Source organism: Sphingobium sp. AS12, from assembly GCF_019097845.1.
GTDB lineage: Bacteria > Pseudomonadota > Alphaproteobacteria > Sphingomonadales > Sphingomonadaceae > Sphingobium.
This window is the reverse complement of sequence record NZ_JAHRGM010000085.1, coordinates 1-55609: the sequence shown is the minus strand read 5'-3', so window position 1 is coordinate 55609 and position 55609 is coordinate 1. Positions and strand designations below refer to the sequence as shown.

The window sequence follows — 55609 nt, the reverse complement described above, 5'->3', positions numbered from 1 at the left end:
TATATGGCCATGGGGCATCGGACAGAACCAGCAATCGCGATAGGCAGGGGGCAGGGCGATGGCGTTCAGCCGCCCAATCTCGGCCCGGTCGGCGATGCGTCCGCCATCGGGCTGGTAATAGCCCCAGCCGCTCTTGAGCGCGCGTCGCGAAATGCCGGGGATGCTGTCATCTACGTGGATGAGGGGTTGGCTGGCCATATTTTCCTTCTCATGGCCAAAAACCCACCTTTCATCGCTTCGTTCCGCAACGGGTCGGGCGGTGGTCCGTTAGCCTGTCTCCCATCAGGCGCAAGGAGAAGCCCCATGCCCGCCATTACCAACAGCCGCATCCTCATCATCGCGACCGACGGATTCGAGCAGTCCGAATTGTTCGATCCCCGCGACGCGCTGATTGCGGCGGGGGCCAGCGTGACGCTCGCCTCGCCGGACCTGAACCCTATTCAGGGGATGAAGCATGATGAAAAAGGCGACACGATCACCCCCGACATCCGGCTCGATGCCGTCAGGATAGAGGGATATGACGGGCTGATCCTGCCCGGCGGCGTCGCCAATCCCGACACTCTGCGCACCAATGCCGCCGCTGTGTCGCTGGTGCGCGCCTTCGTGACCACGGGCAAGCCGGTCGCCGCGATCTGCCATGGCCCATGGCTGCTGGTGGAGGCTGACGTCGTGAATGGCCGGACCGTCACTGGCTGGCCATCGGTCCGAACCGACCTTCGCAATGCAGGCGGGAATGTGGTCGATCAAGCCGTCGCGGTGGACGGCAATATCATCACCAGCCGCAATCCGGACGATATCCCCGCCTTCATCGAAGCCTTCAGCCAGGCGGTGGTGGAAGCCGGAACCGTTACGGCCTGACCTGTGTGCCGCCGCCCGCCCGCCACGGGACCGGGCGGCGGCGCAGCGTCGAGACATGCGCCAGCGCCAGCGTTGCGCAGACGATGGCGGCGGGGAAGGCGACGGGCAGGGCGGCAGGCCAAAGCACCGGCGCTATCGCCGCAGCCACCAGCCCGCCCAGCGCCAGCGCCAATGCATGACCCTCCCCATCGGGACCGCGCAGCCAGAACAGGCAGGCGCTCATCCCGGTCATGAAGCCGATCATGTAGCGGATCGTCTCGCCGACAGCACTCAACCCGATCAGGATCAGCAACACCAGCACCGCGCCGACCACGCGCCGCGACAGCCGGGCCAGCACATGGGTGCAGACCGGATAGACCAATAACTCGCACAGCGATGCGGCGATCAGGATCGCCTGCGCCCGCGCGCCATTGCCAGCGATCAGCGCGACGGTCGCCGCCGCGCCCCAAGGGATCAGTCGCAACGGGGCCATACGGATATGGCTGATCCAGCTGCGCCAGCCATCGCGCATGTCCCAACGCCGGTCGGCCAGCCGCAACTGGAACGCGCCGATGATGAACAAGGCCTCCACCCCCCAGGGCAGCAGCCCCGGCGCGATCAGCGGCGACGCCAGCAGCAGCCCCAGCAGCAGGCCATGGACCACCCCTAGCGCGCGCAACTCGCCGCTCATGCCAGCGCCCCGCGCGGCCGGTTCATCGACGCATTTAGGTCAAGCCGTGCCGCTGCCTTGCGCCTGCGGCTCAGATAAGTGTCCAGACCGATCTGGAGCGCCAGCATCATGAAGATGAAGGGTTGATAGGCGATGCCCACGAACAGCGATCCGATCATGTAGATGATATGCCCCTGTTGCAGCGCCAGCGCGAAGGGCGCGATCCAGGCTTCGTCCGGTCCCGCCCGCTTGCGGTACATACGGCGGATCATTTCGGTGCGGATGAAGCAGATGCCGTGGATCAGCGCCCAGAGCAGGAAGCCGAAATAGCCCTGTTCGCCCAGCATCTCGAAATAGGCGCTGTGATATGCGCGGCCCTTGTCGGTCACCAGCCGCCGCTCGATGCGCTTGGCGTCGCCATCGCCCACTTCGCTCTGCGCGAAATAGGTAAAGCTGTTCTGGAGATAATTGTCGAAGCCGCCGCCACCCGGATGCGTTTTCACATAGTCGAGCGTCCACATCCACACTGCGACGCGGGTCGACGCGCTCTCGTCGCCCTGATGATTTTCGATCGTCTGCATCCGCTGGGTGAAGCTGGCGGGCAGGAAGGGGATGGAGACAAGCGCCGCCAGCAGCATCAGCGGCCCATAGACAAAGCGGCGCGGTGATCGCACCAGCATCAGTCCCGCCAGAATGACGATGCAGACAAGGCCCGTTCGCGCTTCGGTACCGATCGGCATCAGCAGGCAAGCCAGGCACAGGCAGTAGCAAAATGCTTTCACCCGCCAGTCGTCCGGCGAAAAGATGGTGCCATGTCTGGACAGCCACAGGATCAGCGGGATCAGCGAAATGGCGACGCAGCTGATGATCGACCCTTCATACAGGCCGCTATTATTGTCGACCATCAGGTTCAGCACGCCATAGCCGCCGCCCGATAGCGCCGTTTTCATGCCGCCATTGATGATGATCGTGCTGGCGCACAGGATCATGAAAACCGTCATCGCCTCGATTCGCAGCCGCGTGCGCAGGGTGAGCGGCAGGAAGATGCCTGCGATGATCGCCTTCCACACCCAATTCCACTTGGTCAGCGCCTCCACGGGGAAATCGGCGGTCGCGGTGGTATAGCCGCACCAGATCAGCAGGAACAGCAGCAGCGCCTGCCGCGCGGAAAAGCGGCAATCCTTCTTGTCATCAATGACCAGCCAGGCACCCACCATCGCGGCAAAGGCGATGGCGGAAATCGGGATCGAATTGAGCAGGAAATAGGACAGGCGCTGGGGCGACACGATGTCGATATAGGCATAGACCGCGACCAGCAGGAACGGTCGCCTGAGCCCCATCAGGAAGAATATGGCCAGGAAGGCGAGGAAGAACAGGTCACGCATCGCGCGCGCTCTCCTCTGCCGGTGGATCGCGATCCAGATCGGCGCGCGGCAACAGCCGCCACGCGGCGAGCAGGATCACGCCATGGCTGATCAGCAGGGACAGGGTGTCGATCATTGTGTCTTGGTGGTTCCACTGGCTTGTCCCCCTCCCTAACGCGACACAGTTGACGGGCCGTTAAACCTTTTGTGGTTAAGTCCATGAGCTATGACCCATATTCTTCATGTGCTGGACCACAGCCTGCCGCTGCACAGCGGCTACACCTTCCGCACCCGCGCCATCCTGCGGGCGCAGCTGGCCAGGGGCTGGGAGGTGCGCGGCATAACCGGGCATCGCCACAGCGCGACGGGACCGCTGGAGGAGCTGGTCGATGGCCTCCATTTCCACCGCACCCCCGGCGCGCCCGCCACCGGCAATCCGGTGCTGCGCGAATGGCGCGACATTGCCGCTCATGCCGACGCGATCGAGGCGCTGGTGCAGCAATGGCGGCCTGACATCATCCACGCCCATTCGCCCGTGCTGAACGCCATCGCCGCGCAGCGCGTGGCCAAGCGCCATGGCATCCCCCTGGTCTATGAAATCCGTGCTTTCTGGGAGGATGCGGCGGTCGGCAACGGCACCGGGACGGAGGGCAGCCCGCGCTACTGGCTGACCCGTCAGCTCGAAACCCATGCGGTGCGCAATGCCGATGCGGTGGCGGTCATCTGCGAAGGGTTGCGCAGCGATCTCGCCACGCGCGGAATCGACCCGGCCAAGATCATCGTGTCGCCCAATGGCGTCGATATGGACCAGTTCGGCACGCCGGTCGCGCGCAACCCCGCGTTGACGGCGCAACTGGGCCTTGAAGGGGCGGACGTGGTCGGCTTCATCGGCAGCTTCTATGATTATGAAGGACTGGACGATCTGATCGCCGCGATGCCGCGACTCGTCCGCGCCCGGCCAAAAGCCAAGTTGCTGCTGGTGGGTGGCGGACCATGCGATCAGGTGCTGCGCGATCAGGCGCTCGCTTCCCCCTTTGCCGACCATATCGTCTTTGTCGGGCGGGTGCCCCACGATCAGGTCGAAAACTATTATGCCCAGATCGACATATTGGCCTATCCGCGCAAGGCGATGCGGCTGACCGATCTGGTCACGCCCCTAAAGCCGCTCGAAGCCATGGCGCAGGGGCAGCTGGTCGCCGCGTCCAGCGTCGGCGGCCATCGTGAACTGATCGAGGATGGCGTCACCGGCACGCTCTTCCCGCCCGATGATCCGGCCGGCATGGCCGCGGCGTTGGCTGGCCTGTTTGCCGATCGCACGATCTGGGACGAACGACGCGCGCTAGCCCGCGCCTTTGTCGAGCGTGAGCGTAACTGGTCATCAAACATTTTGCGTTACGAACCTGTTTACCAGCGGCTGCTGGCGCGTCCTGCCGGCACGCGCGCGGCGGCGTGAGCGAGGGTTGAAGAAGCAAAGTGGCCATGAAGGCAGCACAGACAAGGGGGATCGCCATCATGGCGCTGGGCGGCCTGGCCGCGGCGCTGTTGGTGCTGTGGATTCCGGTCGGGCTGATCGAAATGGTCGTGGCGTCGAGCGGCCTGTCGGAAAGCTTGCCCGCCGCTGCGCCGCCGCTGGGGTTGAAAGCCCGGCTGCTGCTGGCGGGCTTTGCCACGCTGATGGCAGTGGGACTGATGGGGATGATGCGCCGGCAGGACCGGCCAGCTGAACAAGAAGGACGCAAGTTGCGCGTCCAGGGAGCAAGAACAATGGGTTTCGCCTTTTCCAAACTGACCGCGCTGGCGCGGGGACGTGCTGCCCCTGTCGATGACGCCATTCCATCGCTGCGCCGCGCCGATGCGCATCCCGATGCACCCGCCCGCGCGCCGATCTTCGCCAGCCGCGACTTCAACGGTCTCGACATTTTTGCCCGCCCCGACGCGATCCGCAGGCCGTTGGTGATGCATCCCGAACCGGAGCAGGACGCCATCGTCCCGTCCGCCGGTCTGGTCATGCCCAGCGCGCCCTTGCCGATCGCCGAGGACGAATTGCCCCAGCCCACCTTCCAGCGGCCCGCCGCGCCGCTGGTCGAGCCGGACGTGGCGGACGAAGCACCGCAAGACGTAGCGCCCGTCACGCTCCCGCCGCTCGATCCCATCCCCACCCAAGGTCTGTCGATCACCGAACTGACCCAGCGGCTGGAACGCGGCCTCGCGCTGCGCAGCCGCGCCCCGGCGGCGGAAGCAGGCGCCGTGCGGGTTATCGCCGACATGCCGGTCACGCCCGCCGTGCCGGTGCGCGACATGGTCGCACAGGACGCCGACGACGCCCTGCGCGCTGCGCTCGGTGCATTGCGCAGCATGGCTGGCCGGGGGCGCTAGCCTCCTACCAGTCCTCGATCGTCAGCGCGGACAGCTCCAGCCAGATTTCATCCTCGCCCTCCCGCACCTCATCTATGGTGATGTCGGCGACGAAATGGCCAAGCAATTGCCATTCCGCGCTCTCTATGCCTTCGACAAAATCGCAGCGCCGCGTCGCGACCTTCGCGCCCGACAGGCGCAGCGCGATGACGTGGCGACGCCCCTCGAACAGGGCGCTCGCCCAGGGGCGGCTCACCGCGCGCTCGATCGTGGTCGGCGCGCCAGCGCGCTTGAGCAGTTGCTCGAGCAGACGCGGCAACGGGTCGCGCTGGGTTTTTCCTATCGGTTTGTTTCGGACCAGATTTTCAGGCCGAAATCCATGATGCACGCTTGTCATTGGCTGATGCTCCTGCGATATGTGTTCATGAAATGTTCTACTCGTCTCCTCACGCGGTCCCCCGGCTCGCGCCCTTGGCGCAGGTCGAAAACCAGCCGTGGATCGCGCGTGCTGGCGCGACCGAAGGTGGTCGGCGGCATGTCATATTGGCGAAGGAATCGTTCGATCGCGTGCAACAGCATCGGCTTCTTTCTCCCCTGTTGGACCGACTCGCCCGCTGCAAGTCGATAGGTATATTCCTATCTCTAAGCCAATTTCCTACTTGTCTAGGAAAATTCCTATCATTATGGACTGGATATGGATGAATCGCAGAACGCCCGGATCGCGCTGGATCGGCTGATTGCCGAACGGGGGGAAAATTATGCCGATCTGTCCCGGCTGATCGGCCGCAACCCTGCCTATATCCAGCAATTCATCAAACGGGGCACCCCGCGCAAACTGGACGAGGCGGACCGGCATGTGCTGGCACGCTATTTTGGCGTGGCCGAACAGATGTTGGGGGGCAGTGCCGCGCCGGTGGCTATCCCCGCCCGCACGCGGGGGATGCCCGCTGTCGTGGCGGTGCCGCGCCTGGCGCTGGGCGCATCGGCGGGCGTCGGCACGCTGGACGACGATGAGCGCGCCGCCGGCGTGATGGCGTTCGACGCTCATTGGCTCCGCCATCTGGGGGTAAGGCCGCAGCGCGTGTCGATCATCCGGGTCGATGGCGAATCGATGGCCCCGACGCTCAGCGATGGCGACGATATCATGGTCGATCATGACGATGACGCCACCCGGCTGCGCGACGGCGTCTATGTGTTGCGGCTCGACGGGGTGCTGATGGTCAAGCGGATCGCGATGGGACCATTACGCGGGCGCTTCAGCGTCGTCAGCGACAATCTCCATTATCCCGACTGGACCGATATCGACCCGGCGTTGGTGGATATTGTCGGGCGGGTCGTCTGGACCGGCAGGCGTCTGGTCTAACGCGTCAGTTATTCCTATCTGTGCGCTAAAGGAGTCTTGATTTGAACGATAATGGCGCGGTGATCCGCAAGGCTGTCGAATGGCGCGGCGCGAAGCTGGCGCTGGCGACGGTTGTATCGACATGGGGTTCCGCCCCGCGCCCGCGCGGCAGCCATATGATCGTGCATCAGGACGGACGCTTTGAAGGCAGCATATCGGGCGGCTGCGTCGAAAGTGACGTGCTGCACCGCGCGGCCGAGGTGATTGCCGGTCGCGCCGCCCATGTCGCCACTTATGGCGTGGCCGATGGCGATGCATGGGAAGTCGGCCTGCCCTGCGGCGGGGAGATTGCCGTCTTGGTCCAACCCGTGGGGGAGGATGGCTTTGCCCCCGACCTGTTCGACCGGATCGAGGCCGCCAGCGCACGGGGCCGGGCGCTTACGCTTGCGACCGATCTTGCCAGCGGGGTCACCCGCGAACAGGCGGGCGAGGGCGATTTCCTCAACCGCTATGATCCGCCGCGCCGCCTGCTGATCGTCGGCGCGGTGCAGATCGCCCAGTCGCTGGTCCCGCTGGCGCAGGCGATCGGCGTGACCCCGGTGGTGATCGATCCGCGCGGGCGGTTCCTGACCACGGAACGCTTCCCCGGCGTTGAACTCGACGATCGCTGGCCCGACGAAGCCATCGTCGCGCGCTTTCCCGGCGAATCGACCGCGGTGGTGACGCTCAGCCACGACATCAAGATTGACGACCCGGCGCTGGTCGCGGCCCTGCGCGCGCCCACTGGCTATGTCGCCGCGCTCGGATCACGCAAGAGCCATTCCGCACGGCTGGAGCGGCTGGCTGGGCAGGGCTTCGGCGCGGATGATCTCGCGCGAATCGACGGCCCGGCGGGGCTGGATATCGGCGCGATCGGCGCGGCGGAAATTGCGCTGTCGATCACGGCAGGGATGGTAGCGGGCTTCAACGCCCGGCGCTGAAATAAACTGCCCCCTGCCGCAAGGGATGGGGCAGGGGACACATCCCTCACGCTGTCGGGCTAAAAGGACGCTGCCGCCTAGCAGGATGATCGCACAGATCAATCCTGTTTTGCACTTGGCCTGTAACTTTCTGTCCCAGATTGATATTTTACAGTAGTAATATTACGCGGATCAGCAGCATTTTCCGCCATTTTTGCCGCCGTAGCGCGCTTCCTGCCTGTCGCGAAAAAACTGCGTCCGGTCCATCGCGGGCTGATCGGGATGATGGGTCAGCATATGGCGTAGATAGGCGTCATAGTCGGGCATCCCGACCATCAGCCGCGCGGTCTGCCGCAGCATGGTCAGAAATCCACTCATTCCGCCGGCACCAGTTGCGCGGGAATTTCGCGCGCCGTCGGCGCTGCGATTCGCCGCGCAGCCATGCACGTGCGGATGGTAAAGACCAGCAGCGCCAGCACGACCGACAGGAAGAGCGCGACCAGTGCCGCATCGACCCGGTCGTTGAAGATGATCCGCTCCATCTCCGCCATCGATTTGGCCGGGGCCAGCACCTCGCCCGAGTCTGCCGCTGCGCTGAATTTGGCGGCATGAGCCAAGAAACCGACCTTGGCATCGGCGGAGAACAGCTTGAGCCATCCTGCCGACAGGGTGCAAACCAGCAGCCAGGCGGTCGGGATCATCGTCACCCAGGCGAAACGGTCGCGCTTCATGCGGAACAGCACCGCCGTCCCCAGCATCAGCGCGATCGCCGCCAGCATCTGATTGGAAATGCCGAACACCGGCCATAACGTATTCACACCGCCCAACGGATCGGTGACCCCCTGATGCAGGAAGAAGCCCCAGGCCGCGACCGTCAGCGCGGTGGCGACGATGCCCGGCATATGGCCCTTGCTCTCCTTGAAGCTTGGCACCGCCAGCCCGATCAGATCCTGCAACATGAAGCGCCCGGCGCGCGTGCCTGCGTCCACCGCCGTCAGGATGAACAGCGCCTCGAAAAGAATTGCGAAATGATACCAAAAGGCCTTCATCGCCGGGCCGCCGACAACGTGGCTGAATATCTCCGCCATCGCCACGGCAAGCGTCGGCGCGCCGCCCGCGCGGCTGATGATGCTATGTTCGCCGACATCTTTGGCTGTCTGGGTGATCAGCTCCGGCGAGATCGGAAAGCCCATCGCAGTGACGGCGGCCGATGCGCTGGCCGCATCGGTGCCGATCAGCGCGGCGGGGCTATTCATCGTGAAATAGATGCCGGGGTCCAGGATCGACGCGCCAACCAGCGCCATGATCGCCACGAATGCCTCCATCAGCATCGCGCCATAGCCGATCACCGGCGCATGACCCTCGCTCGCGATCAGCTTGGGCGTGGTGCCGCTGGAAATCAGCGCATGGAAACCCGACACCGCGCCACAGGCGATGGTGATGAACAGGAAGGGAAACAGGCCACCGGCCCATACCGGTCCGCCGCCATCAATAAACTGCGTCAGCGCCGGCATTTTGAGCGGAGGAGCCATGATGACGATGCCGATGGCCAGAGCCGCGATCGCCCCGATCTTGAGGAAGGTGGACAGATAATCGCGAGGCGCGAGCAGCAGCCATACCGGCAGGACCGACGCTACCGCGCCATAGCCGATCAATATCCAGCAGAGCGTCAGCGGCGTGAAGGTAAATAGCGGTCCCCAAAAGGGTGAAGCCGCCACCGCCTGCCCATAGACGATCGCGGCCAGCAAACCGACCAGCCCCAGCAATGACACCTCACCGATCCGCCCCGGCCTGATCCAGCGTGTATAAGCCCCCATGATCATCGCCAGTGGCACGGTCGCAGCCACCGTGAACATGCCCCACGGACTCTCTGCCAGCGCCTTGACCACGATCAGCGCCAGCACCGCCAAGATGATGACCATGATCATGAAAGCGCCGAACAGGGCGATCGTCCCGGCCCATTGCCCCATTTCCATGCGGATCAGTTCGCCCAGCGACTTGCCGTCGCGGCGTATGGAAATGAACAGGATCATGAAATCCTGCACCGCGCCTGCCAGCACGACCCCAACGATGATCCAGAGCGTGCCGGGCAGATAGCCCATCTGCGCCGCCAGCACCGGGCCGACCAGCGGCCCCGCGCCTGCAATCGCCGCGAAATGATGGCCGAACAGGACCGTGCGGTCGGTCGCGACATAGTCCAGCCCATCGGCGCGGCGCAGCGCCGGGGTGGGCCGCGACGGATCGAGCCGCATCACCTTCGTTGCGATGAACAGCGCATAATAGCGATAGGCGACCAGAAAGCAGCTGACCGCAGCGACGACGATCCACAGCGCATTGACCGCCTCGCCCCGCGACACCGCAACAACACTCAGCGCCACCGCGCCGATGATAGCGATGGCTATCCAGGGAAGATGCCGGGTCATCATGCTCTCTCACGCTCGTCAGTAGGGAAGGCCGCACAGTAGGGCGCTGAACCGGAAAGACAATCGCTGGCTAATCGCGCCGGGCAAAGGGCCAGTCGATGACATGGGCCGCCCACAGTGCCCACCAGATGATCAGCGGCTGCAATGCCAGGCGCGGGCCATGATAGGCCCAGCCCAGATGCACGCCACCAATCGCTATATCATGGACAGCATGGTTGATATTGGCAGGCCACACGCACAGCGCATAGAGCGCCAGACCAACGCCCGCCGCCCTGCGCAACCCCGGCACCATCAGCCCGACCGCACCCGCAATCTCGGCCAGCCCCGTCAGGAAAATCACCGTGACAGGGTAGGGCACCCAGCCCGGCGTAATCGCGATGAAGCCACCAGGCGACCGCAAATGCGCGACCCCCGCGACCAGATAGGCCAGCGCCAGCACCCATCGCGCGATTCTGCGGGCGCGGCTCTCGATCACCGCTTACGCACAAATTCGGCGCGCAGCACCAGCCCCTTGATCCCGTCAAACTTGCAGTCGATCTCCTGCGCGTCTCCGGTCAGCCGGATCGACTTGATCAGCGTTCCGCGCTTCAGCGTCTGGCCCGCGCCCTTGACCGTCAGATCCTTGATCAACGTCACCTGATCGCCATCGGCCAGTACATTGCCAACCGAATCGCGCACTTCGACATTGTTCGGCTCACTGTCGGCCTGCAACGCATCGGCGGCGCTGATCCACTCGCCGGTCGCTTCGTCATAGACATAATCGTCGTCGGCCATGGTCAATTCCTAAATGCAGTTCGATCGAGACTGTCCAGGCATCTTCCCGTTGTGAGCAGGGCTATCGAATATGAAACTGTCCCGTCCTTCATCGTCATCCTGAACTTGTTTCAGGATCCATTTCTCGTCACGAACAACCGCTTTTGGGGCATGATGGATGCTGAAACAAGTTCAGCATGACGTTTGTGGATAACGGAAAGCCATACGCAATAGCCCTGCCTCGCAGGAGAAAATTCTTTGCGTGGACCTTTTATCCGATCGTCACCGCTTCCAGCACGGCCGCGCGAAGTTCGGGAATGCCCATGCCTTTCTCGCTGGACGTGGCGATGATCTCGGGATGGGCGGCGGGACGCTTGCGGATCGCTTGCGCGGTCTGGTCGGTCACGGCGGCCAGTTCGCTCGCCTTGATCTTGTCCGCCTTGGTCAGGATGATGCGATAGCTCACCGCCGCGCCGTCCAGCATGTCCAGCATGTCGGTATCGACCTCCTTGATGCCGTGGCGGCTGTCGATCAGCACCAGCGCCCGCTTCAAGGCCGCGCGGCCGCGCAGATAGTCGTTCACCAGGAACTTCCATTTGCGCACCACATCCTTGGGAGCCTTGGCATAGCCATAGCCCGGCATGTCGACCAGGCGGAAGCGCAGCGGATCGCCCACGTCAAAGAAATTCAATTCCTGCGTCCGCCCCGGCGTGTTCGACGTGCGCGCCAGATTGTTGCGGTTGGTCAGCGCGTTGAGCAGCGATGATTTGCCGACATTGGACCGGCCCGCAAACGCCACTTCGTTGACCGCCATGTCGGGCAGAAATTCCAGCGTAGGCGCGGATTTCAGGAAGGTGATCGGCCCGGAAAAGGTCTTGCGCGCTTCTTCCGTCAGGTCGGTGTGGTCTTGTTCGCTCATATATATCTCCGTTCGCCCTGAGTAGCCGCTGAGCCCTTCGACTGCCTGCTTGCAGCAGGCGCTCAGGATAAACTTCACCGGTGGTGAAGTCGAAGCGGCGTATCGAAGGGCCGAAGGCCGCGCGATGCTTCGATACGGGCCTTCGACTTCGCTCAGTCCCTACTCAGCACGAACGGGGACTTTTAGATTTGGCCTGTCTACTTCGCGACCGCCGCGTTCAGCACGGGATGTTTGCGGTACAGCCACCATTGTTGCGCCATCGACAGGCAGTTGTTGGTGATCCAGTACACCAGCAGACCCGCCGCGAACGGCGCCATGATGAACATCATCATCCACGGCATGATCGAGAAGATCTGCTGCTGCATCGGGTCCATCTGCGCGGGGTTCAGCTTGAACTGCAACCACATCGAAATGCCCAGCAGCACTGCCAGCACGCCGATCGCCAGGAAGGATGGCGGGGTGAAGGGCAGCAGGCCAAACAGGTTCAGGATATGCAGCGGATCGGGCGCGGACAGATCCTTGATCCACAGCACGAACGGCTGGTGCCGCATTTCGATCGTCAGCATCAGCACCTTGTAGAGCGCGAAGAAGATCGGAATCTGGATGAAGATGGGCAGGCATCCGGCCAGCGGATTGACCTTCTCCGTCTTGTACAGCGCCATCATCTCCTGCTGGAGCTTGGGCTTGTCGTCCTTATACTTCTCCTGCAGCGCCTTCATCTTGGGCTGCACCGCGCGCATCGCCGCCATGCTGGCGAACTGGCGCTGGGCGACCGGGAACATCAGGCCGCGCACCACGAAGGTCAGGCAGATGATGGCCACGCCGAAATTGCCCAGCGTCTCGAACAGCCAGTGGAGCAGGGCGAAAATCGGCTGCTCGAACCAGTAGAACCAGCCCCAGTCGATCGCGCGATCGAACAGCTTGACGCCGTCACGCTCATAGGCCTGGAGCGTCTTGACCTCCTTGGCCCCGACGAACAGGCGCAGCGTCTGCGTGACCGCCTTGCCCGGTGCCAGCATCGTCGAATCGAGCGCGACATCGGCCTGATATTGGATGCCAGCGCCTTTACGGAATTGCGCCGCGACATCGGCATCCTTGCCCGGCACCAGCGCCGACAACCAATATTTGTCGGTAAAGCCGATCCAGCCGCCCTTGGACTGGAAATCGCGGGTGGACGGACCTTCGTCCAGATCCTTGTAGTTCACATCATAATTGGCCGCATTGTTGAACACGCCCATCGGGCCGATATGGATGGTCCAGGTATCGGGGTCCTTGGGAATGCTGCTGCGGCTGATATAGCCATAGGGCTTCACGCCCACCGCGCCAGCGCCGCTGTTCGACACTTTTTGCGCGGCGGAGATCATGTAATTTTCATCGACGCTCAGGCGGATCTCGAACGTCTGGCCAGCGCCATTATTCCAGCTCAGCGTAACGGGGCTGGTCGGGGTCAGTTCGCCGCCCTGCGCGGTCCAGACTGTGTCCTTGTTCGGCGTTTTCAGCCCTTCGCCCTGCCAGCCGAAACCGGCGAAATAGGCGTCCTGTGTGCCAGCGGGGCTGTAGAGCCGTACGGCGGGCGAATCCTTGGCGATCGTCTCGCTATAGGTCGGCAGCACGATGTCATCGATGCGCGCGCCCTTCAGGTTGATCGACCCGTCCAGCTTGGGCGTGCGAATGGGGATGCGCGGGCTTTCCTTCAGAACCAGCGCCCGGTCGCGAATCGCGGTCACGCTGTCGGCGGCGGGGTCCGCTGCGGGGTTGGCGACCGCTGTCGTCTTGCCCCCCTCGATCTTCGTTGCGGGCGGATTGGCCGCCGGGAAGAAATAGGTCGAGACATAGGGCCAGCCGAACAGGATCGCCGCGGTCAGCAGCACCGCCAGAATGATATTCTTCTTGTCGTCCACGTTGTTCGGCTCCGCCGTCTTATATCTGTGTCAGGGGACCGGATCATAGCCCGAACCGCCCCATGGGTGGCATCGCATTAGCCGCTTACCCGTCAACCAGCTACCCTTGATCGCGCCATATTTGCGCACCGCTTGGATCGCATATTCGGAGCAGGACGGAGCATAGCGGCAGGAAGGGGGCAGGATGCGCGAAGGGCCGATCTGCCAGAAGCGCGCGATCAGGATAAGGAGGCGGGCAATCATTTGCCGACCTTCCCCTTGCCCCGGCCATGACCGGCACGCGCCCCATTGCGCGGCGGCGCATCACCGGGCTGGGCGCGCGCAATCTTGCGCAACGCCTTTTCCAGTTCGGTGCGCAGCAGGGCGAAATCGCGTTCCTTGCCACCGTCACGGCCAATCAGCACATGATCGGCACCGGCATAGCCATGCAGCGGCAACGATTCGCGTGCGAGAACGCGAAAGCGGCGCTTCATCCGGTTACGGATGACGGCGCCGCCAATCTTTTTTGTGACCGTGATGCCAAAGCGCATCGCCGGATCGCCATCGTCGCGTTCGCGCACCAGCAGGACGAATCCCGGCATGGGTGCGCGCTTGCCGCGATTGGCCGCCAGGAAATCGGCCCGCTTGCCCATGATGGCAGGCGCAGCCGAAGGCGGCCCTTCGATCAGGCGCTCAGGCTCTTGCGGCCGCGCGCACGACGGGCGCGGATGATGTTGCGGCCGCCGGGGGTCGCCATGCGGGCGCGATAACCGTGACGGCGCTTCCGAACCAGATTGCTCGGCTGAAAAGTGCGCTTCATCGTTCATTCCTCAAAAAACAACTAGAGAATCGGGCGTGACAAAAAAGGGCCGCCAAAGCAGCGGCCGCATGTTCAGGGGGCGTCCGATAGGCAAATAGGGGGGGGAAGTCAATGGGGCGAAGCCATCCAGCATCCATTCGGTTCGAGCCTTTCAAGACCCCTTTGCGGGCGGTTCTCGACAGGCTCGAACCGAACGGAGACGGGATTACTTCCCCCGCGCCGCCGCGACGCCGCTCTTTAGCGCGTCGAAGCCGACCGCGCCGTTCAGCACTTGGTGGCCAATCACGAAGGTCGGCGTGCCGCTTGCCTGCAATTTCTGGGCAAGCGCGATGTTGGACTGGATTTCGGCGTCATATTTGCTCGATGTGATCGCGGCTTCCGCGTCAGCCTTGCTGATCCCCGCCTTTGCCGCCGCCGCGACGATCGTATCGCGCGTCACCTTGCCCGCGCCATAGAGCGCCTTGTGATAGGCCATATATTGGCCACGCTCGGCCGCCAGCAGTGATACTTTGGCCGCGTCGCTGCTTTCTTCCGACAGGATCGGCAATTCGCGATACACGACCTTCACCTTCGCGTCCGACCCGACCAGCTTGGCAAGATCGGGCAGCGACGCGCGGCAATAGCCGCAGGCATAGTCGAAAAATTCGACCACCGTGACGTCGGCATTGGCCGCGCCTTCCCACGCCCCGGCATAGGGTTTTTCCAGCGCCCCGCGATTGTCGGAAATCGTCCCCGACATCCGCTTGGCCTGCAATTTCTCGATCGCCTGCGGGATGATCTCAGGATGCTCAAGAATATAGTCGTGAACGATCTTTTCGATCGCGCTCTTGTCCGTGGCAGTCACGCCAGCGGGAGCCTGCACGGCCAATGCGGTCCCGGCGGCCGCCGCGATAAAGGCGAAAGCGCCAAGGGTCATCTGGATCATCCTGTTGGAAAGGGCCGCGCGGAATGTCGGCCGGTTTTGCTGCGTCATCTTATCGTTTCTTCCGCTGCTGCTCGATCGCGGCGCGCGATACCATGGCGATATCCTGCGCCCGCAGATAGTCAACCGTGCCCGGTTTCAGCCCCTGCATCGCCGCGTCGGCGCTGCGCAGCGCCATCGGATGTTCGCCGATCATCGCATAGCGTTCCGCCGTCGCCAGCGCCGCGCGGGGCGTATCGCCGCGCCGTTCATAGACGACGCCCAGTTGATACCATGCGAAGGGATTTTCCCGGTCGCGCGCCACCGCCAGCCGCAGCACCTGCTCGGCCTCGGCAAAATTCGCCTCATCCTCGGTCGCGATCAGCGCATGGGCCAGCAGCACCGAAATCAGCGGCTGGTTGGTGAGCCGCACCGCTTCGCGCAGCGGCGCAACCGCGTCCCTGGGGCGGCCGCTTTCGAGCAATATCTGCCCCTTGAGCTCCAGAAAATAGGGATCGTCCGGTGCTGCCGCCAACAGCGCTTCGGCCTCATAAAGGGCGCGCTGCGGATAGGCGCTTTTGTGCCAGGCATAGGCTCTGGCATAATGGGCCGGGATCGACTGGTCGCTTTCGGGATATTTCTGCAACGTCTGGGTCGGTTCGGATACGAAGCCGACCAGCTTGGCCTTGATCCGCTCGAACCGTTGCTCCAGCGCCCGGTCGACCGGCTTGTCCCATGCGGGGTCAACCGTATAGACCTCGCGCAGCACATTGATCCGCTCACCCGACAGCGGATGGGTGCGGCCATAACTATTGTCCTGCGGGATCGCGAGACGATATTCCTGATTTTGCAGCTTCTTGAAAAATTCCAGGCTGCCCCGGCCACTGACGCCCGCCGCGCTCAGATAGCGCGCACCGGCCAGATCGGCGGAGCTTTCCTGCCCGCGCGAGAAAGCGAGGAATTTGCTCATCGCAGCTTGCTGGCCCAGCCCCATGATGCCCATGCCCGCTTCCGCGCCGCCCGCCGCGATGGCGGCGGCACCCAGCACCAGGCTCAGCAGCGTGACGCCCGTCGCCTCGCGAATCCCCTCGCCAAAACGGACGACATGGCCGCCTTCGATATGGCCCAGTTCATGTGCGACCACGCCCTGCAACTGGTTCACATTGTCGGCCTGCGCGATCAGCCCGCTATGCACCCACACATATTGGCCGCCAGCGACAAAGGCGTTGATTTCGGGATCGTTGATCACCAGCACCTGGACATTGCGCGGGTCCATCCCCGCCGCCTTGACCAAAGGCGCGGACATGTCGGCCATGAAGGCCTCGGTCTCGGCATCGCGCAAGATGCTCTGCGCCAGCGCCGGGCGCGCCATCAGCATGAACGCGCCCATCAGCAGGGCAAGCCATCGGAACAGTCGGACCATCACGTGCCGCCACTGCCATGCAGGCCATGAACCGCCGGTGAAGCGTCGGCCCAAACGAAAAACGCCGCTGCGCACCGGATATGACCGGACGAGCAGCGGCGTTGTTTCATCAGCGAGCGAGCCGGTCTTTATTGACCGAAGGTACGCTGCCACCAGCCGCGACGCGGCGTGCCATCGTCATTGACGCCTTCGGCTTCGCTTTCCGCTGCCACTGTCTCGGCGGCAGGCGCTTCCTCAGCCGCAGCAGGGGCTTCGACAGCGGGTGCCGCTTCTGCTTCTACCGCGACGTCAGCCTTCTTGCGCCGGGTGCGCTTGGGCTTGGCAGGCGCTTCTTCCGCCACCGGCGCTTCGACGACGGCTTCCGCTGCAGCAGCATCCGCCTCGATCTGCGCCTTGGTGCGACGACCACGGCGGGGCTTGGCGGGTGCTGCCTCGGCCACGACCTCGGCAGGGGCCTCGACTGCGACCTCAACCGGCGCTTCCTCAGCAATCGCTTCGGTCAGCGGCGCGCTGTCCGCCTTGGGCTTGCGGGCGCGGGGACGACGGCGCGTCTTGGGGGCTTCCTCGGCGGGAGCCTCCTCAACAGTGGCGTCCTCGACCACGGGCGCGTCCTCGGTAACCGATTCGGCATCCACGGTTTCCGCACCGGCTTCGGCAGTATTTTCACCACCCTCGCGACGACGACGACCGCCACGGCGACCACGACGGCCACGACGACGGGCGGCGCCCTCTTCCTCGGTCTCGGCGGTGGTTGCAGTGACTTCGTCGTCCTCGGCGGTGCCTTCGTCGGCATCCGCGGCTTCAGCCCCAGTTTCGGCTTCTTCCCCGGCTTCACTCTCGACGCGATTTTCATCTCGCTGGCCGCCACGACGGCGACGACGGCGACGGCGTCGGCGATTGCCATCGCGATCCTCGCCCCGGTCGCCCTGCTCGGCGCGCTCGCCACGCGGCTCACGCTCGGCAACGACCTCTTCCTCGTCCTCGGCCTGCGCCTCTTCTTCTTCCTCTTCCTCCTCGATCAGGTCGAGATCGTCGTCATCCTGATCCATCGGCGCATAGGTCACGACCCGTTCGGGGCGCGGGCCGCTCGGCTCGACCGACATGCGCGCGCCTTCAACCTCGCCATCGGGCAGGACGACGATGCTGACGCCATAGCGCTGCTCGATTTCGTCCAGTTCGCGACGCTTGTTGTTGAGGACGTAGAAGGCCGCTTCCTGGCTTGCGCGCAGCGTGATGACGTTGCCGCGACCACGCGCCGCTTCCTCTTCCAGCATTCGCAGCGCGGACAAGCCAGCCGACGACGCGGTGCGGACCAGACCCGTGCCTTCGCAATGCGGACATTGGCGGGTCGATGCTTCCAGCACGCCCGTGCGCAGGCGCTGGCGGCTCATTTCCATCAGGCCAAAGCCCGAAATCCGGCCGACCTGGATGCGGGCGCGATCGTCCTTCAGCGCGTCCTTCATCGCCTTCTCGACCTTACGGATGTTGGAGTTCACCTCCATGTCGATAAAGTCGATGACGACCAGGCCCGCCATGTCGCGCAGGCGCAACTGGCGTGCAATCTCGCGCGCGGCTTCCAGATTGGTCGCAACCGCCGTCTGTTCGATACCATGTTCACGGGTCGAGCGGCCGGAGTTGATGTCGATCGACACCAGAGCCTCGGTCGGGTTGATGACCAGATAGCCGCCCGATTTCAGCTGCACCACCGGGTTGTACATGGCGGCCAGCTGATCCTCGACGCCCGCGCGCTGGAACAGCGACACCGCGTCGGCATAGCCCTTCACCTTGCGCGCATGGCTGGGCATCAGCAGGCGCATGAAGTCCTTGGCGGCCTTGTAGCCATGCTCGCCCTCGACGATCACTTCCTCGATATCCTTATTGTAGATATCGCGGATCGCCCGCTTGATCAGGTCGCTGTCATTATGGATCAGCGCAGGCGCTGCCGACTTCATCGTATTTTCGCGAATCTCGTCCCACAGCCGGGCGAGATAGTCGAAGTCGCGCTTGATCTCGACCTTGGTGCGTTGCAGGCCGGCGGTACGCACGATGCAGCCCATAGACGAAGGCAGGGCCATGTCGGCGATGATCGACTTCAACCGCTTGCGGTCCGCCGCATTGCTGATCTTGCGCGAAATGCCGCCGCCATGCGACGTGTTGGGCATCAACACGCAGTAACGACCGGCCAGCGACAAATAGCTGGTCAGCGCCGCGCCCTTGTTGCCGCGTTCTTCCTTGACGACCTGGACCAGCAGCACCTGGCGGCGCTTGATGACGTCCTGGATCTTGTAACGACGGCGCAGCGCCATGCGCTTGCGGCGCAGTTCGTCGGCGGCATCATCGCCACCCCGGCCACGGCCACGCCCGCGACCATTGCCGCGTCCGCCATTGCCCTCGGTCTCGCCGCCTTCTGCCGGTTCGCCGCCATCCTGCTCGTCATGGCCATCTTCATCATCATGATGATGGGTCGCCTCGACGGTTTCGACGCTGCCTTCGCCATCGTCCATATCATCATCGTCGAAATCGGCGCGCAGCGCGGCCTCTTCCTCGGCATGGGCGCGTTCTTCGCGCAACAGCGCTTCGCGGTCCTCACGCGGGATCTGATAATAGTCGGGATGGATTTCGCTAAAAGCGAGGAAGCCGTGGCGGTTGCCGCCATAATCGACGAAGGCGGCCTGCAACGAGGGTTCGACCCGCGTTACCTTGGCCAGATAGATATTGCCCTTGAGCTGCTTGTGCTCAGCGGACTCGAAGTCGAATTCCTCGATCCGGTTACCCTTGACGACCGCGACACGGGTTTCTTCCCGGTGGCGCGCATCGATCAGCATACGCATTGTCATGTAATAGTCTCCGGCGTGGACGGGCTGCGGCACAAGGCCGCGCCGCCACGCGATAGTGAAGGGACGACCACGCGCGCGCCGAAAGGGGCGCGGGTTGCGGCGTCATCCAGGTTTGAAGGAAATGTTGCGTGTCTGCTGCGTCGGCAGGGCCGGACAAATCGCCGGGCCGGACCATCCACGCCGCATCGCCCGTTACCGGGGCAAGCGTGGAATGGAATTCATGCCTCATGCAGCGTCAACCTGTTACTGGCATCCTTTGGCGCGCAGAGTGCGCGCCGATGCCTCTCTTGATGCCCCGCATCGCCGCCATGAAACAGGCAAGTCTTGCGGGAATGTGAATGGGTAGCAGTCAAAGACCCACGGGGCAACGGCTGCCTGAAATATTATGCCGCCAGTATTTCCAGCACCGCTCTTATCCCCCTTCTTGCTGAAAATCATATTAACCCTCTCATTTTACGGAGCCACAACAGGCTGTGCTTAATCCCGGGTTTAGCGTGGGGACGCTGAACGGATAAGCGCATGACATTTGGCTGGACGGCCCGCATCGATGCGATGCACAAACGGCGCATGTTGCAGAGCCTTGCCCTTGCAAGCACCCTGACGATGGCAGCGCCCGGCAGCGCTGGCGGCATCTATGCCGTCGACGTGCGCGACGATCGCGTCATCGTGCGTTTCGACGATCGGGTCGATGGCGCGTCCGCCTTCCTGCTCGACACGCCACGCCGGATCGCGCTCGACATTAGCGGCGCGCAGGTGGGGCGCGGTCAGTTTGCCCCCGGCAATGGCGCGATCGCCGCCGTGCGACAGGGCCAGTTGAGCGAAGGCACCGCCCGCGTCGTCCTAGACCTCTCCAGCCCGGCGACGCTGGGCGACGCACAGATCGCGCCCGACGGCAAATCGCTGAGCTTCTCGCTCAAGGGCACCACTGACAGCGCGTTTCGCACCGCAGTGGGCCGGGGTCGCACCAGCTTCGACGCGCCCGCCAATATGAGCGCCCGGCCGCAAAAGCGGCTCCATTCCATCACCGTGCCGATCCCGTCGATGGCGCGTGGCGTCGCGCTGCCGCCCGTCGAAGGCGCGCGTGACGGTGCCCGTCCGCTGATCGTGATCGATGCGGGCCATGGCGGCCATGATCCGGGCGCGATCAACAAGGAAAATGGCAAGCGCGAAAAGGATGTGACGCTCGCCATTGCCCAGGCGATCCGTGACCAGCTGGTCAAGTCCGGCCGCGTCCGCGTGGCGCTGACCCGCGACGATGACAAATATCTCGTGTTGCAGGAACGCTATGGCATCGCCCGCAAGCTGGGGGCCGACCTGTTCATCTCGGTCCATGCCGACGCAGCGGAAAATGCCGAAGCCCATGGCGCGACCGTCTATACCTTGTCCGAAACCGCATCCGACCGCGAAGCGGCACGGCTGGCGGCGCGGGAAAACAAGGCCGACATCATCAATGGCGTGAACCTTGGCGGCCAGTCGGGCGACGTCTCCTCGATCCTCATCGACCTGACCCAGCGCGAATCGATGAATATCTCTGCCAGTTTCGCCCGCCTGCTCCAGCGCGAGGCATCGCCCTATGTCCCGTTCCGCAGCGCCTATCACCGCTTCGCCTCGCTGATGGTGTTGAAAGCACCCGACACGCCCTCGGTCCTCTTCGAGACGGGCTATATCAGCAATGCCGACGACGCCGCCTTCCTCGCCTCGCGCGAAGGCCAGCAGAAAATCGCCCGCGGCGTCGCCCGCGCGATAGAGGTCCATTTCGCCCGCAAGCTGGCGATGCATGGGGGTACGGCGGGGGGCTGATCACGCCAAATCGGCCCCGCCGGGGGCGGGGCTGTCGCGTATGGACACGCCCTATCATAGTTCGTCATGCTGAACTTGTTTCAGCATCCATCGTCCCCCACGAGCCGCCGCTTGGGACGAGCAATGGATGCTGAAATAAATTCAGCATGACGTGGAGAGGGTGCGAAAGGTCATATATAATCCTCTACCTTGCAGGGGAGGGCAGGCGAGGCCGGAGGAGCATCAACGATCCCCACTGGCGCTACAGGCTTTTTGACCTTAGAGCCTGATCCGTCATGGAAGAGGCCCGTTCCAATCCGCCCGCATCGTCCTTCGCCTATCGCCTGCGCCGCGACGCTGGCGGCGTGCTGGACCGTCTGCGCCCGCTCTGGCAGCGCCGCCTGTTTCGCTGGGCGTCCATCCTGCTGGGTGGCTTCCTGCTCTTTTGCGCGCTCTTCTGGCTGATCTTCGCGCGCGGCCTGCCGGACGCGGCGACCTTGCTGGAATATGAGCCGCCGTTGCCCACCATCGTGCGCGATATCAATGGCCAGCCGGTCCACAGCTATGCCCGCGAACGGCGCGTCCAGCTGCAATTTAGCGATTACCCCCCGCAATTGATCCACGCCTATCTGGCGGCGGAGGACAAGACGTTCTTCGACCATCATGGCGTCGATTTCCCCGGTTTTGCAGGGGCCGTGGTCGATTATGCCAGCAAGCTTGGCTCCGGCCAGCGTGCGCGTGGCGGCTCCACCATCACGCAACAGGTCGCCAAGAATCTGCTGATCGGCGATGAATATTCGCCCACGCGCAAGGTGAAGGAGATGATCCTGGCCTGGCGTATGGAAAATGTCCTGACCAAGCAGCAGATCCTCGAACTCTATCTCAACCAGATATTCCTGGGCCGTAACGCCTATGGGGTTCAGGCCGCCGCGCGCGCCTATTTCGATAAGGATGTGGCCGACCTCCAACTCCACGAAATGGCCTATCTGTCGATCCTGCCAAAGGGGCCGGCCAATTATCGCCCCGAAAGCCCGACCGGCCATGCCCGCGCGATCGACCGGCGCAACTGGGCGCTCGGCGAGATGGTCAAGAACAACTGGATCACGCCCGGCCAGCGTGACGCCGCGATGGCGCAGCCGCTTGGGACCGTCGCGATGCACGGCTCCGGCTTTGATGCGCGCGCAGGCGGCTATTATATGGAAGAGGTGCGCCGCCGCCTGATCGCCCTGTTCGGGGAAAAGGCGAGCGATGGTCCCAACAGCATCTATGCCGGTGGCCTGTGGGTGCGCAGCCCCTATGATCCGGTGGTGCAGGAAAGCACGCAAAACGCCCTGCGCGGCGGCCTGCTCAGCTTTGATGCCGGGCGTGGTTGGTCCGGGCCGGTTGGCCATCTCAACATCGACAATGGCTGGGAGCGGGAACTGGCCGCCAGCTATATCGATGTTGATTATGCACAATGGCGCGTCGCCGTGATCATCAGCCGCACATCGACCGACGCGCAGCTTGGCTTTTCTGACGGCAGCACCGGCACGCTCCCCGCCAGCGCCGCGCAGACCCCCTATCGCAAGACCGGCGGCCCTGCCTTTTCCGCGATGAAGCCGGGCGACCTGATCGTCGTCGCGCGCAACGGGGGAAGCTGGGCGCTGCGCTCCATCCCCGAAGTATCGGGCGGCATGGTCGTGGAAGAAGTCCATTCGGGCCGCATCCGTGCGATGCAGGGCGGCTTTGATTCGCGCCTCTCCAGCTACAACCGTGCCACCCAGGCCCTGCGCCAGCCCGGCTCCACCATCAAGCCGTTCGTCTATGCCGCCGCGCTCGACGGCGGCATGACCCCGGCCTCGATCATCGTCGATGGGCCTTTGTGCGTCTATCAGGGCGCGGGCCTGGGTCAGAAATGCTTTCGCAACTTCTCCGGCGGCAGCGCCGGGCCGCAGACGATGCGCTGGGGCGTCGAGCAGTCGCGCAACCTGATGACAGTGCGGGCTGCCAGCCAGACCGGGATGGAGCGGGTCGTCCGCACCATCAAGGGCATGGGGATCGGCGATTATCAGCCCTATCTCTCCTTCGCTCTGGGGGCTGGCGAAACTACGGTCGAACGCATGGTCAACGCCTATGCGACGCTCGCCAATCAGGGTCGGCAATTCCCCTCGCGGGTGATGGATTATGTCCAGGACCGGCGTGGCAAGGTGATCTGGCCCGAACGCTGGCGCGCCTGCGATGGCTGCAACATGGCCAATTGGGATGGCAAGCCGATGCCGCGCTTCGGCTTTGAGGGCAAGCAGGTAATGAACCCGATGACCGCCTATCAGGTCGTCCACATCACCGAAGGCGTGGTCCAGCGCGGCACCGCGACTGTGCTGGCCGATCTCAAGCGTCCGCTGTTCGGCAAGACCGGCACCACCAACGGCCCGACCAATGTGTGGTTCGTCGGCGGATCGCCCGATCTCGTCGCGGGCGTTTATATCGGTTACGATCAGCCGCGCAGCCTTGGCGGCTGGGCGCAGGGCGGCCGCATCGCCGCGCCGATCTGGAAGGCGGCGATGGCCCCCATATTGGAAACCATGCCAAAGACACCCTTCGTCGCCCCTGCGGGCATCCGCATGGTCGCGATCGACCGGCGGTCAGGCAAGCGCGTCTATGGCGCCTGGCCGACCAGCGAACCTAAGGCCGCGGTGATCTGGGAAGCCTTCAAACCCGAATCCGAACCCCGCCGCACCATCCGCAAGGAAGAGGCCGAGGAACAGGCCAAAGTCGCCGCCACCCGCGCCGCCGCCCGAACCAGAGCGCGCACCGACAGCGATTTCCTGTCCGATCAGGGCGGGATTTATTGAGGCTAAACACGCTCATCCCCGGTCGAGGCCGGGCTTTCAGATACGATCACTTGCCCTCCAAAATCGTCATGCTGAACTTGTTTCAGGATCCATTGCGCCCCAAAAGCTGTCGTTCGAAACGAGAAATGGATGCTGAAACAAGTTCAGCATGACGAAGTTAAGGTGGGCAGCATTCCATCTGTGATAGCCCTGCCCTGTCAGGGGAGGATTGATCTTCCCAAATCCGCCGCCCTCGGATAGGGGCGGTCGCTTGATGCGTTAACACGCCAGCCAATACCCGGAGACCACCCATGCGCGCCGAAGCGCTGCAATATATTGATCGCATCGACGCCGCGCTGGCGCTGCTGCGCCAGTCGCTCGACTGGGACCGCGCGCTGCGCCGCCTCGACGAGCTGAACGCGCGCGTCGAGGACCCCACGCTGTGGGACAATGCAAAGCTGGCGCAGGAGGTCATGCGGGAGCGGACCCGGCTGGACAGCGCGATCGGCGCGACCCGTGCGATCGCCTCAGAAAAGTCCGACACCGCCGAACTCATCGAAATGGCCGAGGCCGAGGGCGACGAGGAGATGGTGTCCGAAGCCATTGCCGCCCTGAAGGCACTGGCCGACCGCGCGGACGAGGACAAGATCAAGGCGTTGCTGTCGGGCGAGGCCGATGGCAGCGATACCTATCTGGAAATCCACGCCGGGGCTGGCGGCACGGAAAGTCAGGACTGGGCCGAAATCCTCAGCCGCATGTATCGCCGCTGGGCCGAACGGCGCGGCTATAAGGTCGAACTGGTCGATTATCAGGCAGGCGATCAGGCAGGCATCAAGTCCGCCACCTTCCTGATCAAGGGCGAAAATGCCTATGGCTATGCCAAGACCGAAAGCGGCGTCCATCGCCTGGTCCGCATCAGCCCCTATGACAGCGCGGCGCGCCGTCATACCAGCTTCTCGTCGGTCTGGGTCTATCCCGTAATCGACGATGACATCGATATCGAGGTCAAGGAAAGCGACCTCAAGATCGACACCTACCGCGCATCGGGCGCGGGCGGGCAGCATGTCAACACGACTGATTCGGCCGTCCGCATCACCCACGTTCCGTCGGGCATCATCGTCGCTTCACAGAATGACCGGTCGCAGCATAAGAACCGCGCCACCGCGATGAACATGCTCAAGGCCCGGCTCTACGAAGCGGAACTGGCCAAGCGCGAAGCCGTGACCGCAGGCGAATATGCGGCCAAGACGGAGATTGGCTGGGGTCACCAGATCCGTTCCTATGTGCTGCAACCCTATCAGTTGGTGAAAGATCTGCGCACCGGCGTCACCTCGACTGCGCCCGACGATGTGCTGGACGGCGCACTCGATCCGTTCATGGCCGCTGCCTTGAGCCAGAAGGTCACCGGCGAAAGCGTCGATGTCGAGGATGTCGACTGATGCCATGGCGGGTGGCTCTGGCGGGCGTCCTTGCCTTGCTGGCCGCCTGCGATCGCCTGTCGCCTGGTAACGAAGCGGAGCGCGCGCCCGCCGCTGTGCCTTTCCCGCTCGCGCACCGTCCGGTCGCCCCGATCGTATCGACCCGCTGGTCGAGCGAGGAGGCGCGCGACCGGGTGAATGAGGCGGAGGATATCATGGACCGCGCCGGCATCCATCCTGGCATGACCGTGGCGGACATTGGCGCGGGTGAGGGCTATTATACCGTGCGCCTCGCCACCCGCGTCGGCAAAAGCGGGCGAGTATTGGCCGAGGATATCATGCCCGAAGTGATCGAGGCCTTGTCGCGTCGCATCACGCGCGAAAAACTGGACAATGTCAGCGTCAAGCTGGGTGCGCCGGAAGATCCGCGCCTACCGGTCAACAGCTTCGACCGCATATTAATGGTCCATATGTATCATGAGATTGCCGAGCCATACGCTTTCCTCTGGCATCTCAGCCCCGCGTTGAAAAAGGATGGCGAACTGATCGTGGTCGATGCCAACCGTCCGACGCAGCAGCATGGCACGCCGCCGCGCCTGCTCGCCTGCGAACTGGCGGCGATGGGCTTCCGGCTGGAAGAGGTCATCCCCAAGCCGACCGCAGGCGGCTATCTCGCCCGCTTCCGCCGTATCGCTGCACGGCCAGACCCGGCCAGCATCATCCCCTGCACCTTCCGCAGCGAAAATCAGGGTTAACACCACCCTGATCCTTTCTGGTGATTGGCTGTTGTTCGCTGTTGCAATATGAAGATGTCGGGGAGATTCCAATCATGACCGACCATGCTTCGCTCGCCCCGCTTGGGCCTAAACCGCGCATCGCCGCACGTCACAAGATGTTCGAGCCGGTGGTGCTGCGCCTGCGCGGTACGCCGCTGCGCGCGCATATATTGGACCTGTCGACAACGGGCGCGCTCGCCCATTGCGATCATCCTCCGCAAGCGGGTGATCGCGTCAGGATAGAGGCGGAAGGGATTGTGGCCATGGCCCATGTCGTGTGGGTCCGGGCCAAACGCTTTGGCCTGCATTTCGACATAGCCCTGTCCGACGCCATGGTGCAGCAGGTCGTGCGCGGGGATTAACCCTTGCGCCGCCAGCGCCGGAACAACGATACGCCCAGCACCCCGCCGCCGACCACCGCCGCGATCGCCCCGCCAGCAGACGCTAGCGCCCATGCGCCCGCCGCCAGCAGCCCGGTCAAAAAATCGACGATGATGAGGGTGAGGTGGATCATCTGGGAAGGACGGGGCTATTGCCCCAATTCCTTCGCCTCCTGATATTTCAGTTCCAGAAAGCGGTTCTGCGTCGCCAGCTTGTCCAGATCGCCACTGGCCAGATTCTCGCTCATCCGCCCGATTTCCGCGTCGATGACGGCCAGCCCCTCGACCAGCTGCTTTTCCGGCACCCGGCCATTGCGTTCCTCGCGCCGCAACGGCTGCGGGATCGATTGATAGCCGGTCACCAGTTCGGGTAGATGGTCGGCCAGCAGGCGGCGCACCTCCAGCGCGGCGGGGTCCTGCGGTCCCAGCCGCTCCAGCTGCGGCGCCAATATCTCCAGCCTCACGCCGATGCTGTCCACCAGCGTCACCGCCGGGGCAGGCAGCGCCTTGCGCTGATTCTCCAGCCAGATTTCGGTCTGGAGCGGCAGGGCGGTAAGCGGCGTTTCCGCCAGCGCCTCGGTCCGCACGCGGGTTTCCGTCGGCAACAGGCCGATCAGCAGCAAAGCCGCGATCATCACGCCCAGCGCGATCATGATGCCGGTCGTCCCAAGCGGCACGACAAAGCCCGCAACTGCGCTGCCCAATATCACCGCCAGCACAGCCCAGAAGGCATATTTGACCTTGCGGATCAGCCCCGCATTACGCCGCTGCCGCGCCCGCGCGGTCAGGCTCTGCCCGCGCTCGCTATGACGCCGCAGCACCGCCTCGGCATCGGCCAGCACGCGATCGGAACGGCTCACAACGACCACCTCATCATATGTTCGCCCACATCCGTTCGGTTCGAGCGTGTCGAGAACCCTGACGCAACAGTTTTCGACCAGCGCGAACCGAACGGGGGAGGGGGCGTCATACGCATCCTCACCCTTCGATCGCGCTCAACAAGGGATTGTCCGCGCGCGCCTCTTTCGACGCCTGCGCCTGCCCTTCGGCCCGCGCGATATAGCCCTTGGACTTTTCGACCTCGTTCGACAGCGTGGTCACCGTGGTTTTCATATTCTCCAGCGCTTTCAACTTGAAGCTGTCGATATTGTCCATCGTGTCGTAGATGTTCTGGAACGCGCGCTGCAACGTCTCGATCGGGATCGTGCTCGACGCGGCCTGCTCGTGAATCTGCGCGGTCTGGCTTTTCAGCAATTCGCCGGTTGAATCGATCATGTTTGCGGTCGTGGTGTTGAGCGCGGTGATCTGCTCCAGCACCAGCCTTTGCCCGACCAGCGCCTGCGCCACCGTCACCGCCGTGCGCAGCGCCGCGACCGTGGTGGTGGACGCGCGGTCCACGCCCTTGACCAGCTCGACATTATTCTTCTTCACCAGATCGAGCGCGAGATAGCCCTGCACCGTGACCGCCATCTGGGTCAGCAAATCCTGCGTGCGCTGGCGAATGTAGAACAGCGCGCTCTCGCGGATCGCCTTCGCCTTGGTCGGGTCGGTCGAATCCAGCTCCAGCGCCTTGGCCTCCAGCCGCGCGTCCATGGTCTTGCTGATATGGATCATCTGTTCGAGGCGACCCATCGTCGCCCACATATTCTGCCGCTCGACATCGATCGCGGCATTATCCTTGATCAGCGTGTCCTTGCCGCTGGCCAGCGATCCCAGGATGGAATTGATGTGGCTCTGCGCGCTCTTATAGCCGTCGAAATAGTCGCGCATCTTGTTGCCGAACGGGATGATCCCGAACAGTTTTTTGCGGCTGGTCAGGCTGCCGCGCTTGCCGGGGTCCAGATCCTCGACCGTGCGGCGCAGTTCGGCCAGGTCCGCGCCGACCTTGCTGTCGCTGTCCATCGCGCGCACGGGCCGGTCGAGAAAGCGGTTGGAGTGGCCCGCTGCCTCCGCAATTTCCTTGCGCCCCATATTGGTCAGCTGATCGACCCGTGCGCCAAATGCCGGCGAATTGGCGTCCTGCGCCACCAGATCGTCGATGAACGCATCGACCTTCTCGTCCAGCTTGGACTTTTTGCCCTCGTCGATCGGCACCAGCCCGGCGGCCCTCTCGGCGCTGACGACCGGCACCGGGTCGGGTGGGGTCAGGCTGAACGGATCGCCGGAGGATGTTGCGGTCGTGGTGGGCGCGGTGCTGGCCATGCTATCTCCTTGCGGCTGTTATATGCGACTATAACACTGCATCTTCAATGCGGAACAGGCCAGAAATATGGCGCGGGCCTGCGCCCGATGCAAATGGATCGGGACATCGGGACGGAAAAGCCAGGTCAGCGCTCCTTTGGTGCTTTGTCGCTCACGGCGATGGCTGGACGCATTCGCCGCAGGAAAAAATCCTGCACGGCTATGATCGGTTAACGCGCTGATTTGGCACCATCTTGGCGATCAAAACGTCACATTGCTGACAATATTCGTTCAGTTAATTATAGTTAATGCAAATACAGTTATCATTAAAATTGATGGCGTAGGGCCATACTGCTAATATTCGAGTCGCCGACATACTGGCGGTGGTCGCTCCATAAAAAATACAAAATCGTCATGACAGACTGATCTTCGCGTATATTCGTCGGGGAGGATGGGATTTTGTCAGAATATGAAGATTTGAGAGAATGGTCCGCCATTCTTGAGAAGGATGTTCTTGTCCTCAACACAACGATGACATGCCCTTTGTCATGCGATTTCTGTTGTTATGGCTGTCATCCCGGTCGTAGCGAACGGATGCCGATCGACAAGGCGTTAAGCCTGATCGATCAGGCCGCGGCCATCGAGCATTTTTCATCGGTCGGCTTCACCGGCGGCGAACCTATGATGCATCGCGACGATTTCCTGGCGATGATCGACCGTTGCGCGCTGCACGGCCTGCCCTTCACGGTGGCGAGTTCGGGCTATTGGGGCGAAAGCGGGGAGGAAGCACGGGACTTGGCGGCGCGCATGGCGGCGTGCGGCCTGCGCCGGATGAACATCAGTTGCGACCCGTCCCACGCCGAATTCGTCACGCCGGACGCGGTGACGCGGGCCGCCCATGCCTGCGCGGCACACGACATTCCGGTTTACATCGTCGGCACCTTTGATACGCCCGGTGGCACGTTGCGCGAATTCGTACCGGAATTGGTCGATGTCCCCAACGTCCATCTGATCGACAAGATCGTGGCCAAGACCGGCCGGGCAACCAAATGGGATGTCGATTATGCCGCGCTGACGGGGCCGAAGGTCAAAACTTGTTACCGGCGCGTCCATCATGACATTGTCATATTCTGGGATGGCAAGACCTATCCCTGCTGCTCGACCTTCAACCGGGCGACGCCGGGCCTGGTCATGGGCAATGCATTTACCGAGCCATTGGCGCTGATCCGCGCGCGAATCGAGGCGTCGCTTTTGCTGCGCGTGATCAAGCGGGAGGGATTTCCGCAATTTTACGACATCATCGAACGGCTCGATCCGGTGCTCCATGCCGACATGCCGAAGTTCGAGGATTATCCCGGTGCGTGCAGCACATGCCATGCGGTGCTTCGCAAACCGCACATCGCCGCCCGCGTGCAGGCCGTGTTCGAAACCTACCGCACGCAGGAAATCATCAAAACAATGGACCGGGTCGAAGGGGTTTTGGGGAAGGAACGCGCTGCAGCCTTCTTCGGAAACATGCTCGAACACTGCAGCTGAACAGAGAGGAATATGGATATGGGTACGGCAAGAGCTACTCTGACGACCAAGTTGCAAGCCAGTCCTGCGGCGCGCGTGCGCTTCATGAACAGCTTTCTGGGTTTGCTCAAGGACCAGGGCGTCGACATTGACGATGCCGCTGCGATCAAGGATCTGGGCCTGCATCTTGATCTGACGGACGGCAAGGCGTGGTTCGACGGCAGCGTTGCGTCGACGAACATCATTACCATCAATCATTGATCCGGCGCGGGAGCGGGACGGCCGCCCGCTCCCCGCATCGCTTCCCCCAACACCAAACCCCCAAGCCTTGCCGCGGCGCATCAATTCCTGTAGGGGCGCGCCCGAAGCCTCTGTGTGACCTCGCGTCGGCCAGGGGAGCCCATATCCCAAAGGCAAGACATGTCCCTGCGTAATATCGCGATCATCGCGCACGTCGATCACGGCAAAACCACCCTCGTCGATCAGCTTTTCCGCCAGTCCGGCACCTTCCGCGACAATCAGCGCGTCGAAGAGCGCGCGATGGACAGCAACGATCTCGAAAAAGAGCGCGGCATCACCATCCTGGCCAAGCCGACCTCGGTCGAGTGGGAAGGCACCCGCATCAACATCGTCGATACGCCCGGTCACGCCGACTTTGGTGGCGAAGTCGAACGCATCCTCTCCATGGTCGACGGCGTCGTCCTGCTGGTCGATTCGTCGGAAGGCGCGATGCCGCAGACCAAGTTCGTGACCGGCAAGGCGCTGGCGCTGGGCCTGCGTCCGATCGTCGTCGTCAACAAGGTCGATCGCCCCGACGAGCGTATTCAGGAAGTGCTGGACGAAGTGTTCGACCTGTTCGTGTCGCTCGATGCGACCGATGAACAGCTCGACTTCCCCGTCCTCTATGCGTCGGGCCGCAATGGCTACGCCAATGAAGATCCCACGCTGCGTTCGGGCACGCTCAAGCCCCTGTTCCAGAAGATCGTCGATCACGTGCCTGCGCCCGCCGTGGAAGTCGACGGCGTGCCCTTCACCTTCCTGGTGACGCTGCTTGACCGTGACAATTTCCTCGGCCGCATCCTCACCGGTCGCGTGACCAGCGGTTCGGTGAAGGTCAACCAGGCGATCCACGCGCTCGACATGGATGGCAAGGTCATCGAAACCGGCCGCGCGTCCAAGATCATGGCGTTCCATGGCCTTGATCGCGTGCCTGTCGATGAAGCCAAGGCTGGCGACATCATCTCGCTGGCTGGTCTGGCGGTCGCGACCGTCGCCAACACCATCTGCGACACGTCGGTCACCGTGCCGATCCAGGCCCAGCCGATCGATCCGCCAACCCTCTCGATGCGCTTTGCCGTGAATGATTCGCCAATGGCCGGCCGTGAAGGCACCAAGGTGACGAGCCGCATGATCCGCGATCGCCTCGCCCGCGAAGCCGAATCGAACGTCGCCGTCAAAGTGACCGAGAGCGCCGACAAGGACAGCTTCGAAGTCGCCGGTCGCGGCGAACTTCAGTTGGGCGTCCTCATCGAAACCATGCGCCGCGAAGGTTTTGAACTCTCGATCAGCCGCCCGCGCGTGCTGTTCGGCGAAGATGAAGATGGCGGCAAGACCGAGCCCTATGAAACCGTCATGATCGACGTCGATGACGAATTTTCCGGCACGGTTGTCGAGAAGATGAACCTGCGCAAGGCGGAAATGACCGACATGCGCCCGTCGGGCGGCGGCAAGACCCGCATCACCTTCTCCGCTCCGTCGCGCGGCCTGATCGGCTATCATGGCGAATTCCTGTCCGACACGCGCGGCACCGGCATCATGAACCGCCTGTTCGAGAAATATGGCCCCCACAAGGGCAAGATCGAAGGCCGCAAGAATGGCGTCCTGATCTCCAACGGCGCGGGCGAAGCCAATGCCTATGCGCTGGGTCCGCTCGAAGAACGCGGCATCCTGATGGTCGGCGTGGGCGAAGCGCTCTATGAAGGCATGATCATCGGCGAAAATGCCAAGCCCGACGATCTGGAAGTCAACCCGATGAAGTCCAAGGCGCTGACCAACTTCCGCGCCAGCGGCAAGGACGACGCCGTCCGCCTGACCCCGCCGTGGAAGCTGACGCTGGAACAGGCCATCGCCTATATCGATGACGATGAACTGGTCGAAGTCACGCCCAAGACGATTCGCCTGCGCAAGCGCTATCTCGACCCGAACGAGCGCAAGCGCATGAGCCGCTCGAAAGCGGCCTAAAATAATTCCTCCCCAGGCTTGCCTGGGGAGGGGGACCGCCGACGTAGCCGGTGGTGGAGGGGCAGGGGCGTCACAACGCTCCCGCCCTTTTCCCATTCCAAGGACAGACCCATGGCCGACCTCTATCTCAAAGCCCTGACTTCCGAGCGTCGCGCGCTGTGGGCCGAATGTCGCCTCAAGGGGCTGGCCAAGGGCACGGTCCAGCGCCAGCGCATCGTCGAGATCGACGCCCTGCTGGCAGCGCACAAGGCAAAACAGGACGGCAAGCCCACTGCCTGACCTTCGCGACCGCTACCTACGTAACTAAGTTGCATATCAACATCCTGTCGTGTCACTTTAGGACGCAACGCAAACCGAATCGCAACCTTGACGGTGTGATATGCGTTAGCTGGGCCTTTTGACGCCTTTGGTTCGTTCTTAGGCAAAGAGCCCATGCAGGAGGAGCGATGGAGTGGCGGACACCCTGCCAGCCTTGAGCGAGGGGGAAAAGCAGTGCCTGCGGCTGGTGTCGCAGGGCTTCAATTCCAAGGAAATCGCGCGGCAGCTCCACGTCTCGGAGCATACGGTGGATCAGCGCGTCCGCACCAGTTTGCGCAAGTTCGGCGTGCCGTCCCGCAAGGAAGCCGCGCGCCTGTTCGTTTCGTTCGATCAACCACAGGCCCAAAGTGGCACATATCAGCCTTTGATACATCAAACGCAGCGGCTTGCCTCCGATGCCTGTCCTGCGTCATCCATCGCTCAGCCGGACAGGCCGGATGAGCAGACGGAACGCAAAACGCTCCTGCGCCGCATCCTCGCCTTCGGCCCGCCGCTAGGGGGATCGATCAATGAACTGAGTATCGATGGCCGCATATTGGCGATGATCCGCGCCGCCGTACTGACCGGCGTTGGTGTCGTCACTCTGCTGCTGCTTATCGCCGGGGCCTTCAAGGCGCTGGCCTGATCCTTCCTACATTGCCACGCTGACAACGCACCGCCTGCATGGCGTCGTGCGAAGGAGATGACTTGTGCTTAATCTTGATCCCGCAAAGACCCAGGCCGTCGCCGATCAGACCAAGCAGGCTTTTGCCGCGCTGGACGTCGCGCTCGTCGACACTGCGCAGCTGACCACCGCCTTTCTCGCCGCTGCCCAGGATTCCGGCCTTACCGCCGCTGAAAGCCAGCGCATCATCCTGCGCATCCATGAAAGCGCGACCAAGATTATCGAAGGGCGCAGCGACATGATCCGCGCGACAGCGCTGCTGACCCGCTGTATCGAACAAAGCCAACATGCCGTCACGGCCTTTGGATGCCCGTTGGGGATGGACGCGCCCGTGCAGGACGATGTGCAGCGCCACCTGACCCTGGTCGCCTGACCAGGTGGAGCCGTCGGCATTGGGTAAACGTTTGAATTCTCCCCCCTCTCAACCGGTGATCAAATGCTGGCGGCTTCTTTTTGGCTTCTGATGCTTTTAACCTGCGCTTTTGCGCTGGCGTTTGGCGGGCGGGACGGGCGACGCTTCGTCGTCATCTCGGTGGCAGCGGTGCTGTTCACCATTCCCGCCCAACTCGCCGGATCGTGGCAGGCGACGCAATATTGGCTGATGACGGTCGATTTGCTGACCTTTGTCGCGCTGTTGTGGCTGATGCTGCAAAGCCGCCGTTACTGGCCGGTCTGGGTCTCCGCCTGCCAGCTGATGACGCTGCTGTCCCATGTGGCGACGCTGCTGCTTCAGAGCTTTTCCGACCGCATCTATGAAGGGCTGAACACGGTCTGGATCATCCCGCTGATGCTCTTCACCATCATTGGCATCGAACTTGATCGAAAGTCGCTCCATGACCGCGCATATCCCGCCTGAGAGCATTGTCCCCAGCCAGGAAGCGGCCGACCTCATCGTCGCGCTGCAACGCTGCCTCAGCAATGTGCACGCGCGGCAGGAGGATGCAGCGGTTCTGGATGGCGATGGCGGTGGTCAGCTCGCCGCACTCGCACGTTATATCGAAGCGCGACGGGCGCGTGCCACCTTGCTTGGCCAAAATCTGTTCAGCGATCCTGCCTGGGACATGCTGCTGCTCCTCTATCAGGCGGGGCTGGAGGGACGGGCGCTGACGCTGGAGCAGCTGAGCGAAAAATCGCGCCTGTCGATGAGCGTCATCGTCGGCCAGGTCGGTGTGCTGGAGCGGCGCGGCCTGCTGGACGAACATCAAACATCCCCCAACAGCCGCCGCCGCCGCGCAATCTGCCTCTCGCCGCTGGCGGTCGATGCCATGTCCTCCTGGTTCTCGCTTGCTTTTGTGGCAGACGTCTAGCGATCAAGCGGCACCGCCAGCGACGCGCGCAGTCCGCCCCCGGCGCGATTGGCGAAGTCCAGCCGCCCGCCATGGCTTTCCGCAATTGACCGGGCGATCGACAGGCCCAGCCCCACGCCCCCCGTCTCGCGGTTGCGTGATGCTTCGCCGCGATAAAATGGCTCGCACAGCCGCTCGATCGTCGCCTCCGGCACGCCCGGCCCGTCATCCTCCACCGCCACGCTGACCTGCCCGGCCGCAACCGTCAGGCTGATCCGCGCTGCCCCGCCATAACGCACGGCATTGTCGACCAGATTGCCGATGCAGCGGCGCAGCGTCCCGGCGTCGCCGCGCACCACGGCCCGCGCGCTATGCGTCACCGCGACATCCTGCCCCATATCCGCCAGATCGTCGGCCAGCGTCTCGACAATCGCGCTCAGGTCGATCCGCACCCGCGCCGCGCCATCGCCTTGCCCCCGCATGAAATCGAGCATGTCGGTCACCATCGCCCGCATTTCCTGCACATCCGCCTGTGCCTTCATGCGCGGCCCGTCGGGCAGCGCCTCCAGCCGGAACGACAGCCGCGTCATCGGCGTGCGCAGGTCATGGGCGATCGCCACCAGCATGGCGGTGCGTTCGTTGAGATAATCGGCAATCCGCGCGCGCAGCTGATTATAGGCGGCGCCCACCGCGCGCACTTCGGGCGGCCCGGTCAGCGGCAACGGATCGGCGCGTTCGGGCCGCTCGCGCGCGGCTCCTTCGGCCAGCAGGCGGATCGGCTGGGCAATGCGCCGCGCCACCCAATAAGCGGGCAGCAGCAGCAGGATGAAGATCCCTGCCATCAGGGACAGGGTGATCGCATACCAGCGCGTATTGGCTCCCTGCCGCGCCTGCACGACGCTCCAGCCATCGGTGGTGCGCCAGGCGAGCAGGAAGGCGCGATGCAGCTCCATCCGTTCCTGCCCCTGACTCGGCAATAGGCCCGGTTCTGGCATCCGCATCGGCGGCCGTTCGCGCAGCAGCCGGACGTCGGCGGGGGGCAGCATCAGCAACGCGGCGATCCGGGCGGCGCCGCGCGGATCGATCTCCTGCGCCTGCTCGGCATCGGGCGCACGGTCGGATAGGTAGCGGGTCACGCTCCACGTACCAGCGGGCGGCGCACCGCCGCGCAGCAGTTCCGCCGCTTCGTTCAGGCTCATCGGGCGGCTGTGCGGCGGCGGGCCGCGAAAGGTCACCAGCATCATCGCGCCCAATGCCAGCAGCAGTGTCGCGGCGACAAGCAGCACGATCCGCGTCAGGATCGACGGATTGAAGCGCGCCTTCACACCGGGCGCACCTCGGCCGTAAACATATAGCCTTCGTTGCGGATGGTGCGGACCAGCTCGTCGGCACCATCGCTGCGCGCCCCCCGCTCCAGCTTGCGGCGCAGGCGGCTCACCTGCACGTCGATCGCCCGGTCATAACTGTCGCTGTCATTGCCCGCCGAATAATCGAGCAACTGGTCGCGGCTCAGCACCCGGCGGGGATGCTCGATAAAGGCGCGCAGCAGACGGAACTCGCCATCGGTCAGGGTGACGACGACATTGTCGGGATCGGTCAGCAGCCGCGCGCCCATATCGACCAGCCACCCGGCAAAGCGCAGCCGCTTGCCCGACGGGTCGCACGAATCGCGCATCTGCGCCGCCTGCCGCCGGTGCCGCCGCAACACGGTGCGGATGCGCGCCAGCAATTCGCGCGGATTGCATGGCTTAGGCAGATAATCCTCCGCCCCCATTTCTAGCCCGACGATCCGGTCGATGTCGCTGCCGATTGCCGACAGCATGATGACCGGCAGCCCGCCGCGCGCGGCCAGCCGCCGCAGGATCGACAGCCCGTCCTCGCCCGGCATCATCACGTCCAGCACGGCAATGTCGAAATCCTGGGTCGCCAGCGCCCGGTCCATCGCCGCGCCATCCGCCACGGCAGTCACGGCAAAGCCATGTTGCTCTAGAAAGTCAGACAGCAGCGCGCGAATGTCCGCGTCATCGTCGACCACCAATATGCGCGAACCATCCATCGTGACGGCCAGCATATCGGCACAATGGCCCGCCTGCAAAGTCATCCGCGCGCTTTCCTGTCAGATCGCCAGCCCGACCGTCACCGTGCCTGTATAGCCATTGGTGATGTCGCCGGTCATCACCGGGGTCATCGCCGTCACCTGCGCGCTCGTATTGTCGCCGAACACATTGTCGCTGCTGGTCGACACATTGGCGAAATTGCTGCGGCTGCTGGCATAGGCGCTGGTCGCATAGACGGTGGAGCAGGCCGCGCTGGGCATCGCAAATTGCGACGTCAGCACCCGGTTGGCATAGCTGGTCGCCCGCGCCAGGCTCGGATAGACCTCGAAATGGATATGCGGGAAGCGCCCGTCATAACAGCCGGGGAAGATGCTGGTGAAGGTCACCTGGCCGTTGGCGTCGGTCACGCCCACGCCGCGCAGATAATTTTCGCCCGGCACGGTATAGAGGGAATAGAGGCCATCGACCGTGCAGTGCCAGATATAGACGGCATAGCCTGCCAGCGGCGCGCAGCTGCCATTGACGTTCACGACGGTGAGGGTCAGCTGCATGTAGAGGCCCGACGCGGTACCGCTCGACGACCCGAAGCTGGACCTTATGTCGGTCCGCACGATACCCGTATCGTCCAGCACATTGACCACGCTGCCACTGACACTGTTGGAACCATCTGCGGGGTAGGGGCCGTTCGTTTCGGTCGGGTCGGCGATACAGCTGCCCGTGGTCCCGCCGGTGGACGATGATGTCGACGACGTGCTGCTTGATGACGTCGAACTGGTGCTGCTGGTCGAACTGCTGGTGGTGCCGCTGCTTGTGCCGGACGATGATCCGCCACCGCCGCACGCGGTTATGATCGCGCCGCCACCCGCTGCAAATAGCAATTGCAGCGTCCGCCGCCGCCCCACTGCCTGCCGGGCCTGCGCGCGTATCTGTTCCAGATCATGTTCCAGGCCATGGTCATGTGCGTCGCCATCCTCGGTCATCTCTACCCTTTCCGTCTCTTGTTAAGACCCTCAAGGATGTGGACTAGGCGGCGATTATCTCCCCGTGATTGCGCAATGTAGCGGCTTTGTAGCGTTCAGTTCCGTGCGAAGGCGGGGCGGGGCAGGGTGGCCAGCGTCACACTGCTCCCCGCCATCAGCGCGATCGTCAGCCACAGGAACGGGCCATAGCCCCCCGTCGCATCGAACAAGGCCGACGCGCCCAGCGGCCCGGTCGCGGTGCCGACCGACAGCGCCATCAACAGCCCGCCATACAGGCCGCCAAAAGTCTTGAGGCCAAAATGCTGGGTGGTCAGATAGACGATCACATCGACTTCCGCCCCCAGCGTCAGCCCGACCATCGCCGCCGCCGCCGCCTGCGCCATCCAGCTATCGCCGCCCGTCAGCAGCAACAGGCATCCGATCGCGGGCAGCAGGAACACGGTTGCCCCAACCATCGACGCGCGAAACCGGTCGAGCAGCAGCCCGGTCGCCAGCCGCCCGATCACAGAAAACAGCCCGACCAGCGCCGCCGTGCCAGCCGCCGCCATCGGGCTGACGCCCCTGCTGGTCAGGATCGGCACGAAATGGACGACCAGAGCGATGATGGTGAAGGTGAAGAGCAGGCTGGCCAGCAGCAGCCGGTGATAGATGGATGATCGCAGCCCTTCGCCCAATGTCACCCCGGTCAGCACCGGCCGCTCCGCCATGGCGTCCTTGCCACGCCGGTCATGCGCTCCGCGAAAGAAGAGGAAGATCATGGGGAAAGCAATCGCGACCCAGATCGCGGCCTGAATCGGCACCGCCGTCCGCCAGCCATGATGGGCGATCAGCCAACTGCCCAGCAACGGAAAGACCGCCACTGCCAGCGATGCGCCGCACAGGGTCACCGCAAAGGCCAGCCCGCGCGACGCGGCAAAGCGGGTCGCCACCGCGCTGGTCCACACCGTCGCCTGCACCGGCAGCGTCGCCAGAGCCAGCAGGCTCCACAGCATCAGCCATTGCGTCTTATCGCCGCTCGCCGTCCCCAGCATCGCAAAGGCGCCACAAGTCAGCAGCACCCCCACCAGCCCGAATGGCCGCGGCCCCAGCCGGTCAACCATCAGCCCGATCGGCACGGAGAACAGCGCCTGCACCAAAGTCGCCAGCGTCAGGCCAATGGTGGTCTGCGTCCGCGACCAGCCGAACGACTGGCTGATCGGCTCGATATAGGGACCAAGCCCGTAAATATGGATGACGCTGGTGGCATAGCCCAGCCCCGCCGCAATCGGCAGCACCGGCGCCCGCCGCCATTCCGCCCCGGCCGTCAAAGCCCCCGCCTGCGTCATCCCGCTCTCCTCACCCGATTCTGTCTTACCCTCAACCTAGCGCGTCCGATCAAAAAAGCGAGAGCATCTCATTTATATCATAGGAATGACCGGGCATGTCACGCATCCCTAAACTCAGACTCGCCATGCCCGCGCGCCGCTCATATAGTCGCGCAACATCCTTCCCGCGCCACCACTCTCCCCGCGAAAGCCTTTCATGCATCTTCTCATCGGTCTTGCGGGCATCTTGCTCATCCTTGCCATCGCCATTGCCCTGTCGTCCGACCGCCGCGCCATCCGGCTGCGGGTCGTGGGCGCGGCATTCCTGTTGCAGGCGGGCATCGCCCTGCTGGTTCTCTACGTTCCCGCCGGCCGCGCGGTCATTGCGGGCATGTCGAAGGGGGTCGCCAATCTGCTCGGCTATGCGCAGGCGGGCACCAATTTCATTTTCGGCCCGCTCGCCAGTCCTGAAATCGGCGGGGCCAGCTTTGCCATCGCCGCGCTGCCGGTCATCATCTTCTTCGCCAGCCTGGTGTCGATCCTCTATTATCTGGGCGTCATGCAGTTCATCGTCCGGTGGGTCGGCGGCGCGATCGAGGCGGTGACGGGCGTGTCGAAGGTCGAAAGCCTGTGCGCCGCCGCCAATATCTTCGTCGGGCAAAGCGAAAGCCCGCTCGTCATCCGCCCCTATCTGGCGGGCCTTACCCCGCCACAGCTGTTCACCGTGATGACCAGCGGCATGGCCGGGGTCGCGGGCACCATCCTTGCCGCCTATGCCTCGATGGGGATCAAGATCGATTATCTCCTCGCCGCCAGCTTCATGGCTGCGCCCGGCGGGCTGCTGATGGCCAAGATCATGATGCCCGACACGCGCCTGCCGGTGCAGGGCGAATTGCCGCTGGGCGATGATCCCGACATTCACCTGCCCGAAGCGCGGATCAGCGGCGCAGGGCCAGCCGCGCTGCTGCCCGAAGGGACGCCGGGCGAACCCATGCCGGTCGCCAGCCATGACGAGGAAAAGCCCGCCAACATCATCATGGCCGCCGCGCAAGGCGCGCAGACCGGCGTGAAGCTGGCCGTCGCGGTCGGCGCGATGGTGCTGGCCTTCGTCGCGCTGGTCGCGCTGGCGAACGGCATTTTGGGCGGCATTGGCGGCGTGTTCGGTTATCCCACGCTCAGCTTCCAGCAACTGCTGGGCTATGTCTTTTCGCCGGTCATGTATCTGCTCAATATCCCATGGGAGGAAGCGCAGGTCGCAGGCGGCCTGTTCGGCACCAAGGTCGTGCTGAACGAATTTGTCGCCTATATCAATCTGGGGCAGGTGCAGGGCAGCCTGTCCCCCGCCAGCATTGCCATCGTCACCTTCGCGCTGTGCGGTTTCGCCAATTTCAGCTCGATCGCGATCCAGATGGCGGTGACCGGCAACCTGGCCCCCAACCAGCGCCCGATGATCGCCAAGCTTGGCCTGAAAGCGCTGGTCGCGGGCAGCCTCGCCAACCTCATGAGCGCCGCGCTGGCCGGGCTGATGCTCAGCTTGCGCTGACACGCCCCGTGTTCCCGCGCAGGCGGGAACCCAGTCCCGCCCTTGAACTGGATTCCCGCCTGCGCGGGAACACCCTGTTTCCAAACGCCAGTGGACTGTCCGAACGGTCACGCAACGAGACTCTATCGCTCCCCGGGCAAATATATTATGGTTAAACCCATGGGGGCAAACAGACTTTTTGCGGCCGCGCTGGCGGTCACGCTGGGATCGGCTACGGCCATGGCGCAGGCACCAAAGCCGGGGGCGCTGGAGACCTATAAGGACTGGACCATCGGCTGCGACAATCGCAACCGGTGCGAGGCGGTCGCGCTGCTCCCCGAAGGCGGTGACCCGCCTGACATCCCGCTGATGATCGGCATTGCCCGCGCCGCCGGACCCGATGCCCAAGCCGAAGTCTGGATCAGCCGCGAGGGCAAGGGTCAGGCCGACGTCACCCTGTCCGTCGATGGCCGCAAAATCGCCAGCGCCATCGCCCGCGACGGCGAAGCCACGATCCGCGGGCCACAGGCCTCCGCCCTCGCCATCGCTATGGCGCGCGGCTCCACCATGGAAGTGCGCGCGGGTGCCAAACTCTATGGTCGCCCCTCGCTAGCCGGGGCAGGCGCGGCGCTGCGCTATATGGACGCGCGGCAGGGCAGGGCAGGCACTACCACCGCACTGGTCGCGACCGGCGCGCTTGGCCCGACAGCGGTAAAGCCCGTGCCGGCAGCCCCCGCCATCCGCCGCGCGCTCATCCCCGCCGGTCCAGCGCCCGCCGCCCTGTGGCGCGAGGAACTGACCGCGCTCGGCAAATATACCGGCTGCACCGACGAAATGCGCAGCGATCAGACCCCGGACCTGCACCGCCTGTCCAAGACCGAAACGCTCATCCTCGTCCCCTGCGGATCGGGCGCCTATAATTTCTCGTCCGTGCCGGTCATCGCCACCGGCGTGCCGGGCCGCCGCGCCTTCCGCTTCGCCGCCTTCGATTTCAAGCCGGGCTGGAGCGAGGAAGCGGGCCACCCGATGTTGGTCAATGTCGGCTGGACCCCGGAAAAATCCCGGCTGGACAGTTTCGCCAAGGGGCGGGGGCTGGGCGATTGCGGCGGCAGCGAAGCCTATGTCTGGGACGGCCAGCGCTTCCGCCTGATCGAGGCGACCAGCATGGGCGAATGTCGCGGCGCCTGGCACTGGATTACCACCTGGACCGCCCGCGTCGTCGAGTAAGCAGGCGACAATCCTTCCATTACCATCGGAATTTCCCAAACCCGTTCGCCCTGAGCTTGTCCGAAGGGCTGTCTTTCTTCTGCGCAAGGCAGGACAAGGCTTCGACAGGCTCAGCCCGAACGGGTTTGGGGGGAGAGGGGGATAGCCTCTCCTCACACCATCTGTACCGCCGCCGCAGCCCGACAAATCCGGTCGCGTCCCGATTGCTTGGCCTCATAGAGCGCCGTGTCTGCCGCAGCGATTGCGCCATCCACCGCGTCCCCGGTCCAGCGGCACACCCCGGCGGAAAAGCCGATCGGGCGACCATGAATCCGGCCGATCGGTTCCTGCCGCATCTGGCTGGCGATCCGCGACAGCGACCAGCAGGCTTCGTCCTCCGCCGCGCCATGGAAGAAGATCACAAATTCCTCGCCACCCCAGCGCGCGACCTTGTCGACGCGGCGCAACTGCGCGGACAGGCGATCGGCAAAGGCGGCCAGCACCCGGTCGCCCTCATCATGGCCCAGCTGATCGTTCACCTGCTTGAAATGGTCGATGTCGATGATGGCGACACAACCCCGGCGTTGGTCCTTGGACAGGGCATCGATCTGCGCCAGAAAGCCGCGCCGGTTGGCAATGCCGGTCAGCGGGTCCTCATGCGCCGCGACCTGCAGGTCGTCGATCTGCGCCCGCGCCGTGCTGGCGGCGCGATGCACCCCGGCATAGAGCGTCTGGATCACATCGCCCATTTCGGGCAGCGCGGTCTCCGCCTTGCGATTCAGCGTCTCTGCCAGCGCATGAATGGGATTGAGCAGCGCGCCGATGCCAATGAGGGCGATTGCCGTGCCGAAGAGCGTCATCAGCGTCAGCAGGACAAATTCGGTCAGCGCGATCCGCCCGGTCGCCAGCCCCCAACTGCTATAGCCCAGCAGCGGCAAATGGGTGGCAATGAAGCAGAGCGTGAAAAGACGCAGGCGCAGCGAGCGCGGGAAGATGAAAGATGTCGCGAGATAGAAATGCATGGACAGCCCCGTAATTGCGAATGGGCCGCAAAGTCGGGGGGCGAGCTAAATGGATTCCAAAGAAACAGGGTTAATTTGGCCAAGCGGGACGAGCCGTGCCATAGCTGAGTCAGATGGCGGCGCGATCAGCGCGATGCGCCTGGCACCCATTTGACATCGGCCGCGCCATTATCATTCACCCGCCGCGCCAGCACGAACAGCAGGTCGGACAGGCGGTTGAGATAGGCCAGCGCTTGGCGGTTGAGCGCAACCTCGACCGCCGCAGCGGTCGCGCTGCGCTCGGCCCGCCGTGTAATCGCACGGGCCAGATGGATGGCGGCAGCGGCGGGCGATCCACCGGGCAGGATGAAGCTGTCGAGCGGGGCCAGATCGGCATTCATCGCATCGATCTGATCCTCCAGCCGCTTCACCTGGGTCGCGATGATTCGCAGCGCCCATGGCTCGTCCGCCCCATCGGGGATCGGCGTCGCCAGGTCAGCGCCCAGATCGAACAGATCATTCTGGATCGTCGTCAGCCACGCGGCTTCGGGCCTATTACCCATCGCGATAATTGCCAGGCCAATCGCGCTATTCGCCTCGTCGACATCGCCCACCGCCTGCATCCGCGGCGCGTGTTTGGGCAGGCGCGATCCATCGACAAGACCGGTCGTCCCCGCGTCCCCGGTGCGGGTGTAGATCTTGTTCAGCTTGACCATGGGAGTCAGCTATTACCCTTGGCGAGGAGCATGATGGCAACGATGATGATCGCACCGGCCTGAAACAGCACGCGGTTCAGCATCATCTTGTTCTGCTTGAGCCGCGACGGGCCGGGACCGCTGCCTTCCGGCGCGTTCAGTTCTTCCTTGGTGACCTGAAGGAAGCTGATGATGCCACGGATCAGAGCAAACAAGGTTGCGGCCATGGCAAGGGCGAGGGCGATGACAAGGACGGTATTCATAAGATGGTTCTAGGCGCTTGCCAGCCTGATGCCAACCGGAAAGCGCCTGTCCCTTAGGTCAGCGACCAGGCGCGCCGGGTCCATCCCCTGCGCCCGCACATCCGCCAGCGCAATCGACCCGCTCCGCTTAGCCAGTCGCCTGCCATCCGCGTCCACCAGCAAGGGATGATGGATATAGGCTGGGGAGGGGAGGCCCAGCAGAGCCTGCAACAACCGGTGAATATCGGTCGCGCCCAGCAGATCGTCGCCGCGCAGCACATGACTCACCCCCATCGCCGCATCGTCCAGCGTGCAGGACAGGTGATAACTCGCCGGCGCATCCTTGCGCGCCAGCACCACGTCGCCATGAGTGAGCGGGTGGGCAGTGTGCAACGCCTCTCCCTCCACCCCGTCATCCCCGCGAAAACGGGGACCCATCTCCCAACCTTGCACCTTGCTTTGCGGGGGGAAGGGTGATGCCCGCCATTCCACCACCCCAACCCGCGCCACCGCCTGCCCCATATCGATCCGCCACGCATGAGCGTCTCCTGCGCTGATCCGCCGCGCTCGCTCATCCGCGCTCAATCCCCGGCATGTCCCCGGATATACCGCCCCATCCGGCCCATGCGGCGCGCTGGCGCTGGCGGCAATATCGGCCCGCGTGCAGAAACAGGGATAAAGCAGCCCCATGCCGCGCAACCGCTCCAGCGCCGCGTCATACTGCGCCAGCCGCTGCGACTGGAAAACGACCTCGCCGTCCCAGCCTATCCCCAGCCAGGCCAAATCCTCCATGATCCCGGCAACATGCTCCGCCCGGCTGCGGGTGCCGTCAATATCCTCGATCCGCAGCCTGAACGCGCCGCCCGCCGCCCGCGCCATGTCATGCGCCAGCAGCGCCGACCAGGCATGGCCGACATGCAGCCGCCCGGTGGGGCTGGGGGCAAAGCGGGTCACCATATGCTGTGGTGCGACGGATGATGTCATACAGGCTCTTGACGGGCGATATTGGTTGATGCTGTCATGCGGATGTCATGTTGCTGATGGATCAGCAGCGTCGGCAAGGGGGTAGAGGCTTTCTATGTACCATCCCGACCTTATACGGCACCCGGAGAATTGTCCGGCACTGGTTTTGAACGCTGATTACACGCCGCTCAGCTATTATCCGCTGAGCCTGTGGCCGTGGCAGACCGCGATCAAGGCGGTTTTTCTCGACCGGGTCGACATCATCGCCTCCTATGCGCGGCAGGTGCACAGCCCCAGCCTGGACATGAAAATCCCCTCGGTCATCGCGCTCAAACATTATGTGAAGCCGTCCGAACATCCCGCCTTCACGCGCTTCAACCTGTTCCTGCGCGATAAATTCAGCTGCCAATATTGCGGCAGCACCAGCGATTTGACTTTCGACCATGTCGTCCCCCGCCGGGCGGGCGGTCGCACCACATGGGAAAATGTCGCGACCGCCTGTTCGCCCTGCAACCTCAAAAAAGGTGGGCGCACCCCCAAGCAGGCGGGGATGCAGCTCCACGTCCAGCCGATCCGCCCGACCAGCTGGCATTTGCAGGAGCATGGCCGCGCTTTCCCGCCCGGCTATCTGCACGAAAGCTGGCACGACTGGCTCTATTGGGACGTCGAGTTGCTGGCGTGAGGCTGGTGCTGGCGCTGCTGCTTCTGACGCCCGCACCCCTCGCCGCGCAGGAGGATCATTCGGGGCTCACCCGCGCCAAATATGTCCGCAACTGCCTGATGTGCCACAGCGCCGCCGCACCGGAGGGGGTGTCGCCCGCCATATTGACCGGCCTCTATCCCAAACCCGGTCTCCAGCCCGCCGCCGCCATGCCCGGCCTTACCTGCTGGCGCCGCTGCACCCGCTGCTTCGCGCCCGATCGCCCACCGCCTTCATCGCGCTAGGCGGGAGCAAACAAGCGAACCTCAGCCCACCGGCAACCAGTCCAGATCCATATCCTTGTGCCGGTTGGTATAATGGCCAATCTCCTCCAGCCGCGCCATCTGGTGCAGCGTGATGCGGCCGTTAGAGCGGCTGATCAGCCCCTCCTGCTCCATCTGACGGATCATGCGGTTCACATGCACCGATGTCAGGCCGATCGAATCGCCGATCTCCTCCTGCGTCAGCTTCAGGTCGAAACTGTCGATGACGCCGTCGTCGGTCACCCGCAGCCGGTCGAACATGTCGAGCAGGAAGGACGCCACCCGCGCCTTGGCCGATGTCCGGCCCAGCGACGCCAGCCGGTCGGTCATCGCCACCCGCTCCGCATTGGACAGCAGGAACAGCAAAGCCGCAACTCGCGGATATTCCTCCAGCAACCTCCGCAGCGCGTGTTTGTCGAACGGGCACACCACCACGTCGGTCAGCGCGACCAGCGATTCGGGCGCCTTGCTGTAAATGGTGCTGGCCGATCCGATAAAGTCGCCGGGGAAATAGACGCGCAAGATCTGGCGGCTGCCATCGGGCAGGATGACAAAGCTCATCACCCGGCCTTCGCGCAAAACGAACAATTCGGTCACGACATCATTGACCCGCTGGATCATTGCGCCACGCTTTACCTTGCGCGGATTTTCCTCCAGCCGAGCAAGGGCCGCCTTTTCCGCGTCGGACAGCGGCACATGCTTGGCCAGCCTTTCTGCGAAACAACTTGTTACCACCAATAAACCTCTTAAAAATTCTCGTTACGATGGCAAAACGCCCCACGCGCCTTTTGGCTGCATTTTGGTTGGCCGCACTAAACTCGATCAAGATCGCAGCATTTGTTTCGGCTGTTACAATCCGGCGCGACAAATCGCCCGCTGCCCGCCTTGCACGGCGCGCGTTTGCCGCTATTAACCCTGACCAATGGACCGCATCATCATCCGCGGCGGCAAAGCGCTCAATGGCCGCCTTCCCATCTCCGGCGCGAAAAATGCAGCGTTGACGCTGTTGCCCTGCGCCTTGCTGACTGACGAGCCGGTGACGTTGCGCAATCTGCCGCGCCTCGCCGACGTCGACAGTTTCGGTCATCTGCTCAACCAGCTGGGCGTATCGACCATGATCGAGGGGGCAAGGCCGGAGGATTTCGGCCGGGTCATGACGATGCGGGCCGGGCGCGTCACCTCGACCGAAGCCCCCTATGACATCGTGCGCAAGATGCGCGCCTCGATCCTGGTGCTTGGTCCCTTGCTGGCCCGTGCGGGCGAAGCGCGGGTGTCGCTGCCGGGCGGCTGCGCCATCGGCAACCGCCCGATCGACCTGCATTTGAAGGCACTCGAAGCTTTCGGCGCGATCATCGAGATTGCCGCAGGCTATGTCCGTGCCAGCCTGCCCGATGGCGGCCTGCCAGGTGGGATTTATACCTTCCCGGTGGTCTCGGTCGGCGCGACGGAAAATGCGCTGATGGCCGCCGTGCTGGCCAAGGGCACCTGCATCCTGGAAAATGCCGCGCGCGAGCCCGAAATCGTCGACCTGTGCCGCCTGTTGCAGGCCATGGGCGCAGACATTGAAGGCGTCGGCACCGACAAGCTCATCATCCACGGCCGTGAACGCCTCCACGGCGCGACCTATCGCGTCATGCCCGACCGGATCGAGGCGGGCAGCTATGCCTGCGCCGCTGCGATCACCGGCGGGTCGCTCGACCTGATCGGCGCCAATGGCGAAGATATGCACGCGATCATCGCCGCGCTGCGCGACGCAGGGGTTCAGGTGGACGTTCACAAGGATGGCATCCGCGTCTCCTCCGACGGCAAATTGAAGCCGCTCACCCTCTCGACCGCGCCTTTCCCGGCCTTCCCGACCGACATGCAGGCGCAATTCATGGCGATGCTGACCATGGCGGACGGCGCATCGGTGCTGACCGAAACCATCTTCGAAAATCGCTACATGCATGTGCCTGAACTGGCGCGCATGGGCGCGGACATCGCCGTCAACGGCCGCACCGCCGTCGTGCGCGGGGTCGACAGGCTGGTCGGTGCGCCGGTGATGGCAACCGACCTGCGCGCCTCGATGAGCCTCATCCTGGCGGGCCTGGCTGCCGAAGGCGAAACCCAGGTCAATCGTGTTTATCATCTCGATCGCGGTTACGAACGGCTGGAGGAAAAACTCTCCGCCGTCGGTGCCGATATCGAGCGGGCCAGTGATGGCTGACGGAATCGGTCTGGAAACGGATCGCAGGGCGCTTCTGGCGCTCTATGATCTGGATGCCGGCGGTTTTCGTCATCTGGACGAGATTACCGCCTTCGCCTCCACCCTGTGTGATGCGCCCATTGCCCTTGTCAGCATAGTCGAAGAGGCGCGCCAGCGCTTCCTTGCCCGCACGGGCCTTGATGCTGAAGAAACCCCGCGCGACGTGTCCTTCTGCGCGCTGGCGATGCTGGGGGACGATATTTTCGTCGTGCCGGATGCGTGCAACGATCCGCGCTTTGCCGACAACCCCCTGGTCACCGGCCCGCCGCATATCCGCTTCTACGCCGGCGCGCCGCTGGTCGATGGCGCGGGTGTGCCGCTTGGCGCGCTGTGCGTCATCGATACGCAACCGCGTGCCGACCTGACCTCGATGCAGCGGCAGGGGCTGACCCTGCTGGCGCGGCAAGTGATGGTAGAACTGGAGGGCCGTCGCCGCGATCGCGATGTCATCGCCCGCCAACGGCAGGACGCCGCCGCCATCGCCGACAGCGACCGCATGTTCCGCACGCTGGCCGACACTATGCCGCAAATGGTCTGGTCGACCCTGCCCGACGGCTATCATGACTATTATAATGCGCGCTGGTATGAATATACCGGCGTCCCGGAGGGATCGACCGATGGCGAGGGATGGAACGATATGTTTCATCCCGACGATCAGGAGCGCGCCTGGGGCCGCTGGCGCAACTCGCTGGAAACCGGCGAGCCTTATGAGATTGAATATCGCTTGCGCCACCATAGCGGCGATTATCGCTGGACGCTGGGCCGCGCCCTGCCGATCCGCGACGGGGCTGGCAATATCCTTCGCTGGATCGGCACCTGCACCGAAATCCACGAACAGAAATTGATGATGGAAGAGCGCGAGATGATCGCGCATGAACTGTCCCACCGGATCAAGAATATCTTTTCGGTGATCGCAGGCCTCATCGGCCTGTCGGCGCGCCAGCACCCGGAAATCAGCGATGTCGCCGACGATTTGCGCGATCGCATCCTGGCGCTGGGCCGCGCCCATGATTTCGTGCGGCCCCACAGCGCTGAATCCGCGCCGCAGGTCGGCCACGGGCAGGGGCTGCTCTGGGGCATATTGGAACAGATTTTCGCGCCCTATAAAGCGCAGGATGGTTCGCGCATCGCGCTTTCGGGCGACAATGTCGCGATTGACGATCGCTCGGCGACGCCGTTGGCCTTGCTGTTCCACGAGCTGGCGACCAACGCGGCCAAATATGGCGCGCTATCGACGCCAGAGGGCAGGATTGCCCTTCATATCACCCGCGAAGGGCCAGACGTCCGCATCGATTGGCGTGAACAGGGCGGACCGGTGGTTCAGCCGACCCACGCCGATGGCTTTGGCAGCCGCCTCATCACGCTCAGCGTAGAACGGCAACTGGGCGGACGGATCGTGCGGGACTGGTCTGCCGACGGGCTGAAACTCAGCCTCTGGATTCCAGTCCGCTCGATGAGCCGTGCGGCAGGAAAGGAATAAAGCCCGCAATATCGGCGGCGTGCAATTCGGGTTCATCCTCCGCCGCCAATTGTAGCGCGGCGGAAATGCTCTGCGCGCGAAACGGCTTGGTGATGACGCCCAGCGCCGCGACCGAAGCCGCGCCAATCTGCGAAGGGTTGGCGGTGACATAAATGACGCGGATGCCATAGCGGCTGGCCAATTCCATGCCGATCGTCGGCCCTGTCGGCCCATCGCGCAGGTTCAGGTCAACCAGCGCAATGTCGCAGGAGTCCGCGCAGGCCAGCGCAGCCTCGCGGTCAGCGGCGATCGCGCTGACGTCGAATCCCGTCTCCTCGACAATCTGTTCAATTTCCAGAGCGACGAAAATCTCGTCCTCGACTATCAATACTTTCTTGCTCATCCTTGGCCTGCTTGGTTCAGAGCAACGAAATGCCCGGTTGGCCGACCGGTTCCCTTGATCGCATAAGAATCCTTGGTCGATAGACCAAAGAACAGGGTCAATCTTGCACGCTGCTCCACACAGTCTCGAAATTCGTGGCGTCCTTCATCAACAGGACGGACGCGGGATAGCCGCCTTCGCTGGCCTTGCGCGCCGTATCCGTTGCGCTCTCGACCGCTGCCGCCTGGGTGTCGAACGGGCCATAATAGCTGTTGTTCAGATTGATCTTCCACACGCCCTCATGGGCCAGGACGATGTAACGGGCGTGGGGCAGTGTAGCGGGCATGGTCATAGAACATCTGTGTTATAATGGTGCCAGTGCCATTAGAGCATTGCGTTAAGGTTTTAACGATAGCACTCGCTGAAAAGGAAGGACTTTTCGGTGGACGCGCTCCTATATATTCGCTGGTCGAGCCAAGAGCAAAATAAGGGTGACAGCCATCGGCGACAACTCCTTCTCGGCGAAAAGGCAGCGAAACTTCGTGGATGGAGTATCCGAGAAACTTTAATCGAAGATGGCAGATCAGCCTATCATGGGCGCAATCGCGACGTAGGCGGTAAACTTGCTGAGATCGAAGAGCGGTCACGGCTCGGCACCCTCGATGGGTGGGTGCTGCTGGTCGAACAATTGGATCGCCTCAGTCGTCAACAGCCGCTCCAAACACTCAATTTGATAACCAGCCTCACCGGGGCGGGTGTCACAATCTTCGAAACGTCAACTGGCCGCAAGTGGGATAACGAAAGCGTTCGGTCAAGTTGGACCGACCTATTGGAAGCGTTTATCCGGGCAGGTCTGGCATTTGACGAAAGCGATAAGAAGAGCAAGCGGATCAAGAGCGCATGGGAAGCAACGCGGGAGCGTGGTGCGACGAAGGAGGGGGATGCTGATCCACGGATTATGCCGGGATGGATGAAAGTTGTTGATGGCAGATACAGTGTAATCGACGCGCGTGCCGATTGGATCAAGTCAATATTTCGATGGTGTATCGAAGGCGTGTCACTGATGGGGATCGCCCGCCGATTGAATGCCGATCCCAAGTCGCGCTGGACGGCGGGAAGCTGGGCCGCACCCAATATCAGCCAGCTTATCAAGGCTAGAAATGTGCTGGGCGAATATTTACCACAGACGAAGGATGAGAGTGGAAAGCGCGTGCCGGTGGGGGATTGGACGAAGTGTTACCCCGCCATAATCGATGAACCCACATGGCAGGCCGCACAGGCAGCGTTGGGGCGTCGTGCCAGCGCAAGCCCAAGTTCACGAAACCGGCGGATCAATATTCTGGCTGGAGTGGCCGTGTGCGGTGCCTGCTTTGGCCCGCTGTTTCTGGGCACCAATACGAAAAGCGCCCGAAGGCTTCTTTGTCGAAATCGACATCAAAATTCTGGCTGCCATGCACGCACCACCTATCATTATCCAAACCTTGAACGGGGTGTGCTGGACCATGTGCTTTATATAGCGTTGCCGGAAACGGCGGGACTGGAGAGCCAGGCGGGCGTCATCACCAGCCTTGAGCTTTCTTTACAGGAGCGTGTAGGCCGCTTGGGGAAACTGGTAGATAGCTTCTCGCGAACCGGCAGCGCCGCAATGGAGCGGGGCATCCTATCACTCGAACGCGAAATTGCTGTCGGGCAGGAGGAACTTGCCCGATTACGCCGGAAGGAGAAGGAGGAGGTCAATCGGCCAGCGCCCACGGAATTGATGAAGCGCGCCGCCGAACTGCGTGGGCGGATGAACGATGATGACAGTCGATCGCACATGAACCAGTTGCTTCGGGCCTTGGTCAGTTCAATCGTCATGGATCCGACCAATATGGAAGCAACAGTCATTCTCCTTGGCGGCATTGCGGCTATCAAGCTGGACAAGCATGGAAATAAAATTGCCGAGGCTGACGCCAAGGCCATGCTGCTCGATCCCGAAGGCCGATCACAGACACTGACCGCCACAATTGGAACCGACATCGGTTATCGCGTGATGCTGGATCAATGGGAAGCGCGCACCGTCACTTAGCACCCGTCGGGTCGGGGCACTGTCATTGCCCTTGCGTGCGTCACTGAGGGGCCGCGCGCGCCGTGGGCTATCCATGTGCTAGCTTCTAGTAGGTCGGGCGCTCGTGACCCTATTAGGGGGCAAATCATTTGCTGGCCGGAAATTGGCGAATGGAACAGGTTGACGCGACCCACCATCGGCGCTTGATCGAATAGCCTCACAGCAGGAGGCACGACGATGCGGCAGGTTTTCAAGGATAGAGACGGGCGATTGTTGGGCTGGTCTGACCGCGCCGGGGCAAGAACCACTGGTCGCGATCAAAACGGCAGGATGGTGGGCTGGTATGATATAGTGCGAAACGAAACGCGCGATCAGGACGGCAGGCTCGTCGGCCATGGCGATTTACTGGCGGCGCTAATATCGTCAGCGACCTGAAACTGACCGGAGAACGGATGGGCTTTGTTTTCTACGATACGGAAACGACCGGCACGCACACCAGCTTCGATCAAATCCTCCAGTTCGCCGCCATCCGCACGGACGATGATCTGAACGAACTTGATAGCTTCGAAATCCGATGCCGCCTGATGCCGCATATCGTCCCGTCCCCCGGCGCGCTGTGTGTGACGCGGATGAGCATCGAGCAGATTACCAACCCCGTGCTTCCCAGCCATTACGAAATGATATGCGAAATCCGCGCGAAGATGGCGGCATGGTCGCCGAGCATCTTCACCGGCTGGAATACCCTTGGGTTTGACGAGCATCTACTGCGACAGGCGCTATACCAGTCGCTACATTCTCCCTATCTGACCAATACGGGCGGCAACAGCCGGATCGATATTTTGAAGATCGCGCAAGCCGCATCGGTCTTGGTGCCGAACGCTATCATTGTGCCGATCGGCGACAAGGGAAAGCCGACGTTCAAGCTGGATCGGCTGGCCCCGGCAAACGGCTTCGACCATTCGAATGCCCATGATGCGTTGGCCGATGTTGAAGCCACCATCCATGTGTGCCGTATTATCCGGGACAAAGCGCCGGGCCTTTGGGCAGATGCTGTGCGCCTGTCGGAGAAGGCATCGGCGGCAGCTTTTCTGGATGCGGAGCCGTGCTTCATCCTCACCGAAAGCTTCTATAACCTCCCCTACCAATTCGCGCTGACCAAGATCGGCCACGAGCCCGACAACGCGGGCACCGTGCTTGCCCTGAACCTTGCCATCGACATCGACCAACTTCGCGCCATGTCCGACGAAGCACTCGCCGCCCGGCTTGCTCGCTCGCCGAAGCCTGTCCGGCGCATTCGCACGAACGCAACGCCCACCCTGCAATCCTTGTCCGAATATGGCCGTTTCGATGGCGTGGCGGCGGGCGACCTGCTGGAACGCGCATATCGGATACAGGCCGATACGGAGTTCTGTGCGCGGTTAATTCGCCTGTCCGCCAAGCCGAAATGGCCCGCATCGGAATTTGTCGAAGAGCAAATCTATTCTGGTTTTGTCGGGCGCGCCGATGAAGGCCGGATGGCTGCGTTCCATCGTGCCGCTTGGGAAGATCGCCCAGCGATAGTCGATGGGTTTGGCGATGTTCGATTGGTCGCGTTGGGTCGCCGACTGATTTATGAGCATCGGCCTGACCTGCTGTCGTCAGACATTCATACGAGGTTCGCCGTAAAAATGGCGCGTCGCATGACCGGCGAAGGATATGAACGAACGGCGTGGACCACGATCGCCGCCGCTCACACCGAAGCTCTGGCGCGCTTGGATCAGGGCAACGCTGATGAAGCAGCTATTCTCGCTGGCGTCCTGAAATATCTTGCGGCCAAACTGCCTGGCACAGGCTCGTTGGGCGCGCGGCGCTAATCCAGCGCCCGGCAACGCCCCGCTCTAACCCGCTACGGGCCAGCCCCGCCCGGAGCGCAGCCAGACAGGCCATAAATCAAGATATGCACTCGTGACGCTCGCAACGCAATCATTGACGTATCGCGAATGCGCGGCCGACGCGCTAACATGCTTAGGCTGGCTCCAGCGCATTGTGCAGCACGGCTTCCAGCAATCGGGAGCGGGATTGTTCGCCCTTTGTGATGCTGGCTTCGAGTTGATCGCAAAGCGCCATCAGTTCACCGACCTTTGCGACGATGCGGCTTTGTTCAGCCAGAGGTGGGACGGCTACATCAATATCTCGTAATGTGCCCATCGATAGGCTTGGCTGAGCAGTTGTTTTAACGTGTTTAAATATTTCAGCACGACCAACTGGCGAATTAAAGAATAACACCAAATACTTTAAGTTCATTAGGCTGTCGCAGCCTTCGAATAGCTCGGCTTTGGCAACATTTGGTGCAAGGTGCCAACGCCTATTTGGGTTGATTAACGCCACATCCCCAATCCCCGCGCCAATGAATGTGATGAGCAAGCAAGGCTTCGTAACAGAACTTCTTTCAAGAATTTTTGAGGATTTAATCGGTAAATATTTAAGATTTTTTTCCTCAATATTCCATGGCCGCACATTTTGTGCGCGGATGACAGGAACATCTCCATAATCTTTTAAATCGAAATACTTAGTATATTCAAATCCAGCAAGTTTGGTTATGAAAAACAACTCGTTGCATGATGACCATTGCCAATTATCCGGCAAATTCGTCTCTGTTCGAATTGAAATAGAATTTGTTATCGGCGTGTTGGATTTTAATTTTTTCGTTGCAAGTAACTTGTGCTTTGCTTGGCTGATTTTTTTAATGAGCTCCCCGGCTGGCTCCTCGCTCGGGCTCTGCTTCACCAGCATGCCGCGCACAGCGAGGTTTAGGATGGTTTCGCGCAGGTGCTTGATTTGATCGGCACGGGTCGTCAGTGGGGTGAGGTTGGCTAGAGCGAATCGAACATCAGCCGCGAAGGTTTCAGGGTCGGGGGTATTGAGGCGAGATACAGTGGACAATGCGAATGTGTCGCGGGCGGCCTCGCGATCTATCCGCGCCAACTCAAGCTGATCGCACAGCGACATCAATTCGTTAAATTTGTCGACGATCCGCTGCTGCTCGATGAGAGGAGGTATCAATACAATATGGTTCAGAAATGGCCCACGATTGATATGCGTCATCACCAAGCCGTGAGCATGCTCACTTTCTCCCATTTCACGAATTGCATTGCGCAGTAGGATTAGAAGAAAGGCTTTGTGGGTTAGCCCCTCGGCGGGAATGGTACGAAAGATGTGTTGGTTGAGCACGCCTTCGCCACGGTTCCACAGGAAAGCATCCAACGTAGCTGACCATGAAACCAAAATATCGCCATTGCGGACAATGACTTCGTCCGGATAACTTCCAGACGCGTAGTTGAACTCTTTAGTTGTGTCAGTAAGGTTCTGAATACGGATGATCGGGATACCTGTGTTCTTCCAATCCGCAGGTTTGAAAGCCAAGCCATTGATATACAGACCCGTATCGTTGATCCGTGCGGCAACCCATCCTCGGGGCAAATCCTTGCCCACTTCGCCTTGCTCTACCGGTTCGGTGGACTTCCACCTCATCCTTACTGCGGTTTCAGCATCCTGCTTTAGTTTAATGCGGACTTCTTCGAGACTTCTAAGGCCTGTGGACATTAGCGCATAGCGATTTTCAAGGCCGCGAGATTGATCATAGCGCGGTAGCTCTCGTCAGTTTTTTCGTACCGGGTAGCGATCCGGCGGAATGTTTTGAGGCTGCAGAAAAA

Annotated in this window: 60 protein-coding genes and 1 pseudogene (1 of these 61 cut by a window edge); 26 read left to right on the top strand and 35 right to left on the bottom strand. The window is 62.8% G+C overall.

Going from position 1 to position 55609, the window contains the following annotated elements; all coding sequences use genetic code 11:
* Window positions 1-198, bottom strand: partial view of a DNA topoisomerase IB gene (locus tag KRZ98_RS22440; protein ID WP_217675405.1) — the 5' end (the start) only. The gene continues 783 nt to the left of window position 1, outside the view; 198 of the gene's 981 nt are visible here — the first part of the coding sequence; it begins with the start codon at window positions 196-198; its stop codon lies beyond the left edge, outside the window.
* 105 nt (window positions 199-303) lie between these two features.
* Here KRZ98_RS22440 and KRZ98_RS22435 point away from each other — a divergent pair, with 105 nt between their 5' ends.
* Window positions 304-858, top strand: coding sequence for a type 1 glutamine amidotransferase domain-containing protein (locus tag KRZ98_RS22435; protein WP_217675404.1), 555 nt, complete (start codon window positions 304-306; stop codon window positions 856-858).
* Here the strand turns inward: KRZ98_RS22435 and KRZ98_RS22430 are convergent.
* The 3 genes from KRZ98_RS22430 to KRZ98_RS24485 are packed head-to-tail and all read right to left on the bottom strand — an operon-like array spanning window position 848 to window position 3007.
* A complete protein-coding gene (locus KRZ98_RS22430; RefSeq protein WP_217675403.1) occupies window positions 848-1528 on the bottom strand; it encodes a hypothetical protein in 681 nt (226 codons plus the stop codon). The genes KRZ98_RS22435 and KRZ98_RS22430 overlap by 11 nt on opposite strands.
* A complete protein-coding gene (locus KRZ98_RS22425) occupies window positions 1525-2892 on the bottom strand; it encodes a putative O-glycosylation ligase, exosortase A system-associated (protein ID WP_217675402.1) in 1368 nt (455 codons plus the stop codon). The genes KRZ98_RS22430 and KRZ98_RS22425 overlap by 4 nt, the downstream gene beginning before the upstream one ends.
* Window positions 2885-3007 carry a hypothetical protein gene (locus KRZ98_RS24485; protein ID WP_302849143.1) on the bottom strand — a complete coding sequence of 41 codons (123 nt, stop codon included), beginning with the start codon at window positions 3005-3007 and terminating at the stop codon, window positions 2885-2887. The genes KRZ98_RS22425 and KRZ98_RS24485 overlap by 8 nt, the downstream gene beginning before the upstream one ends.
* A 90-nt stretch (window positions 3008-3097) precedes the next feature.
* On the opposite strand from KRZ98_RS24485, the gene KRZ98_RS22420 reads away from it, so the two are divergent.
* Both KRZ98_RS22420 and KRZ98_RS22415 read left to right on the top strand, forming a co-directional pair.
* Window positions 3098-4324, top strand: coding sequence for a TIGR04063 family PEP-CTERM/XrtA system glycosyltransferase (locus tag KRZ98_RS22420; protein WP_217675401.1), 1227 nt, complete (start codon window positions 3098-3100; stop codon window positions 4322-4324).
* Window positions 4325-4383: 59 nt separating this feature from the next.
* On the top strand, window positions 4384-5247 hold the full coding sequence (locus KRZ98_RS22415) for a hypothetical protein (protein ID WP_217675514.1): 864 nt from the start codon (window positions 4384-4386) through the stop codon (window positions 5245-5247).
* A gap of 4 nt (window positions 5248-5251) precedes the next feature.
* On the opposite strand, the gene KRZ98_RS22410 is transcribed toward KRZ98_RS22415, so the two are convergent.
* Window positions 5252-5623 carry a hypothetical protein gene (locus tag KRZ98_RS22410; protein WP_217675400.1) on the bottom strand — a complete coding sequence of 124 codons (372 nt, stop codon included), beginning with the start codon at window positions 5621-5623 and terminating at the stop codon, window positions 5252-5254.
* A complete protein-coding gene (locus tag KRZ98_RS24325; protein ID WP_254798793.1) occupies window positions 5620-5805 on the bottom strand; it encodes a hypothetical protein in 186 nt (61 codons plus the stop codon). Before KRZ98_RS24325 ends, KRZ98_RS22410 begins: the two co-directional genes overlap by 4 nt.
* Before the next feature lie 115 nt (window positions 5806-5920).
* Here KRZ98_RS24325 and KRZ98_RS22405 point away from each other — a divergent pair, with 115 nt between their 5' ends.
* Together KRZ98_RS22405 and KRZ98_RS22400 are read left to right on the top strand one after the other, a co-directional pair.
* Window positions 5921-6589: a S24 family peptidase gene (locus KRZ98_RS22405; RefSeq protein WP_217675399.1), complete on the top strand. Its 669-nt coding sequence runs from the start codon at window positions 5921-5923 to the stop codon at window positions 6587-6589.
* Window positions 6590-6630: 41 nt separating this feature from the next.
* Entirely contained in the window at window positions 6631-7548 is a 918-nt protein-coding gene (locus KRZ98_RS22400) for an XdhC family protein (RefSeq protein WP_217675398.1), read from the top strand.
* A 171-nt stretch (window positions 7549-7719) separates the two neighbouring features.
* On the opposite strand, the gene KRZ98_RS22395 is transcribed toward KRZ98_RS22400, so the two are convergent.
* The 12 genes from KRZ98_RS22395 to KRZ98_RS22340 form a co-directional block, all read right to left on the bottom strand.
* Window positions 7720-7905 (bottom strand): YbdD/YjiX family protein, encoded by a 186-nt coding sequence (locus KRZ98_RS22395; RefSeq protein WP_217675397.1) that lies wholly within the window; start codon window positions 7903-7905, stop codon window positions 7720-7722.
* A complete protein-coding gene (locus tag KRZ98_RS22390; RefSeq protein WP_217675513.1) occupies window positions 7902-9950 on the bottom strand; it encodes a carbon starvation CstA family protein in 2049 nt (682 codons plus the stop codon). Before KRZ98_RS22390 ends, KRZ98_RS22395 begins: the two co-directional genes overlap by 4 nt.
* Window positions 9951-10020: 70 nt before the next feature.
* Window positions 10021-10425 (bottom strand): DoxX family protein, encoded by a 405-nt coding sequence (locus tag KRZ98_RS22385; RefSeq protein ID WP_368389863.1) that lies wholly within the window; start codon window positions 10423-10425, stop codon window positions 10021-10023.
* Complete coding sequence (locus KRZ98_RS22380) at window positions 10422-10724, bottom strand: alkylphosphonate utilization protein (RefSeq protein WP_217675396.1); 303 nt, start codon at window positions 10722-10724, stop codon at window positions 10422-10424. The genes KRZ98_RS22385 and KRZ98_RS22380 overlap by 4 nt, the downstream gene beginning before the upstream one ends.
* 250 nt (window positions 10725-10974) lie before the next feature.
* On the bottom strand, window positions 10975-11622 hold the full coding sequence (yihA, locus tag KRZ98_RS22375; RefSeq protein WP_217675395.1) for a ribosome biogenesis GTP-binding protein YihA/YsxC: 648 nt from the start codon (window positions 11620-11622) through the stop codon (window positions 10975-10977).
* Between the two features lie 197 nt (window positions 11623-11819).
* Window positions 11820-13523 carry a membrane protein insertase YidC gene (gene yidC / locus KRZ98_RS22370; RefSeq protein ID WP_217675394.1) on the bottom strand — a complete coding sequence of 568 codons (1704 nt, stop codon included), beginning with the start codon at window positions 13521-13523 and terminating at the stop codon, window positions 11820-11822.
* 30 nt (window positions 13524-13553) lie between these two features.
* Window positions 13554-13766, bottom strand: a complete 213-nt coding sequence (yidD, locus tag KRZ98_RS22365; protein ID WP_217675393.1) for a membrane protein insertion efficiency factor YidD — start codon at window positions 13764-13766, stop codon at window positions 13554-13556.
* Window positions 13763-14155, bottom strand: coding sequence for a ribonuclease P protein component (rnpA, locus tag KRZ98_RS22360; protein WP_217675392.1), 393 nt, complete (start codon window positions 14153-14155; stop codon window positions 13763-13765). Before rnpA ends, yidD begins: the two co-directional genes overlap by 4 nt.
* A gap of 32 nt (window positions 14156-14187) precedes the next feature.
* On the bottom strand, window positions 14188-14322 hold the full coding sequence (rpmH, locus tag KRZ98_RS22355; protein WP_006959075.1) for a 50S ribosomal protein L34: 135 nt from the start codon (window positions 14320-14322) through the stop codon (window positions 14188-14190).
* 205 nt (window positions 14323-14527) lie between these two features.
* On the bottom strand, window positions 14528-15295 hold the full coding sequence (locus KRZ98_RS22350; protein WP_217675391.1) for a DsbA family protein: 768 nt from the start codon (window positions 15293-15295) through the stop codon (window positions 14528-14530).
* A gap of 1 nt (window position 15296) precedes the next feature.
* Window positions 15297-16646 (bottom strand): M48 family metalloprotease, encoded by a 1350-nt coding sequence (locus KRZ98_RS22345; RefSeq protein WP_217675390.1) that lies wholly within the window; start codon window positions 16644-16646, stop codon window positions 15297-15299.
* Window positions 16647-16774: 128 nt separating this feature from the next.
* On the bottom strand, window positions 16775-19483 hold the full coding sequence (locus tag KRZ98_RS22340; RefSeq protein WP_217675389.1) for a ribonuclease E/G: 2709 nt from the start codon (window positions 19481-19483) through the stop codon (window positions 16775-16777).
* 519 nt (window positions 19484-20002) lie between these two features.
* On the opposite strand from KRZ98_RS22340, the gene KRZ98_RS22335 reads away from it, so the two are divergent.
* The 5 genes from KRZ98_RS22335 to KRZ98_RS22315 all read left to right on the top strand — a co-directional run bounded on the left by KRZ98_RS22335 (window position 20003) and on the right by KRZ98_RS22315 (window position 26628).
* Window positions 20003-21283, top strand: coding sequence for an N-acetylmuramoyl-L-alanine amidase (locus KRZ98_RS22335; RefSeq protein ID WP_217675388.1), 1281 nt, complete (start codon window positions 20003-20005; stop codon window positions 21281-21283).
* A 275-nt stretch (window positions 21284-21558) separates the two neighbouring features.
* Window positions 21559-24093 carry a penicillin-binding protein 1A gene (locus KRZ98_RS22330; RefSeq protein ID WP_217675387.1) on the top strand — a complete coding sequence of 845 codons (2535 nt, stop codon included), beginning with the start codon at window positions 21559-21561 and terminating at the stop codon, window positions 24091-24093.
* A 290-nt stretch (window positions 24094-24383) separates the two neighbouring features.
* A complete protein-coding gene (prfB, locus tag KRZ98_RS22325; protein ID WP_119744800.1) occupies window positions 24384-25511 on the top strand; it encodes a peptide chain release factor 2 in 1128 nt (375 codons plus the stop codon).
* Window positions 25511-26245 (top strand): class I SAM-dependent methyltransferase, encoded by a 735-nt coding sequence (locus KRZ98_RS22320; protein WP_217675386.1) that lies wholly within the window; start codon window positions 25511-25513, stop codon window positions 26243-26245. The genes prfB and KRZ98_RS22320 overlap by 1 nt, the downstream gene beginning before the upstream one ends.
* 74 nt (window positions 26246-26319) lie before the next feature.
* Window positions 26320-26628, top strand: coding sequence for a PilZ domain-containing protein (locus KRZ98_RS22315; RefSeq protein ID WP_217675385.1), 309 nt, complete (start codon window positions 26320-26322; stop codon window positions 26626-26628).
* On the opposite strand, the gene KRZ98_RS22310 is transcribed toward KRZ98_RS22315, so the two are convergent.
* The 3 genes from KRZ98_RS22310 to KRZ98_RS22300 form a co-directional block, all read right to left on the bottom strand.
* On the bottom strand, window positions 26625-26780 hold the full coding sequence (locus KRZ98_RS22310) for a hypothetical protein (RefSeq protein WP_006951571.1): 156 nt from the start codon (window positions 26778-26780) through the stop codon (window positions 26625-26627). The genes KRZ98_RS22315 and KRZ98_RS22310 overlap by 4 nt on opposite strands.
* A gap of 15 nt (window positions 26781-26795) precedes the next feature.
* Entirely contained in the window at window positions 26796-27506 is a 711-nt protein-coding gene (locus tag KRZ98_RS22305) for a hypothetical protein (protein ID WP_217675384.1), read from the bottom strand.
* A gap of 118 nt (window positions 27507-27624) precedes the next feature.
* Window positions 27625-28848 (bottom strand): toxic anion resistance protein, encoded by a 1224-nt coding sequence (locus KRZ98_RS22300; protein WP_217675383.1) that lies wholly within the window; start codon window positions 28846-28848, stop codon window positions 27625-27627.
* A 510-nt stretch (window positions 28849-29358) separates the two neighbouring features.
* On the opposite strand from KRZ98_RS22300, the gene KRZ98_RS22295 reads away from it, so the two are divergent.
* The 8 genes from KRZ98_RS22295 (at window position 29359) to KRZ98_RS22260 (ending at window position 34872) form a co-directional block, all read left to right on the top strand.
* Entirely contained in the window at window positions 29359-30363 is a 1005-nt protein-coding gene (locus tag KRZ98_RS22295) for a radical SAM/SPASM domain-containing protein (RefSeq protein WP_254798792.1), read from the top strand.
* Window positions 30364-30381: 18 nt separating this feature from the next.
* Window positions 30382-30603: a hypothetical protein gene (locus KRZ98_RS22290; protein WP_217675381.1), complete on the top strand. Its 222-nt coding sequence runs from the start codon at window positions 30382-30384 to the stop codon at window positions 30601-30603.
* A gap of 159 nt (window positions 30604-30762) precedes the next feature.
* Complete coding sequence (gene typA / locus KRZ98_RS22285; RefSeq protein WP_006951577.1) at window positions 30763-32583, top strand: translational GTPase TypA; 1821 nt, start codon at window positions 30763-30765, stop codon at window positions 32581-32583.
* A gap of 111 nt (window positions 32584-32694) precedes the next feature.
* Window positions 32695-32862, top strand: coding sequence for a hypothetical protein (locus tag KRZ98_RS22280; protein ID WP_217675380.1), 168 nt, complete (start codon window positions 32695-32697; stop codon window positions 32860-32862).
* A gap of 172 nt (window positions 32863-33034) precedes the next feature.
* Window positions 33035-33526: a helix-turn-helix transcriptional regulator gene (locus tag KRZ98_RS22275; RefSeq protein ID WP_217675379.1), complete on the top strand. Its 492-nt coding sequence runs from the start codon at window positions 33035-33037 to the stop codon at window positions 33524-33526.
* A 64-nt stretch (window positions 33527-33590) separates the two neighbouring features.
* Window positions 33591-33938 (top strand): hypothetical protein, encoded by a 348-nt coding sequence (locus KRZ98_RS22270; protein ID WP_006955377.1) that lies wholly within the window; start codon window positions 33591-33593, stop codon window positions 33936-33938.
* 90 nt (window positions 33939-34028) lie between these two features.
* Window positions 34029-34421 carry a hypothetical protein gene (locus KRZ98_RS22265; protein ID WP_217675378.1) on the top strand — a complete coding sequence of 131 codons (393 nt, stop codon included), beginning with the start codon at window positions 34029-34031 and terminating at the stop codon, window positions 34419-34421.
* Window positions 34399-34872 (top strand): ArsR family transcriptional regulator, encoded by a 474-nt coding sequence (locus tag KRZ98_RS22260; RefSeq protein ID WP_217675377.1) that lies wholly within the window; start codon window positions 34399-34401, stop codon window positions 34870-34872. Before KRZ98_RS22265 ends, KRZ98_RS22260 begins: the two co-directional genes overlap by 23 nt.
* On the opposite strand, the gene KRZ98_RS22255 is transcribed toward KRZ98_RS22260, so the two are convergent.
* The 4 genes from KRZ98_RS22255 to KRZ98_RS22240 form a co-directional block, all read right to left on the bottom strand.
* On the bottom strand, window positions 34869-36176 hold the full coding sequence (locus tag KRZ98_RS22255) for a sensor histidine kinase (RefSeq protein ID WP_368389862.1): 1308 nt from the start codon (window positions 36174-36176) through the stop codon (window positions 34869-34871). The two genes, KRZ98_RS22260 and KRZ98_RS22255, sit on opposite strands and share 4 nt — an antisense overlap.
* Window positions 36173-36922, bottom strand: coding sequence for a response regulator (locus KRZ98_RS22250; RefSeq protein ID WP_217675510.1), 750 nt, complete (start codon window positions 36920-36922; stop codon window positions 36173-36175). The genes KRZ98_RS22255 and KRZ98_RS22250 overlap by 4 nt, the downstream gene beginning before the upstream one ends.
* Before the next feature lie 45 nt (window positions 36923-36967).
* Window positions 36968-37888, bottom strand: coding sequence for an intradiol ring-cleavage dioxygenase (locus tag KRZ98_RS22245; protein WP_217675376.1), 921 nt, complete (start codon window positions 37886-37888; stop codon window positions 36968-36970).
* 95 nt (window positions 37889-37983) lie between these two features.
* A complete protein-coding gene (locus tag KRZ98_RS22240) occupies window positions 37984-39213 on the bottom strand; it encodes an MFS transporter (RefSeq protein ID WP_217675375.1) in 1230 nt (409 codons plus the stop codon).
* 196 nt (window positions 39214-39409) lie between these two features.
* Here KRZ98_RS22240 and KRZ98_RS22235 point away from each other — a divergent pair, with 196 nt between their 5' ends.
* Window positions 39410-40735 carry a NupC/NupG family nucleoside CNT transporter gene (locus KRZ98_RS22235; protein ID WP_217675374.1) on the top strand — a complete coding sequence of 442 codons (1326 nt, stop codon included), beginning with the start codon at window positions 39410-39412 and terminating at the stop codon, window positions 40733-40735.
* A 159-nt stretch (window positions 40736-40894) separates the two neighbouring features.
* The gene (locus KRZ98_RS22230; protein WP_217675373.1) at window positions 40895-41941 is read left to right on the top strand and encodes a DUF1176 domain-containing protein; all 1047 of its coding nucleotides are present in this window, start codon (window positions 40895-40897) and stop codon (window positions 41939-41941) included.
* Between the two features lie 152 nt (window positions 41942-42093).
* Here KRZ98_RS22230 and KRZ98_RS22225 read toward each other — a convergent pair whose 3' ends face one another.
* The 4 genes from KRZ98_RS22225 to gluQRS form a co-directional block, all read right to left on the bottom strand.
* Window positions 42094-42942, bottom strand: coding sequence for a GGDEF domain-containing protein (locus KRZ98_RS22225; protein WP_217675372.1), 849 nt, complete (start codon window positions 42940-42942; stop codon window positions 42094-42096).
* Window positions 42943-43067: 125 nt separating this feature from the next.
* Window positions 43068-43637: a cob(I)yrinic acid a,c-diamide adenosyltransferase gene (locus KRZ98_RS22220; RefSeq protein ID WP_217675371.1), complete on the bottom strand. Its 570-nt coding sequence runs from the start codon at window positions 43635-43637 to the stop codon at window positions 43068-43070.
* A 5-nt stretch (window positions 43638-43642) separates the two neighbouring features.
* Entirely contained in the window at window positions 43643-43879 is a 237-nt protein-coding gene (locus KRZ98_RS22215; protein ID WP_119744769.1) for a twin transmembrane helix small protein, read from the bottom strand.
* Window positions 43880-43888: 9 nt separating this feature from the next.
* Complete coding sequence (gluQRS, locus tag KRZ98_RS22210; RefSeq protein WP_217675370.1) at window positions 43889-44842, bottom strand: tRNA glutamyl-Q(34) synthetase GluQRS; 954 nt, start codon at window positions 44840-44842, stop codon at window positions 43889-43891.
* A gap of 94 nt (window positions 44843-44936) precedes the next feature.
* On the opposite strand from gluQRS, the gene KRZ98_RS22205 reads away from it, so the two are divergent.
* Window positions 44937-45503, top strand: coding sequence for an HNH endonuclease (locus KRZ98_RS22205; protein ID WP_119744765.1), 567 nt, complete (start codon window positions 44937-44939; stop codon window positions 45501-45503).
* Window positions 45500-45766 (top strand): hypothetical protein, encoded by a 267-nt coding sequence (locus KRZ98_RS22200; RefSeq protein WP_217675369.1) that lies wholly within the window; start codon window positions 45500-45502, stop codon window positions 45764-45766. The genes KRZ98_RS22205 and KRZ98_RS22200 overlap by 4 nt, the downstream gene beginning before the upstream one ends.
* Before the next feature lie 21 nt (window positions 45767-45787).
* Here KRZ98_RS22200 and KRZ98_RS22195 read toward each other — a convergent pair whose 3' ends face one another.
* On the bottom strand, window positions 45788-46522 hold the full coding sequence (locus KRZ98_RS22195; RefSeq protein ID WP_217675368.1) for a Crp/Fnr family transcriptional regulator: 735 nt from the start codon (window positions 46520-46522) through the stop codon (window positions 45788-45790).
* Window positions 46523-46706: 184 nt separating this feature from the next.
* Between KRZ98_RS22195 and murA the strand changes: the two genes are divergently transcribed.
* Together murA and KRZ98_RS22185 are read left to right on the top strand one after the other, a co-directional pair.
* Window positions 46707-47990 carry a UDP-N-acetylglucosamine 1-carboxyvinyltransferase gene (murA, locus tag KRZ98_RS22190; protein ID WP_217675367.1) on the top strand — a complete coding sequence of 428 codons (1284 nt, stop codon included), beginning with the start codon at window positions 46707-46709 and terminating at the stop codon, window positions 47988-47990.
* The gene (locus tag KRZ98_RS22185) at window positions 47983-49509 is read left to right on the top strand and encodes a PAS domain-containing protein (protein ID WP_217675366.1); all 1527 of its coding nucleotides are present in this window, start codon (window positions 47983-47985) and stop codon (window positions 49507-49509) included. The genes murA and KRZ98_RS22185 overlap by 8 nt, the downstream gene beginning before the upstream one ends.
* Here the strand turns inward: KRZ98_RS22185 and KRZ98_RS22180 are convergent.
* Both KRZ98_RS22180 and KRZ98_RS22175 read right to left on the bottom strand, forming a co-directional pair.
* Window positions 49457-49891, bottom strand: a complete 435-nt coding sequence (locus KRZ98_RS22180; RefSeq protein ID WP_217675365.1) for a response regulator — start codon at window positions 49889-49891, stop codon at window positions 49457-49459. The two genes, KRZ98_RS22185 and KRZ98_RS22180, sit on opposite strands and share 53 nt — an antisense overlap.
* A gap of 97 nt (window positions 49892-49988) precedes the next feature.
* Entirely contained in the window at window positions 49989-50216 is a 228-nt protein-coding gene (locus tag KRZ98_RS22175) for a DUF2188 domain-containing protein (RefSeq protein ID WP_217675509.1), read from the bottom strand.
* A 96-nt stretch (window positions 50217-50312) separates the two neighbouring features.
* Between KRZ98_RS22175 and KRZ98_RS22170 the strand changes: the two genes are divergently transcribed.
* Entirely contained in the window at window positions 50313-51938 is a 1626-nt protein-coding gene (locus KRZ98_RS22170) for a recombinase family protein (protein ID WP_217675364.1), read from the top strand.
* A gap of 350 nt (window positions 51939-52288) precedes the next feature.
* Here the strand turns inward: KRZ98_RS22170 and KRZ98_RS24705 are convergent, their stop codons facing one another.
* Window positions 52289-52510, bottom strand: coding sequence for a hypothetical protein (locus KRZ98_RS24705; protein WP_368389865.1), 222 nt, complete (start codon window positions 52508-52510; stop codon window positions 52289-52291).
* Between KRZ98_RS24705 and KRZ98_RS22165 the strand changes: the two genes are divergently transcribed.
* Entirely contained in the window at window positions 52427-53770 is a 1344-nt protein-coding gene (locus KRZ98_RS22165) for a hypothetical protein (protein ID WP_368389864.1), read from the top strand. The genes KRZ98_RS24705 and KRZ98_RS22165 overlap by 84 nt on opposite strands.
* A 151-nt stretch (window positions 53771-53921) precedes the next feature.
* On the opposite strand, the gene KRZ98_RS22160 is transcribed toward KRZ98_RS22165, so the two are convergent.
* Together KRZ98_RS22160 and KRZ98_RS22155 are read right to left on the bottom strand one after the other, a co-directional pair.
* A complete protein-coding gene (locus KRZ98_RS22160; RefSeq protein ID WP_217675362.1) occupies window positions 53922-55499 on the bottom strand; it encodes a restriction endonuclease subunit S in 1578 nt (525 codons plus the stop codon).
* A pseudogene (locus tag KRZ98_RS22155) lies at window positions 55499-55609 on the bottom strand (IS5/IS1182 family transposase); the annotation flags it as partial. The pseudogene KRZ98_RS22155 and the gene KRZ98_RS22160, both read right to left, overlap by 1 nt.

Bases quoted from the DNA above. Each gene is read 5' to 3' on its own strand.
- KRZ98_RS22435 (WP_217675404.1), top strand. From the start codon at position 304: ATGCCCGCCATTACCAACAGCCGCATCCTCATCATCGCGACCGACGGA.
- KRZ98_RS22430 (WP_217675403.1), bottom strand. From the start codon at position 1,528: ATGAGCGGCGAGTTGCGCGCGCTAGGGGTGGTCCATGGCCTGCTGCTG.
- KRZ98_RS22425 (WP_217675402.1), bottom strand. From the start codon at position 2,892: ATGCGTGACCTGTTCTTCCTCGCCTTCCTGGCCATATTCTTCCTGATG.
- KRZ98_RS24485 (WP_302849143.1), bottom strand. From the start codon at position 3,007: ATGATCGACACCCTGTCCCTGCTGATCAGCCATGGCGTGATCCTGCTC.
- KRZ98_RS22420 (WP_217675401.1), top strand. From the start codon at position 3,098: ATGACCCATATTCTTCATGTGCTGGACCACAGCCTGCCGCTGCACAGC.
- KRZ98_RS22415 (WP_217675514.1), top strand. From the start codon at position 4,384: ATGGCGCTGGGCGGCCTGGCCGCGGCGCTGTTGGTGCTGTGGATTCCG.
- KRZ98_RS22410 (WP_217675400.1), bottom strand. From the start codon at position 5,623: ATGACAAGCGTGCATCATGGATTTCGGCCTGAAAATCTGGTCCGAAAC.
- KRZ98_RS24325 (WP_254798793.1), bottom strand. From the start codon at position 5,805: ATGCTGTTGCACGCGATCGAACGATTCCTTCGCCAATATGACATGCCG.
- KRZ98_RS22405 (WP_217675399.1), top strand. From the start codon at position 5,921: ATGGATGAATCGCAGAACGCCCGGATCGCGCTGGATCGGCTGATTGCC.
- KRZ98_RS22395 (WP_217675397.1), bottom strand. From the start codon at position 7,905: ATGAGTGGATTTCTGACCATGCTGCGGCAGACCGCGCGGCTGATGGTC.
- KRZ98_RS22390 (WP_217675513.1), bottom strand. From the start codon at position 9,950: ATGACCCGGCATCTTCCCTGGATAGCCATCGCTATCATCGGCGCGGTG.
- KRZ98_RS22380 (WP_217675396.1), bottom strand. From the start codon at position 10,724: ATGGCCGACGACGATTATGTCTATGACGAAGCGACCGGCGAGTGGATC.
- yihA (WP_217675395.1), bottom strand. From the start codon at position 11,622: ATGAGCGAACAAGACCACACCGACCTGACGGAAGAAGCGCGCAAGACC.
- yidD (WP_217675393.1), bottom strand. From the start codon at position 13,766: ATGATTGCCCGCCTCCTTATCCTGATCGCGCGCTTCTGGCAGATCGGC.
- rnpA (WP_217675392.1), bottom strand. From the start codon at position 14,155: ATGGGCAAGCGGGCCGATTTCCTGGCGGCCAATCGCGGCAAGCGCGCA.
- rpmH (WP_006959075.1), bottom strand. From the start codon at position 14,322: ATGAAGCGCACTTTTCAGCCGAGCAATCTGGTTCGGAAGCGCCGTCAC.
- KRZ98_RS22350 (WP_217675391.1), bottom strand. From the start codon at position 15,295: ATGACGCAGCAAAACCGGCCGACATTCCGCGCGGCCCTTTCCAACAGG.
- KRZ98_RS22345 (WP_217675390.1), bottom strand. From the start codon at position 16,646: ATGGTCCGACTGTTCCGATGGCTTGCCCTGCTGATGGGCGCGTTCATG.
- KRZ98_RS22340 (WP_217675389.1), bottom strand. From the start codon at position 19,483: ATGACAATGCGTATGCTGATCGATGCGCGCCACCGGGAAGAAACCCGT.
- KRZ98_RS22335 (WP_217675388.1), top strand. From the start codon at position 20,003: ATGACATTTGGCTGGACGGCCCGCATCGATGCGATGCACAAACGGCGC.
- KRZ98_RS22330 (WP_217675387.1), top strand. From the start codon at position 21,559: ATGGAAGAGGCCCGTTCCAATCCGCCCGCATCGTCCTTCGCCTATCGC.
- prfB (WP_119744800.1), top strand. From the start codon at position 24,384: ATGCGCGCCGAAGCGCTGCAATATATTGATCGCATCGACGCCGCGCTG.
- KRZ98_RS22320 (WP_217675386.1), top strand. From the start codon at position 25,511: ATGCCATGGCGGGTGGCTCTGGCGGGCGTCCTTGCCTTGCTGGCCGCC.
- KRZ98_RS22315 (WP_217675385.1), top strand. From the start codon at position 26,320: ATGACCGACCATGCTTCGCTCGCCCCGCTTGGGCCTAAACCGCGCATC.
- KRZ98_RS22310 (WP_006951571.1), bottom strand. From the start codon at position 26,780: ATGATCCACCTCACCCTCATCATCGTCGATTTTTTGACCGGGCTGCTG.
- KRZ98_RS22300 (WP_217675383.1), bottom strand. From the start codon at position 28,848: ATGGCCAGCACCGCGCCCACCACGACCGCAACATCCTCCGGCGATCCG.
- KRZ98_RS22295 (WP_254798792.1), top strand. From the start codon at position 29,359: ATGACATGCCCTTTGTCATGCGATTTCTGTTGTTATGGCTGTCATCCC.
- KRZ98_RS22290 (WP_217675381.1), top strand. From the start codon at position 30,382: ATGGGTACGGCAAGAGCTACTCTGACGACCAAGTTGCAAGCCAGTCCT.
- typA (WP_006951577.1), top strand. From the start codon at position 30,763: ATGTCCCTGCGTAATATCGCGATCATCGCGCACGTCGATCACGGCAAA.
- KRZ98_RS22280 (WP_217675380.1), top strand. From the start codon at position 32,695: ATGGCCGACCTCTATCTCAAAGCCCTGACTTCCGAGCGTCGCGCGCTG.
- KRZ98_RS22265 (WP_217675378.1), top strand. From the start codon at position 34,029: ATGCTTTTAACCTGCGCTTTTGCGCTGGCGTTTGGCGGGCGGGACGGG.
- KRZ98_RS22260 (WP_217675377.1), top strand. From the start codon at position 34,399: ATGACCGCGCATATCCCGCCTGAGAGCATTGTCCCCAGCCAGGAAGCG.
- KRZ98_RS22250 (WP_217675510.1), bottom strand. From the start codon at position 36,922: ATGCTGGCCGTCACGATGGATGGTTCGCGCATATTGGTGGTCGACGAT.
- KRZ98_RS22245 (WP_217675376.1), bottom strand. From the start codon at position 37,888: ATGACCGAGGATGGCGACGCACATGACCATGGCCTGGAACATGATCTG.
- KRZ98_RS22240 (WP_217675375.1), bottom strand. From the start codon at position 39,213: ATGACGCAGGCGGGGGCTTTGACGGCCGGGGCGGAATGGCGGCGGGCG.
- KRZ98_RS22235 (WP_217675374.1), top strand. From the start codon at position 39,410: ATGCATCTTCTCATCGGTCTTGCGGGCATCTTGCTCATCCTTGCCATC.
- KRZ98_RS22230 (WP_217675373.1), top strand. From the start codon at position 40,895: ATGGGGGCAAACAGACTTTTTGCGGCCGCGCTGGCGGTCACGCTGGGA.
- KRZ98_RS22225 (WP_217675372.1), bottom strand. From the start codon at position 42,942: ATGCATTTCTATCTCGCGACATCTTTCATCTTCCCGCGCTCGCTGCGC.
- KRZ98_RS22220 (WP_217675371.1), bottom strand. From the start codon at position 43,637: ATGGTCAAGCTGAACAAGATCTACACCCGCACCGGGGACGCGGGGACG.
- KRZ98_RS22215 (WP_119744769.1), bottom strand. From the start codon at position 43,879: ATGAATACCGTCCTTGTCATCGCCCTCGCCCTTGCCATGGCCGCAACC.
- gluQRS (WP_217675370.1), bottom strand. From the start codon at position 44,842: ATGACATCATCCGTCGCACCACAGCATATGGTGACCCGCTTTGCCCCC.
- KRZ98_RS22205 (WP_119744765.1), top strand. From the start codon at position 44,937: ATGTACCATCCCGACCTTATACGGCACCCGGAGAATTGTCCGGCACTG.
- murA (WP_217675367.1), top strand. From the start codon at position 46,707: ATGGACCGCATCATCATCCGCGGCGGCAAAGCGCTCAATGGCCGCCTT.
- KRZ98_RS22185 (WP_217675366.1), top strand. From the start codon at position 47,983: ATGGCTGACGGAATCGGTCTGGAAACGGATCGCAGGGCGCTTCTGGCG.
- KRZ98_RS22180 (WP_217675365.1), bottom strand. From the start codon at position 49,891: ATGAGCAAGAAAGTATTGATAGTCGAGGACGAGATTTTCGTCGCTCTG.
- KRZ98_RS22175 (WP_217675509.1), bottom strand. From the start codon at position 50,216: ATGCCCGCTACACTGCCCCACGCCCGTTACATCGTCCTGGCCCATGAG.
- KRZ98_RS24705 (WP_368389865.1), bottom strand. From the start codon at position 52,510: ATGCGGCATCAGGCGGCATCGGATTTCGAAGCTATCAAGTTCGTTCAG.
- KRZ98_RS22160 (WP_217675362.1), bottom strand. From the start codon at position 55,499: ATGTCCACAGGCCTTAGAAGTCTCGAAGAAGTCCGCATTAAACTAAAG.